This is a genomic window from Arthrobacter ramosus, assembly GCF_039535095.1.
GTDB classification, from domain to species: Bacteria; Actinomycetota; Actinomycetes; order Actinomycetales; family Micrococcaceae; genus Arthrobacter; species Arthrobacter ramosus.
This window is the reverse complement of sequence record NZ_BAAAWN010000001.1, coordinates 56911-112498: the sequence shown is the minus strand read 5'-3', so window position 1 is coordinate 112498 and position 55588 is coordinate 56911. Positions and strand designations below refer to the sequence as shown.

57 protein-coding genes, 1 tRNA gene, 1 pseudogene and 2 riboswitches (2 of these 61 running past the window's edge) are annotated in these 55588 nt (G+C 64.3%); of the genes and pseudogenes, 35 read left to right on the top strand and 24 right to left on the bottom strand.

Features of this window, described 5'->3' with window-relative positions; all coding sequences use genetic code 11:
- The 7 genes from ABD742_RS00575 to ABD742_RS00545 all read left to right on the top strand — a co-directional run.
- On the top strand, positions 1-664 hold the 3' portion of the coding sequence (locus tag ABD742_RS00575; protein ID WP_234751019.1) for a methyltransferase domain-containing protein. It extends 152 nt beyond the left edge of the window; 664 of the gene's 816 nt are visible here — the last part of the coding sequence; its start codon lies beyond the left edge, outside the window; its stop codon occupies positions 662-664.
- Between the two features lie 113 nt (positions 665-777).
- On the top strand, positions 778-1137 hold the full coding sequence (locus ABD742_RS00570; protein WP_234751018.1) for a YciI family protein: 360 nt from the start codon (positions 778-780) through the stop codon (positions 1135-1137).
- 3 nt (positions 1138-1140) lie between these two features.
- Positions 1141-2394 carry an RNA polymerase sigma factor gene (locus ABD742_RS00565; protein ID WP_234751017.1) on the top strand — a complete coding sequence of 418 codons (1254 nt, stop codon included), beginning with the start codon at positions 1141-1143 and terminating at the stop codon, positions 2392-2394.
- A gap of 48 nt (positions 2395-2442) precedes the next feature.
- Positions 2443-2904: a hypothetical protein gene (locus ABD742_RS00560; protein ID WP_234751016.1), complete on the top strand. Its 462-nt coding sequence runs from the start codon at positions 2443-2445 to the stop codon at positions 2902-2904.
- Positions 2905-2986: 82 nt separating this feature from the next.
- Complete coding sequence (locus ABD742_RS00555; protein WP_234751015.1) at positions 2987-3211, top strand: type II toxin-antitoxin system Phd/YefM family antitoxin; 225 nt, start codon at positions 2987-2989, stop codon at positions 3209-3211.
- Positions 3208-3600 carry a type II toxin-antitoxin system VapC family toxin gene (locus tag ABD742_RS00550; RefSeq protein ID WP_234751014.1) on the top strand — a complete coding sequence of 131 codons (393 nt, stop codon included), beginning with the start codon at positions 3208-3210 and terminating at the stop codon, positions 3598-3600. The genes ABD742_RS00555 and ABD742_RS00550 overlap by 4 nt, the downstream gene beginning before the upstream one ends.
- A 43-nt stretch (positions 3601-3643) precedes the next feature.
- The gene (locus tag ABD742_RS00545; RefSeq protein ID WP_234751013.1) at positions 3644-4267 is read left to right on the top strand and encodes a LysE family transporter; all 624 of its coding nucleotides are present in this window, start codon (positions 3644-3646) and stop codon (positions 4265-4267) included.
- A 21-nt stretch (positions 4268-4288) separates the two neighbouring features.
- Here ABD742_RS00545 and ABD742_RS00540 read toward each other — a convergent pair whose 3' ends face one another.
- Entirely contained in the window at positions 4289-5266 is a 978-nt protein-coding gene (locus tag ABD742_RS00540) for a LacI family DNA-binding transcriptional regulator (protein ID WP_372460926.1), read from the bottom strand.
- A 222-nt stretch (positions 5267-5488) separates the two neighbouring features.
- Between ABD742_RS00540 and uriH the strand changes: the two genes are divergently transcribed.
- The 5 genes from uriH to pabB all read left to right on the top strand — a co-directional run bounded on the left by uriH (position 5489) and on the right by pabB (position 11746).
- The gene (uriH, locus tag ABD742_RS00535) at positions 5489-6523 is read left to right on the top strand and encodes a uridine-preferring nucleoside hydrolase UriH (RefSeq protein ID WP_234751011.1); all 1035 of its coding nucleotides are present in this window, start codon (positions 5489-5491) and stop codon (positions 6521-6523) included.
- Positions 6524-7951, top strand: a complete 1428-nt coding sequence (gene uriT, locus ABD742_RS00530) for a uridine transporter UriT (protein WP_234751010.1) — start codon at positions 6524-6526, stop codon at positions 7949-7951.
- On the top strand, positions 7948-8892 hold the full coding sequence (locus ABD742_RS00525) for a ribokinase (protein WP_234751009.1): 945 nt from the start codon (positions 7948-7950) through the stop codon (positions 8890-8892). The genes uriT and ABD742_RS00525 overlap by 4 nt, the downstream gene beginning before the upstream one ends.
- 194 nt (positions 8893-9086) lie before the next feature.
- Positions 9087-9647 carry a low molecular weight protein-tyrosine-phosphatase gene (locus tag ABD742_RS00520; RefSeq protein ID WP_234751008.1) on the top strand — a complete coding sequence of 187 codons (561 nt, stop codon included), beginning with the start codon at positions 9087-9089 and terminating at the stop codon, positions 9645-9647.
- Positions 9644-11746 carry an aminodeoxychorismate synthase component I gene (gene pabB / locus ABD742_RS00515; RefSeq protein ID WP_234751007.1) on the top strand — a complete coding sequence of 701 codons (2103 nt, stop codon included), beginning with the start codon at positions 9644-9646 and terminating at the stop codon, positions 11744-11746. Before ABD742_RS00520 ends, pabB begins: the two co-directional genes overlap by 4 nt.
- Positions 11747-11749: 3 nt before the next feature.
- Here pabB and ABD742_RS00510 read toward each other — a convergent pair whose 3' ends face one another.
- Complete coding sequence (locus ABD742_RS00510; protein WP_234751006.1) at positions 11750-13330, bottom strand: NCS1 family nucleobase:cation symporter-1; 1581 nt, start codon at positions 13328-13330, stop codon at positions 11750-11752.
- Positions 13331-13467: 137 nt separating this feature from the next.
- Between ABD742_RS00510 and ABD742_RS00505 the strand changes: the two genes are divergently transcribed.
- Positions 13468-13932: a phage tail protein gene (locus ABD742_RS00505; RefSeq protein WP_234751005.1), complete on the top strand. Its 465-nt coding sequence runs from the start codon at positions 13468-13470 to the stop codon at positions 13930-13932.
- An 18-nt stretch (positions 13933-13950) separates the two neighbouring features.
- On the opposite strand, the gene ABD742_RS00500 is transcribed toward ABD742_RS00505, so the two are convergent.
- Positions 13951-15048 (bottom strand): FAD-dependent oxidoreductase, encoded by a 1098-nt coding sequence (locus ABD742_RS00500; protein WP_234751004.1) that lies wholly within the window; start codon positions 15046-15048, stop codon positions 13951-13953.
- 112 nt (positions 15049-15160) lie between these two features.
- Here ABD742_RS00500 and ABD742_RS00495 point away from each other — a divergent pair, with 112 nt between their 5' ends.
- Entirely contained in the window at positions 15161-15610 is a 450-nt protein-coding gene (locus ABD742_RS00495; RefSeq protein WP_234751003.1) for a MarR family winged helix-turn-helix transcriptional regulator, read from the top strand.
- 3 nt (positions 15611-15613) lie between these two features.
- Here ABD742_RS00495 and cls read toward each other — a convergent pair whose 3' ends face one another.
- The gene (gene cls, locus ABD742_RS00490) at positions 15614-17029 is read right to left on the bottom strand and encodes a cardiolipin synthase (protein WP_372460925.1); all 1416 of its coding nucleotides are present in this window, start codon (positions 17027-17029) and stop codon (positions 15614-15616) included.
- Positions 17030-17196: 167 nt separating this feature from the next.
- Between cls and ABD742_RS00485 the strand changes: the two genes are divergently transcribed.
- Positions 17197-18138: an aminodeoxychorismate lyase gene (locus ABD742_RS00485; protein ID WP_234751001.1), complete on the top strand. Its 942-nt coding sequence runs from the start codon at positions 17197-17199 to the stop codon at positions 18136-18138.
- Positions 18139-18152: 14 nt separating this feature from the next.
- Here the strand turns inward: ABD742_RS00485 and ABD742_RS00480 are convergent, their stop codons facing one another.
- Positions 18153-18650, bottom strand: coding sequence for a DinB family protein (locus tag ABD742_RS00480; protein ID WP_234751000.1), 498 nt, complete (start codon positions 18648-18650; stop codon positions 18153-18155).
- Positions 18651-18738: 88 nt separating this feature from the next.
- Positions 18739-18924, bottom strand: coding sequence for a hypothetical protein (locus ABD742_RS00475; RefSeq protein ID WP_234750999.1), 186 nt, complete (start codon positions 18922-18924; stop codon positions 18739-18741).
- A 396-nt stretch (positions 18925-19320) separates the two neighbouring features.
- Here ABD742_RS00475 and ABD742_RS00470 point away from each other — a divergent pair, with 396 nt between their 5' ends.
- From ABD742_RS00470 to ABD742_RS00460, 3 genes are read left to right on the top strand one after another with little or no spacing between them, the layout of a single operon-like run.
- Entirely contained in the window at positions 19321-20988 is a 1668-nt protein-coding gene (locus ABD742_RS00470; protein ID WP_344786857.1) for a GMC oxidoreductase, read from the top strand.
- Positions 20985-21386 (top strand): PAS domain-containing protein, encoded by a 402-nt coding sequence (locus ABD742_RS00465; protein ID WP_234750997.1) that lies wholly within the window; start codon positions 20985-20987, stop codon positions 21384-21386. Before ABD742_RS00470 ends, ABD742_RS00465 begins: the two co-directional genes overlap by 4 nt.
- Positions 21383-21910 (top strand): cupin domain-containing protein, encoded by a 528-nt coding sequence (locus ABD742_RS00460; RefSeq protein ID WP_234750996.1) that lies wholly within the window; start codon positions 21383-21385, stop codon positions 21908-21910. The genes ABD742_RS00465 and ABD742_RS00460 overlap by 4 nt, the downstream gene beginning before the upstream one ends.
- Before the next feature lie 69 nt (positions 21911-21979).
- Here ABD742_RS00460 and ABD742_RS00455 read toward each other — a convergent pair whose 3' ends face one another.
- Together ABD742_RS00455 and ABD742_RS00450 are read right to left on the bottom strand one after the other, a co-directional pair.
- Positions 21980-23011 (bottom strand): ornithine cyclodeaminase, encoded by a 1032-nt coding sequence (locus tag ABD742_RS00455; protein ID WP_234750995.1) that lies wholly within the window; start codon positions 23009-23011, stop codon positions 21980-21982.
- A 160-nt stretch (positions 23012-23171) separates the two neighbouring features.
- A complete protein-coding gene (locus tag ABD742_RS00450) occupies positions 23172-23603 on the bottom strand; it encodes an Lrp/AsnC family transcriptional regulator (protein WP_234750994.1) in 432 nt (143 codons plus the stop codon).
- 55 nt (positions 23604-23658) lie between these two features.
- Here ABD742_RS00450 and ABD742_RS00445 point away from each other — a divergent pair, with 55 nt between their 5' ends.
- From ABD742_RS00445 to ABD742_RS00430, 4 genes are all read left to right on the top strand, one after another.
- On the top strand, positions 23659-24018 hold the full coding sequence (locus ABD742_RS00445; RefSeq protein WP_234750993.1) for a hypothetical protein: 360 nt from the start codon (positions 23659-23661) through the stop codon (positions 24016-24018).
- A 140-nt stretch (positions 24019-24158) separates the two neighbouring features.
- Positions 24159-24271, top strand: a riboswitch (SAM riboswitch).
- Positions 24272-24281: 10 nt separating this feature from the next.
- A complete protein-coding gene (locus ABD742_RS00440) occupies positions 24282-24539 on the top strand; it encodes a DUF1737 domain-containing protein (RefSeq protein WP_234750992.1) in 258 nt (85 codons plus the stop codon).
- Complete coding sequence (locus tag ABD742_RS00435) at positions 24536-24946, top strand: rhodanese-like domain-containing protein (protein WP_234750991.1); 411 nt, start codon at positions 24536-24538, stop codon at positions 24944-24946. The genes ABD742_RS00440 and ABD742_RS00435 overlap by 4 nt, the downstream gene beginning before the upstream one ends.
- A complete protein-coding gene (locus ABD742_RS00430; RefSeq protein ID WP_234750990.1) occupies positions 24947-26155 on the top strand; it encodes an O-succinylhomoserine sulfhydrylase in 1209 nt (402 codons plus the stop codon).
- 9 nt (positions 26156-26164) lie between these two features.
- Here the strand turns inward: ABD742_RS00430 and ABD742_RS00425 are convergent, their stop codons facing one another.
- On the bottom strand, positions 26165-27409 hold the full coding sequence (locus ABD742_RS00425) for a glutamate--cysteine ligase 2 (protein WP_234750988.1): 1245 nt from the start codon (positions 27407-27409) through the stop codon (positions 26165-26167).
- 243 nt (positions 27410-27652) lie between these two features.
- Between ABD742_RS00425 and ABD742_RS00420 the strand changes: the two genes are divergently transcribed.
- Positions 27653-28477, top strand: a complete 825-nt coding sequence (locus tag ABD742_RS00420) for an endonuclease domain-containing protein (protein WP_234750986.1) — start codon at positions 27653-27655, stop codon at positions 28475-28477.
- 100 nt (positions 28478-28577) lie between these two features.
- On the opposite strand, the gene ABD742_RS00415 is transcribed toward ABD742_RS00420, so the two are convergent.
- The 6 genes from ABD742_RS00415 to ABD742_RS00390 form a co-directional block, all read right to left on the bottom strand.
- Positions 28578-30101 carry a UDP-N-acetylglucosamine 1-carboxyvinyltransferase gene (locus ABD742_RS00415; RefSeq protein WP_234750984.1) on the bottom strand — a complete coding sequence of 508 codons (1524 nt, stop codon included), beginning with the start codon at positions 30099-30101 and terminating at the stop codon, positions 28578-28580.
- A 70-nt stretch (positions 30102-30171) separates the two neighbouring features.
- Positions 30172-30663: a hypothetical protein gene (locus tag ABD742_RS00410; RefSeq protein WP_234750981.1), complete on the bottom strand. Its 492-nt coding sequence runs from the start codon at positions 30661-30663 to the stop codon at positions 30172-30174.
- Positions 30664-30742: 79 nt separating this feature from the next.
- Entirely contained in the window at positions 30743-30973 is a 231-nt protein-coding gene (locus tag ABD742_RS00405) for a hypothetical protein (protein ID WP_234750980.1), read from the bottom strand.
- A gap of 125 nt (positions 30974-31098) precedes the next feature.
- Positions 31099-31902: an energy-coupling factor transporter transmembrane component T family protein gene (locus ABD742_RS00400; protein WP_234750979.1), complete on the bottom strand. Its 804-nt coding sequence runs from the start codon at positions 31900-31902 to the stop codon at positions 31099-31101.
- Complete coding sequence (locus ABD742_RS00395) at positions 31899-33515, bottom strand: ABC transporter ATP-binding protein (protein WP_234750977.1); 1617 nt, start codon at positions 33513-33515, stop codon at positions 31899-31901. The genes ABD742_RS00400 and ABD742_RS00395 overlap by 4 nt, the downstream gene beginning before the upstream one ends.
- Positions 33515-34144: an ECF transporter S component gene (locus tag ABD742_RS00390; RefSeq protein ID WP_234750976.1), complete on the bottom strand. Its 630-nt coding sequence runs from the start codon at positions 34142-34144 to the stop codon at positions 33515-33517. The genes ABD742_RS00395 and ABD742_RS00390 overlap by 1 nt, the downstream gene beginning before the upstream one ends.
- A 73-nt stretch (positions 34145-34217) precedes the next feature.
- Positions 34218-34354: riboswitch (TPP riboswitch) on the bottom strand.
- A gap of 148 nt (positions 34355-34502) precedes the next feature.
- Here ABD742_RS00390 and ABD742_RS00385 point away from each other — a divergent pair.
- Both ABD742_RS00385 and ABD742_RS00380 read left to right on the top strand, forming a co-directional pair.
- Positions 34503-35294: an NUDIX hydrolase gene (locus ABD742_RS00385; protein WP_234750974.1), complete on the top strand. Its 792-nt coding sequence runs from the start codon at positions 34503-34505 to the stop codon at positions 35292-35294.
- 51 nt (positions 35295-35345) lie between these two features.
- Positions 35346-35606, top strand: a complete 261-nt coding sequence (locus ABD742_RS00380; RefSeq protein WP_059389844.1) for a DUF4235 domain-containing protein — start codon at positions 35346-35348, stop codon at positions 35604-35606.
- Positions 35607-35716: 110 nt separating this feature from the next.
- On the opposite strand, the pseudogene mnhG reads toward ABD742_RS00380, so the two are convergent.
- From mnhG to ABD742_RS00350, 6 genes and pseudogenes are all read right to left on the bottom strand, one after another.
- Positions 35717-36097 (bottom strand): annotated as a pseudogene (gene mnhG, locus ABD742_RS00375) (monovalent cation/H(+) antiporter subunit G); the annotation flags it as partial.
- Positions 36087-36365 (bottom strand): MrpF/PhaF family protein, encoded by a 279-nt coding sequence (locus tag ABD742_RS00370; protein ID WP_078107371.1) that lies wholly within the window; start codon positions 36363-36365, stop codon positions 36087-36089. The pseudogene mnhG and the gene ABD742_RS00370, both read right to left, overlap by 11 nt.
- Entirely contained in the window at positions 36362-36928 is a 567-nt protein-coding gene (locus ABD742_RS00365) for a Na+/H+ antiporter subunit E (RefSeq protein WP_234750972.1), read from the bottom strand. The genes ABD742_RS00370 and ABD742_RS00365 overlap by 4 nt, the downstream gene beginning before the upstream one ends.
- Positions 36925-38499: a Na+/H+ antiporter subunit D gene (locus ABD742_RS00360; protein ID WP_234750971.1), complete on the bottom strand. Its 1575-nt coding sequence runs from the start codon at positions 38497-38499 to the stop codon at positions 36925-36927. The genes ABD742_RS00365 and ABD742_RS00360 overlap by 4 nt, the downstream gene beginning before the upstream one ends.
- Positions 38496-38951: a Na(+)/H(+) antiporter subunit C gene (locus tag ABD742_RS00355; RefSeq protein ID WP_234750970.1), complete on the bottom strand. Its 456-nt coding sequence runs from the start codon at positions 38949-38951 to the stop codon at positions 38496-38498. Before ABD742_RS00355 ends, ABD742_RS00360 begins: the two co-directional genes overlap by 4 nt.
- On the bottom strand, positions 38948-42061 hold the full coding sequence (locus tag ABD742_RS00350; protein WP_234750968.1) for a Na+/H+ antiporter subunit A: 3114 nt from the start codon (positions 42059-42061) through the stop codon (positions 38948-38950). The genes ABD742_RS00355 and ABD742_RS00350 overlap by 4 nt, the downstream gene beginning before the upstream one ends.
- A gap of 191 nt (positions 42062-42252) precedes the next feature.
- Here ABD742_RS00350 and ABD742_RS00345 point away from each other — a divergent pair, with 191 nt between their 5' ends.
- From ABD742_RS00345 to ABD742_RS00320, 6 genes are all read left to right on the top strand, one after another.
- Positions 42253-43656, top strand: coding sequence for an MFS transporter (locus ABD742_RS00345; protein WP_234750967.1), 1404 nt, complete (start codon positions 42253-42255; stop codon positions 43654-43656).
- 174 nt (positions 43657-43830) lie between these two features.
- A complete protein-coding gene (locus tag ABD742_RS00340; protein ID WP_234750965.1) occupies positions 43831-44982 on the top strand; it encodes an ROK family transcriptional regulator in 1152 nt (383 codons plus the stop codon).
- A gap of 64 nt (positions 44983-45046) precedes the next feature.
- Positions 45047-46579, top strand: coding sequence for a glycoside hydrolase family 3 protein (locus ABD742_RS00335; protein ID WP_234750963.1), 1533 nt, complete (start codon positions 45047-45049; stop codon positions 46577-46579).
- A 33-nt stretch (positions 46580-46612) separates the two neighbouring features.
- The gene (locus tag ABD742_RS00330; RefSeq protein WP_234750961.1) at positions 46613-47398 is read left to right on the top strand and encodes a glucosamine-6-phosphate deaminase; all 786 of its coding nucleotides are present in this window, start codon (positions 46613-46615) and stop codon (positions 47396-47398) included.
- 77 nt (positions 47399-47475) lie between these two features.
- Positions 47476-47958 carry a cation:proton antiporter regulatory subunit gene (locus tag ABD742_RS00325; RefSeq protein ID WP_234750959.1) on the top strand — a complete coding sequence of 161 codons (483 nt, stop codon included), beginning with the start codon at positions 47476-47478 and terminating at the stop codon, positions 47956-47958.
- A gap of 5 nt (positions 47959-47963) precedes the next feature.
- On the top strand, positions 47964-49169 hold the full coding sequence (locus ABD742_RS00320; RefSeq protein WP_234750957.1) for a cation:proton antiporter: 1206 nt from the start codon (positions 47964-47966) through the stop codon (positions 49167-49169).
- A 64-nt stretch (positions 49170-49233) separates the two neighbouring features.
- Here ABD742_RS00320 and dcd read toward each other — a convergent pair whose 3' ends face one another.
- Positions 49234-49809 (bottom strand): dCTP deaminase, encoded by a 576-nt coding sequence (gene dcd / locus ABD742_RS00315; protein ID WP_234750955.1) that lies wholly within the window; start codon positions 49807-49809, stop codon positions 49234-49236.
- 148 nt (positions 49810-49957) lie between these two features.
- On the opposite strand from dcd, the gene ABD742_RS00310 reads away from it, so the two are divergent.
- The gene (locus ABD742_RS00310; protein WP_344786838.1) at positions 49958-51742 is read left to right on the top strand and encodes a CAP domain-containing protein; all 1785 of its coding nucleotides are present in this window, start codon (positions 49958-49960) and stop codon (positions 51740-51742) included.
- 331 nt (positions 51743-52073) lie between these two features.
- Here ABD742_RS00310 and ABD742_RS00305 read toward each other — a convergent pair whose 3' ends face one another.
- A complete protein-coding gene (locus ABD742_RS00305; protein ID WP_234750951.1) occupies positions 52074-52520 on the bottom strand; it encodes an SRPBCC family protein in 447 nt (148 codons plus the stop codon).
- A gap of 238 nt (positions 52521-52758) precedes the next feature.
- On the opposite strand from ABD742_RS00305, the gene ABD742_RS00300 reads away from it, so the two are divergent.
- From ABD742_RS00300 to ABD742_RS00290, 3 genes are all read left to right on the top strand, one after another.
- Positions 52759-52832: transfer RNA gene (locus tag ABD742_RS00300), tRNA-Gly, on the top strand.
- Positions 52833-52955: 123 nt separating this feature from the next.
- Positions 52956-53090, top strand: coding sequence for a hypothetical protein (locus ABD742_RS00295; protein WP_264637052.1), 135 nt, complete (start codon positions 52956-52958; stop codon positions 53088-53090).
- Positions 53091-53107: 17 nt separating this feature from the next.
- Positions 53108-54241 carry a N(5)-(carboxyethyl)ornithine synthase gene (locus tag ABD742_RS00290; RefSeq protein ID WP_234750950.1) on the top strand — a complete coding sequence of 378 codons (1134 nt, stop codon included), beginning with the start codon at positions 53108-53110 and terminating at the stop codon, positions 54239-54241.
- A gap of 77 nt (positions 54242-54318) precedes the next feature.
- On the opposite strand, the gene ABD742_RS00285 is transcribed toward ABD742_RS00290, so the two are convergent.
- On the bottom strand, positions 54319-55588 hold the 3' portion of the coding sequence (locus ABD742_RS00285) for an MFS transporter (protein WP_234750948.1). The gene runs 128 nt beyond the window's last position; the window shows 1270 of its 1398 coding nt (coding positions 129-1398); the start codon falls outside the window, past its right edge; its stop codon occupies positions 54319-54321.

The window sequence follows — 55588 nt, the reverse complement described above, 5'->3', positions numbered from 1 at the left end:
GGGGAGCATCACGTGCGACTTCGCGGAGCTGGTGGCGCCCGCGAAGGTCGTCGGGCTGGATCGTTCCGCCGAGATCGTGGCCCAGGCTGCCTCGCTTGCGGCCGAACGTGGTGTGGAAAACGTGGAATTCGTGACGGGCAACATCTACGATCTGGACTTCGAGGACGAGACCTTCGACCTTGTGCACGCGCACCAAGTCCTGCAACACCTGACCGACCCCGTGGCCGCGTTGCGCGAGATGCGGCGCGTGGCCAAACCCGGCGCCATAGTGGCAGTGCGCGACGCCGACTTCCACGGCATGAGCTGGTACCCGGAGGTCCGCGAGCTCGACGACTGGATGGAGCTCTACCAAAAGATCGCCCGACGGAACGGAGCAGAGCCCGACGCCGGGCGGCGGCTCGTGTCCTGGGCACAGCAGGCGGGCTTCACCGACGTCGCGCCCTCCAGCAGCAACTGGCTGTACGCCACCGCGCAGCAACGCCGTTGGCAGTCGAGGGTGTGGAGCGAGCGCGTCCTTCACTCCGCCTTTGCCGAGCAGGCGCTGGAATACGGGCTGGCCAACGAGGCCGACCTGGCCCGGATCGCCGCCGGTTGGCACCGTTGGGGCTCCACGGATGATGGCTTCTTCCTGATCCCGAATGGAGAAGTCATCGCACGGGCGTAGCCGCCCGCCAAAAAGTTCTTCGGGATTTTCCATCAACCATGTCGAAAACCCTCCTGTAGTTCCGACCCATGAACGAAAGCGCCCGCACGGAGCGCCCTGATAAGGAGTTCGAGATGAAATACATGATCATGATGTTTGGTTCTGCCGAGGGCATGATGGAGACCGCCGATCCCGAGTGGATCAGGGAAATGATCGGCTTCATGATCCAGATCGACAAGGATCTCAGCGATTCAGGCGAGATGGTTTTCAACGCGGGACTGGCTGACCCCGGCACTGCCAAGCTGGTCAAGCAGACGGACAGCGGCGTCATCACCACCGACGGACCTTTCGCCGAGGCCAAGGAATCCCTCATCGGCTACTGGGTGGTGGACGTCGCCAGCGAAGAACGGGCCGTGGAAATCTGCTCCAGCATCGTGAAGTACGCGCCGGTTGTGGAGCTTCGCCGCGTCCAGGACGAGCCGCCGGAGGTCTAGCGATTGGCCGAGCCTTCCGGAGAATCCACGTTCGAGGACCTGCTGCGCACTCTTGCGCCGCAGGTCCTTGGCGTGCTCGTCCGCAGGTACGGCCAATTCGCCGAGTGCGAAGATGCCGTGCAGGAGGCACTGCTCGAGGCAGCATTGCAATGGCCCGCCTCCGGCGTCCCGGAGAATCCCAGGGCGTGGCTGCTCACGGTCGCCACGCGTCGCTTGGTGGACCACTGGCGCAGCGAAAGTGCCCGACAGGCACGCGAACAACGCGCGGCGGCCTTGGAACCGCCGCCTGGCGAGAAGCCTTCTTCGACCAGTGACACGGACGGGTTTGCGGAAGATACCCTCACCCTCCTTTTCCTCTGTTGTCACCCCGCCCTCTCAGCACCCTCGCAGCTGGCACTGACATTGCGGGCAGTCGGAGGGCTCACGACGGCGGAAATCGCCAGCGCGTTCTTTGTCCCGGAAGCCACCATGGGCCAGAGGATCAGCCGGGCCAAGCAGAGCATCAAGAAGGCCGGAGCCCATTTCGAGCTCCCGGAAACGGGCGAGCGAAAGGCGCGGCTCGGCGTCGTACTCCACGTCCTGTACCTGATCTTCAACGAGGGTTACGCGGCGAGTTCCGGGCCATCCATGCATCGCGAAGACCTCACGGCGGAGGCCATCCGCCTTACGCGGCTCCTGCGGAAACTGCTCCCGGGCGAACTCGAGGTGGGCGGACTGCTGGCCCTCATGCTCCTCACCGACGCACGACGACGGGCGAGGTCCCTCCCGGACGGGATGCTGGTGCCGCTCGCCGAGCAGGATCGCCGGCTGTGGGACACGACGCAAATCGCCGAGGCGCTTGAACTCTTGTCGGCCGTGCTGGGGGTTGGGCGTCCGGGACCCTATCAGCTGCAGGCCGCGATCGCGGCGGTCCATACCGAGGCGCCCTCCGCGGACCAGACGGACTGGCCGCAGATCCTGGCGTTGTACACGGTCCTCGAAGCCATGGCCCCAAGCCCGGTGGTGACGCTCAACCGCGCAGTTGCCGTGGCCATGGTCGAGGGGCCTCGGGCGGCCCTTGAGCTGCTGGAAGGGCTCGAGAGTGGACTGAAAGACTGGCACAGGCTCGACGCCGTCCGCGGCCACTTGCTCGAAATGTCCGGTGACCTTGCGGGCGCCCGGGAATGCTTTCTCACCGCGGCAAAGAAGACCGGAAGCCTGCAGGAGCGGCAGTATCTCCTGGTGAAGGTAGCGAAACTCGCGCAGTTGTCCACATAGGCAAAGTGACCTCTGTCGGCGGTCTGCGGCCATGAATAGCCTCAAAGCATGATCATTCAAGCAGGTTTTGACCTCGAGCTCCTCGCCCGTCCGCTCATTGTCCAAGAAGAAAAACCCTGCCCAAGACTCGTCGTGATCGGCCTCGACGCCGAGATGCAGCTGGAAAGCATCCAGGTTGTCACGGAGTCCTTTGAAGGCAGCTTGAATCCGTTCCAGGACGCCATCCTGGAACATCTGGATCTCGTTGGCGCCAAGTACTTTGCGATTGCCCACGCGGGGATCTGGGCCGAGGAGGACTACTTCGATGAACAGCCAATCCTCCAGGAAGCAAAGAAACTCAACGGCATTGCCGAGGAGCGCGGGTTTCACATGATCGGCCATTTTGGGCTCGACAAAACCGGGTACATGTCCAACGGCCCGCACTCCTACTTCGACCAATATTCATTGGGAGACCATCTCCCGGACACGATGACCCACTGGGTGCATTCGAGATTCGGCCTTTGTGAGTAGGCGTCGGAGCGCAGCCGCCAAAAGCGTCCACCGACGTTCTGGACCTTACACCGTACAGGTTGACCAAGTATGCTTGGTCAACATGGGCCAGTACAACATCCAGGAAGCAAAAACGCGCCTTTCTGAACTTCTCCACATGGTTGAACGGGGCGAAGAAGTGGTTATCGCCAAGGCCGGCAAGCCCGTCGCACGGATAGTTCGTATTGAGCACACCCGGAAGCGCGAGTTGGGCTTTCTGGGTCAGATCGATCTTCCTGACAACCTGTTCGACCCTCTGACGGAGCAAGAACTGGCGGAGTGGGAATGACCGCGTTTCTCTTGGATTCCAACGCGTTGGTGCTCGCCATGACCAGGCCAGAACAATTGTCCAGCACGGCCAGGTCGATCATCGAAGACCTCGAAAATCGAACTTTTGCCTCAGCTGCCTCGGCCTATGAACTGGCTTACAAGTACTCACGCGGTCGCCTCGCTGCATTGGATCCGATCATGACTGGTTACCGTCAGCACGTAAAACGCGTAGTCACCGAGGAATTGAGCCTTACCGCGGAGCATGCCCTGGCTGCGGCATCGTTTGATTGGCCGCACAGGGACCCTTTCGACCGGATGATTGCCGCCCAAGCCGCCGTCGAAGGCTTGACGCTTGTGACGTCCGATCGGGCGCTCCAGGAATTCCGGCTCGTCAGCACGATCTGGTAGCCGCGTGTCAGGGCACCCCTTCCTGCGGGCATAAGCTGGATTGGTGCAAATTTCGCTTTGGCTGGCCCTTGCGGGCGCCGGCACCCTGATCAGTTTCACTCCCGGCGCGGGCGCCATCTCCACCATGAGCAATTCGCTCAACTCCGGATTCCGCCGCTCCATTTGGGGAGTTCTGGGCCAACAGGCGGCACTGATCATCCACATCCTGATCGTGGCGCTCGGGGTAGGTGTTCTGGTCTCCAGCTCGCCCGTGGTCTTCAACGTGATCCGCTACACGGGGGCCGCATATCTGGTGTACATGGGCATCCGGCAGTTCCTGCACCGGCCGGACCTGGACAAGGAAAAAGTGGAGGCCCGGCGCAACGAGCCAGCGTGGTCCATGTTCCAGCGAGGCATCTGGGTCAACTTGCTCAATCCCAAGGCGATCGTTTTCTTCCTGGCCTTCATGCCTCAATTCATCCGCCCCGAGCAGCCACTGATTCCGCAGTATCTGGTCCTCAGCACCACGATCGTTTTCATCGACATCTCCGTCATGTGGTTCTTCTTCGCTTTGGCAGCCCGTTCATTCCAGCGGTTCACGCACAACGAGCACGGACAAAAGGTCTTGAACCGCACTTTCGGCGTGCTGTTCATGTCCATGGGTGTGCTGCTCGCCGTCATCCACTAGGGCGGCAATCGATGGGGAAACCTACCCCGTGGACCCGCGCACCACCAACGAACTCTCGAGCGTCAGTTGCGGCTGTTCCAGCTCACGGCCTTCCATCAATCCACGGAGTTGTTCGCCGGCCTTGAGTCCCAACGGAGTGGCCGGCAAATGCACACTGGTCAGGCTCGGGTTGCTCGTGGCTGAATACGGCAGGTCATCGAAGCCGGCAACAGCGAGTTCCTCCGGAATCCGGACACCGGCAACGCGGGCTTCCTGCAACACACCGTAGGCGTGGGTGTCCGTTCCGCAGACGACGGCGGTGACCCCGGCGCGCTGCCAGTCCGGCCAGGCGGCAGCGAAGGCAGCTGCGGCAGCGCCGACATCGATGGTGGTACTGATGATGTGCGCGTCCGCAACGGAAATACCGCAGGAATTGGCCTCATCCAAGAACGCCGCCCGGCGCACTTCGAACGTGGCTGTGCCCGTCACGCTGTCCACGTAGGCAACTCGTTTGTGCCCGGAGGCCGCAAGATGCGCGGCCAGTTCACGCGCGCCATGGGCAACATCGAGGTTCACGGACGGAGCATAGGCTTCGAGGCCGGGGGCATCGAGAAGGACCAGTGGCCCGGCAACGGACAGGTCCTCCAGGAAGCTTGCGTTGGGCGCATCCACCAGCAGGCCGGCGGGGCGGAGGGCGAGGAGCTTTCGGACGTCCTCCGCACGGGGGAACTCACCGGCGTCGGTCACGGAGAGCAGCAGCTGGTACTCGGAGCCGAGCGATTCCCGGACTCCGGCGATGACCTTGGCGAAAAAGGGGTTGGAAATGTCCGGCGCCACAAGGATCACAATCGAGCTCACACCCTTGGCCAAAGAACTGCCGATGCCATCCACCACGTAACCGAGTTCGGCGATAGCCTCGCGGACCCGTGAAATGTTGTCTTCGGACACCCTGCCCTGGGTTTTGCCGTTGGCAACCAGGGACACCGTCGCAGTCGAGACCCCTGCCAGGGAGGCCACCATCGCTGCGGTGACACGCTGCGTACGGTTTGAGGCCCGATGCACTGGTTCCGCGGATTCCATACAACGATCGTAGCGGGAATCAGCCACTTCCCACGCCGCAAGGCATCAAGCGCTTGACGCACGAAGCGTTAAGCGTTTGACGCGACACGCAGGCCAGTGCCAGAATTCCTCTGAATGCTTTAGCGCCCTGCCTCGGCAGGCCCCAATGACGTGGAGATGAACATGGACCCCAACACCATGACCCGTGAACGCAAGAAGATCATCCTGGATTGTGATCCCGGGCATGACGACGCCGTGGCCCTGCTGCTGGCCCACGGCAACCCGGACATCGAACTGCTCGCCGTCACCACGGTGGTCGGCAACCAGACCCTCGAAAAGGTCACCCGCAACGCCCTGTCCGTCGGCACCATCGCAGGCATCACCGGTGTTCCCTTTGCCGCCGGGTGCGACCGCCCACTCGTCCGCTCCATCGAAACCGCGCCGGACATCCACGGCGATACCGGCATGGACGGCCCCGAACAACCCCAGTCGACCATCGAGCTGGACCCGCGCCACGCCGTCGACCTCATCATCGAAACGATCATGGCGCACGAGCCGGGCACCGTTACCCTGGTCCCCACTGCGGGACTCACCAACATCGCCATGGCCGCCCGCAAGGAGCCACGCATCGTTGAACGCGTCAAGGAAGTCGTCCTCATGGGCGGCGGCTACCACGTAGGCAACTGGAGCGCCGTGGCCGAATTCAACATCATCATCGACCCCGAGGCCGCACACATCGTCTTCAACGAAAAGTGGCCCGTGGTGATGGTCGGTTTGGACCTCACGCACCAGGCCCTGGCCACTCCCGAGGTCGTTAAGAAGATCGCCGCCGTGGGCACCAAGCCGGCCAAATTCGTCATGGAACTGATGGAGTTCTTCACCAAGACCTACAAGGACGCCCAGGGCTTTGACTATCCGCCCGTGCACGATCCCTGCGCCGTGGCCTACGTCATCGACCCCACCGTGATGACCACCCGCAAGGTCCCCGTCGACATCGAACTGCAGGGCAAGCTCACCCTCGGCATGACCGTGGCCGATTTCCGCGCCCCCGCACCGGCCGACTGCCACACCTCCGTCGCCGTCGACCTCGACCACGAGAAGTTCTGGAACCTCGTCACTGACGCGATCATCCGCATCGGCGAGCCCGACGCGGGCGCTCCCGCCACCATTAGCGGCGACGCCGCCGCCGTCGCCAGCATCGCAGGAGAGGCCAAGTAAATGACCACCCTCATCAACGAAACCAAGACCAACCGCGGCAACGTTGCGGCCCTCATGGTGGCTCTGCTCGCCGCCTGCGTAGCCTTCCAGCTCAACGCGTCCATGCTCAGCCCGGCCCTGGTCACCATGGGCAACGAGCTCCACACGGACCAGGCGGTCATCGGCCTCTCCCAGACCTGGTTCTTCACGGCAGCAGCTTTGTTCTCGCTCTTCCTGCCGCGCCTGAGCGACATCGTCGGCCGCAAGAAAATCCTCCTCGGCATGATGCTGCTGATGGCCGTCGGCTCGGTCATCGCAGCCATGGCGCCCGACGTTACCTGGCTCTTCGTGGGCCGCATCGTCCAGGGCGTCAGCGGCCCCACCGTGCCGCTATGCCTCATCATGCTGCGCTCCGCAGTCAACAACCCGCGCAAGTACGGAGCCCTGATGGGCCTCATCACGGCAGTCAACGGCGGCGTTGCCGGCGTCGACTCCTTCGTGGGCGGCTACTTCGCCGAGCACTTCGGATTCCGCAGCATTTTCTGGCTCATGGTTGGCCTCGCCATCGTGGCCACGGCCTTGATCGCCATCCTTGCCGGCGAGAGCAAGCCTGCCGCTGGTACAGGCATGGACTGGCTGGGCGTGTTCTTCATTGTCATCGCCGTGGGCGCTCTCCTGACAGCCCTCAATGACGGATCCAAGCTGGTCGGCGCCTTCTCTTCCGGAACGCTGATGCTGGCCATCGGGCTGATTGTGGTCGCCGCGGCCGCGTTCGCCGCCTTCTGGACAGTGGAGAAGCGCTCCAAAGAACCGATGGTGGAAACCGTCCACCTTCGCCAGCGTTCAACCTGGGCACCTCTGCTGACCACGACCCTCGCCATGACGGGTATCTTCGCAGTCATCAACGGCATTGTCCCGGCCTACGTCCAGGCCGCGGCACCCGGATTCGGGGTTGGCCCCACCGAGATGTCGCTCATGATCCTCACACCGTACGCACTCCTCGGCTGGGTGTTCGGACCCATCAGCGGCCGGCTCGCACCCGTACTCGGCTACACCAAAGTCCTGCGAATCGGCATGCTGGGAAGCATCGCGGCCCTGGCAATCATCGCGTTCTTCGGACTCAGCAGCCTGCCGCTCATGATCGTGGGAACGGCCTTGCTCGGCATCATGTACGCCGGTACGGTCAACATCATGCTCAACGGACTCGGAGTTGTCCTCTCCCCCGCCGGCAACCCCGGCTTCCTGCCCGGGATGAACGCCGGAGCCTTCAACCTCGGCGCTGGCCTGAGCTTCCTGGTGTTGCCGGCCGTCCTTGTGGCGACCTCGGCGCTCGGCGACGCCAAGGCCTCGTACTTGACGGTCGTCGTCGTCGGCCTGGCCATCACTGTCGCCGCCTTCGCGGCGTCGCTGCTCATCCCCAATCCCCTCGAAGCTGAGGTTGAAAAGTGAACCGCAGGATCGTCGTCGTCGGGTCCTTGAACGCGGACCTGACCATCTATTGCGAGCGGCTCCCGCTCCCGGGCGAAACAGTCCACGGCAACGGTTTCGCGGTCAATCCCGGCGGCAAGAGCGCCAACCAGGCCGTCGCGGCGAGCAAGCTGGGCGGCACGGTGAGCCTGATCGGCGCCGTCGGAAACGACTCCAACGGTGACATGCTCCTCGCCTCCACGGAAAGGGCCGGCGTGGACGTTTCGCGCGTCCGCCGTTCCGCGGATGTGGCCACCGGCGTCGCGGTTATCGCGGTGGACGCGAATGGTGAGAACAACATCATCATTTCGGCCGGTGCCAATGGAACGCTCGCCCCGGCGGACGTGTCGGCGGACGCCTTCGACGACGCCGCGGTTCTCTGCCTCTGCCTGGAGGTCAGCCTCGAGACTGTGGAGGCTGCCGCCAAAACAGCGCACGACGCCGGTGCAACCGTTCTGTTGAACCTCTCGCCGTACGCCGAGATACCGCAAAGCCTTGCAGCCTTGAGCGATGTCCTGCTGGTCAACGCCCACGAAGCCTCAATGTTCCTTGGCGACGCCGAGATGCCCCACCCGGGCGCGCATGCAAGCGCCTGGGAGCCGGTCCGGGGCCAGTTCGCCGAGCGCGGATTGCATAGGGTATTGGTTACGCTCGGCTCCCACGGCTCCGTGGTGTTGGATTCACTCGCCGCGTCCGGGGAACAGATCTCCCGGATCGCACCCACCAAGGTCAACGCCGTGGATACGACCGGCGCAGGGGACGCCTTCACCGGTGCCGTCGCTGCCCGCCTCGCCGTAGGCGAAACCCTGGCCGAAGCCGCGGCATTCGCATCAGTTGCCGCAGCGCTCGCCACCACCAAGAAGGGCACCCAGGCCGCCTACCCCGGGGCTGAGGAAGTCCTGGAGCACTTGCGGATTTCCTGACTCAGGCCGCCTCAACTTCCTACCAGCTTTCCGCTTCCGACCCCCGGAGTCCCGCCACTCGACGGCCGCGATCCCGGTCAAAAGCGGTAGGAAGTTGAGGCGCTTTGACGCCTCCACCAGCGACTTTACAAATTCCGTAAACTCCCTTTGTTTTTGACTAGCCAAGACCGGGTGGCATCCCCCATGCTTGCTCCATGTACTCAGCGTCGAGCCCATACCGCATCATCACCGTCTGCACGGGAAACATCTGCCGCTCACCCATGGCGCAACTGATGTTGACTGAAGCGTTCGACGCCGGAGGGCTCGGTGGAGCGGTTGTTGTCGACTCTGCGGGAACCACGTCCTACGAGGCCGGACACCCCATCGATCCACGCGCGGCCCGGGTCCTTTCGGCACACCGCATCCGCTCCGAGGGTCACATCGCCAGGAGCTGGCGCCAGGAGTGGTTCCGGGAGCGGGACCTGGTTTTGGCCCTCGACGTGGATCACTACGGCTGGCTCCACGAGGCCGCCCCGGACTCGGAAACACTTGCCAAGATCCGGATGCTGCGCAGTTTCGACCCGTCCGTAGCGGGCCGGAGCACCTTGGACCTGGGCATCGAGGACCCCTGGTACGGCGGCCATCACGATTTCGACGTCACCTGGGACCTCATCCGCGCGGCCGTTCCCGGGATCGTCGCGCACACGCGTGACGTCCTTGCCGCTAGGCAGCACGCACAGCACCTCGACCCGCAGCAGGTACGCTCTATTTCATGACCCCAGCACCCGTGATCATCGCCATCGATGGCCGCTCCGGCGCGGGAAAGACCACTCTCGCCGTCGAACTTGCCGCCCGCCTCCGCATGCATCACAAGGTGTCCCTGTTCCATCTTGAGGACATCTATCCGGGCTGGAACGGCCTCGCTGCGGGCATCGAGCGGTACGTCACCACGGTCCTGGCACCGCTGCGGCACGGCGACGCCGCCGAGTGGGTCAGTTGGGACTGGGAGAAACACTACGACGGCCGCAGCCACGTGACGCTGCCTGCCGAAATCGTCATCGTCGAGGGCGTCGGGGCAGCCGCGAGTGCCGCCCGGCCCATGCTGGACGCCGTGGTCTGGGTGGACGCTCCCGACGACGATCGCCGGCACCGTGCGATGGCCCGCGATGGAAGCAGCTACGAACCGTTCTGGGACAGCTGGGCGGCGCAGGAGGACGAGTGGCTGGAGACCGACGACGTCCTCGACCACACTGACGTCCGGGTGCTGAACCGGGCGGACGGCAATGCCCCGGATGACGTCCTGCAAGCGCTGAACTATCTCCCTTCGCTCTCCCCTGTGCTGGCTCCCGAGCTCTCGGCACGCCGCGGCTTGCAGCTCAAGGCCGAACGGATCGACGCCACGCCGGACGCCGCGGCGCTGTTCCACGCGCTGTACGCCAAGTCCGCGAACGCCGTCTGGCTCGATTCCTCCAACACGTCCTCCAACAGGGACACAGCCAGCGACGCCGGATCCTTCAATGCCGCGGCCGAGCGCAGCCGCTTCAGTATCCTCGCGGACGACGGCGGCTCCTTCGGTCAGGCTGTAATGCACAGTTCCGGAGCCACCCGGCTGAGCGCCGGATGCGCCACCGTGGAGACCACAGGCCCCTTCTTCCGCTGGCTGGACACCGTGTGGGGCCGCAAGGCCTTGAGGGCACCTGAAGGCTATGACTGCGAATTCACGCTCGGCTGGTTGGGTTACCTCGGATATGAATTGAAGCGTGAGACCGGTGGCAGCGATGTCCACGCCGGCACTCCGGATGCAGCGTTGCTCTTCGCCGGCCGGGCCGTCGTGATCGACCACCGGGATGCTGCCGTCTGGCTGCTTGCCATCGATGCTCCCGACGCCGGCGATTGGCTTGGGCTTGCGCGCGAGGCCGTGCTGTCCGCGGCCGAGACCTCGAAAACCCAGGCCCCCCAAGCGGCCGGCGCGCCGAGGCACTCGGCCGGGGATCCCGCCGTCGGGAGCGGCACGGTGGCGCTCGAGTTCTCCAGCCGCGACACCGAGGACGAGTACAAAAGCAAAATCACCGACGCCCAGCACCAGATCGCCGAGGGCAACACGTACGAGGTCTGCCTGACCACCACCGTGACCGCCTCGGATCCTGGGCTGGACCCGTGGGAGAGCTACCTCGCGCTGCGCAAGCGCAACCCGGCACCGTTCGCGAGCTACTTGCGGTTCGGCGATCTGACGGTCGCGAGTACCTCGCCGGAGCGCTTCCTGCGGATAACCTCCGACGGCGGCATGCGGGCCGAGCCGATCAAGGGCACCAGGGGCCGGGCCAACGATCCCGCCATTGACGAGGCCCTGCGGCGCGGCCTTGAATCCTCGCTCAAGGACCGTGCCGAGAACATCATGATCGTGGACTTGCTCCGCAACGACCTCAGCCACTTCGCCGTGCCCGGATCGGTGACCGTCAGCCGGCTGTGCGAGGTGGAAAGCTATGCCACCGTGCACCAGATGGTGAGCACCATCGACGCCCGGCTGCGCCCCGGAGCACCCCGGGCCGAGGCCGTGGCGGCAGCGTTCCCTGCCGGGTCCATGACGGGCGCCCCGAAGATCAGCACCATGGACATCCTTGACGGGCTCGAATCCGGACCGCGCGGGGTCTACTCCGGCGCGATCGGGTACTTTTCGCTCAACGCGGCGACGGACCTCGCCGTCGTGATCCGGACCCTGGTGATGGGTCCCGACGGCGACGGTGGACGCACGCTCAGTCTCGGCGTCGGAGGGGCCATCACGGCGGACTCCACGCCCCAGGACGAATACGACGAAATCCGGACCAAGGCGTTCGGCGTGCTCTCCGCCCTGGGCGCGGAGTTTCCCACTAGCTGAGAGTCAGTCGTGCTCCTCCGTCCGTGCGCGGACTGTCCGGGGGTCGTTGCGGGTGATCGTGTAGTAGATCAGGCTGGCCAGGATTGCCCCCACGAACCATGAATACGGGCCCAGGCCCGAGCCTCCCGGGAGGAAGTTCTGCAATGCCGGGACCAGTGCCAAAACGCCTGCGACGACGGCGGCCGGAACCAGCGCGGCAATGGCCTTGAGGTTCCAGCCTTTGGTGTAGAAATAGAGGCCTTTCTCGTCCTCGTGGTACAGGTCCGAGACCTTGCAACGCTGGTGTCGGATGCGGAAGAAGTCCGTGAAGATGACCCCGAACAACGGACCAAGCAGCGCGCCCAGGCCGCCGAGGAAGTACACGATCACCACAGGACTGCTGAAGAGGTTCCAAGGCAGGATCACGATTGCGAGCACTGCGCTGATAAGGCCGCCGCGGCGGAAGTCGATGCGGTGCGGGGCCACGTTGGCGAGGTCGTAGGAGGCCGAAACGAAGTTCGCCACGACGTTGATGCCGATCGTGGCCACCACAAACGTGATGGCGGCGATGATGGTGATCCACGGATTCCTGATCGCCTGGACGATCGCCACGGGATCGGTGATCACCTTGAACATGTCCTGGCCGGCGTACTGGTCTGCGGTGAAGTAGGACGCCGCGCCGGCTGTGACCACCACTGTGACCAGGGCGAACGCGATGAAGTTCACGGGCAGGCCCCAGAAGTTGCCGCGCAGGATGGTCTTGCGGTCCGGTGCGAACCGGGAGAAATCGCAGAAGTTCAGGAGAAGCGCCGCGAAGTAGGTGACAGTCAGGGCGATGGCCGAGAAGAACTGGGTCAAGGCTGCCGGGCCGTCCAAAGGCGCGACGCCGGGGATCGAGAGGCTGAACTTGTTGCCCGCTTGCGTCAGGATGTAGATCGCGAGCGCGAACATGGCCACCCAGATGGCGGGACCGGCCCAGTCCTGGAACTTCCGGACCGTCTCCATGCCCCGGCGGATGACCAGCAGCTGGACCGCCCAGAGGACCAGGAAAGCCGCCCAGCCGAGCGGCGTCAGGCCAAGGATGCGTGGTACGTCCGGACCGTCGAGCGAGGTCAATTGGGGCCACACGGAAAACAGCAACACCAGCACGGCTTCCGAGGCAAGCCAGGTCTGGATGCCGTACCAGGCGATGGCAATGAGTGCCCGGATCAGGGCGGCCAGGTTGGCACCGAAGAGGCCGAAGGACATCCGCGCCAGGACCGGATACGGCACCCCGGTTTTCTGCCCCGCCGTCCCGGCAAAGTTCATGAGGAAATAGACCAGGGTAATGCCGAGGACCAGTGCCAGGAAGACTTGCCAGCCCACCAGGCCGGTGATGAAAAGACCGGCTGCGAAGGTGTAACCGGCGATGCTGTGGACGTCGCACATCCACAGGGCGAAGAGGCTGCGGACCCTCCAATTGCGTTGCCGGGCCGGTGCGAGGTCCGCATTCCACAGCCTGTCGCTGACCACTCGGCCCTCCGCAAGGATTCGGACTTTCTCAGGGTATTCGTCTCCCGGCTCGGGCGGTGCCTGCACAGCCGGGGACTCGTTTTTCCGCGCCATGATGCCTCCGAAGAACGCTTCCAAACATGCTTGGAATTCCAGAGTCGCCCCATTGCGGCGGGAAGGAAAGCCCCCTCGGGAGTGCTGGAACGTCGTCACGTTAGCATTGGTCCAACCACGTCTTACCAGGAGGGTGCATGCCGCACATCGTTGACTTCGAGAATGTTTCTACTGCCGGGCTGGAATCGTCTCCCGTTGCCGGGGCGCTTGCCGGGTTGCGCGCCAACGAGGGCCGCTATTACCGGAACAAGTACGACCACGCCTTTGCTGTGAGCCCCGCCAGCGAGCTTCCCGAGGTGGTCGAGCGGGTGAGCCGCATCCTGAAGGACGAGCGTGACATCGTCATCAGCTCCCGCCCGCTGGAAGCGACTGCCTTCGAAGTCGACGGTTTGCGGATGGCCTACGTCTTCTACGAGTCGGGGCTGTCGATCAACGTCATGTACAGCATCGAGGCCGGCGGGAAGCGAGCGGTCGGATTCAAGCTCGCCGACGGCATGGAGATTCCGGAAGAACTGGCGTCACGCTTCAAATTCGCTCGCCAGAAGTCGAAGCTGGCAGGCGTTATCCGCGGCTCCTTCTTCGTGATCAAAGGTGAGTACTAGTCGGCGTAGGCAGTCAGCTCATGCGCTGAGATTCAACATTTCGACATAGCGGTCGATCATCATGTGTTGGCCCTTGATCTGGGAGATCAGCTCAGGACTGGCGATCTCGCCGTCGGGCAGTTGTCCCGAACCGCCGGACGGCCCCAACGGAAGGATGATGACGGGCTTCGACGGCGTGTAAGCGGCCAGTTCCGGGGAGCCCTCAATCTGGGCTTGGATGTTCTTGGCAGCAACCGCTGCCTCGCGTGCCGCGACGCCGGCTTTGTTCACGTCGATCGCCGAAATGTCGCCCAAGGCGTAGACGTTCTCGAAGCCTGCGACGCGGAGTTCGGGGGTGACGTCCAGGTAGCCCTCCGCAGTCCGTGCGGCAAGGACGTCCCCCGCCACATAGTCCGTCTGCGGGGCTATTCCATAGCAGCGGAACCAGATGTCCGCCTGGATGTCAGTGCCGTCCGTGGTGCTGACCGTGAAGGTGGCGAATTCACCCGCAGGAACCGGAGGCAACTGCACCAACGAACTCCCCAGGATTCGCCGTACGCCGAGTTCATCCAGCTGCCGGTTGACCTCAATCCGCAGCCGTGGATCGTACGGCCCGGGAAGGATGTCCGGCGCCAGATCCACCATCACGATGTCCTTCTCCGGCCATGCCGCCGCGATCTCGCCCGCAAGTTCAAGGCCTACCGCCCCGGCGCCCAGCAGCATCACCCTGGCGGCGCGCTTGAGGTCATCATGTGCGGCTTGGTAGCGGGCGATGGCGTCGGTGGTGACCAATCGATCACTCTTGGCCGGGAAGGGGTAGCTGGAACCGCTCGCGAGGACAATGTAGTCCGGCGCCAGGCTGCCACCCGAAGCCAACTCGACGGTGTGCCCGTCTACCCGGACCGCGCGGTCCCGGAGTACCGTGCCGTGCACCAACAGGCGGTCATAGGGAAGGAACATCCGCGGCAGGAAATCGGGTTGGACCACGGATCGGAGGGCCGCAATGTTGTGTACGAAAGCGTCCTTGGGCTCCACCAAGGTAACGGTCGCGTGTTCGTCCAGGGCCTTGGCTACAGAGATCCCACCGTAGCCTCCGCCGACAACCACCACAGTGGGGTGCGGAGCATTGTTGTTCATGGCAACTCCTTAGGTAGAAAGCTCACGCTGCTCGGCTCGTGCCGCCCAGATCGTTTATGAAGCACAACGATTGCAAGTAATCAATAATTTCCTCAGTGATAAGATTTTCCTGATGAGTTCTTCGGCAGCAGGAAAGCAACTGGGGTTTCTCCTGGCGCGCCACGGGCGCATCATGAATACGCGCCTCCGCCAAGCGCTGGACTCCTCCGGGCTCAGCCCAAGGCATGCCGTGCTGCTGTGCCGGCTTGAGGAGTCCGGGCCGCTCAGTCAGCAGGACCTGATCGATATCCTCTCAATCGACGCGAGCGGACTGGTAGCGGTCCTGAACGACCTTGAACGCGAAGGGCTGGCGGAACGACGCCGAGATCCCGCGGACCGCCGTCGTCATATCGTCGAAATCACCGCGGAAGGCAAGCGAGCGGTGGCGTCGATTGAAGTTGCGGTAGCCGACGTCGAGCAGGAGGCCTTTGCCGGGTTCTCCGCCGATGAACTCCAACAACTCCATGGGCTGTTGTCGAGGATCCACGGCGAACCCGCGGACGAGGCCTGCGCCGAGGACTGAGCCCTACTGCAGCGTGGCGGTCAGTCGCGCCACGTTGTCCACGTATTTGGCAAGCATAGGCCGGTGCAACCAGCCTTCCAGGGTCAGCTCGCGGCACATCTCCCGGTAGCTCGATTCCACGGAGCGCATGCTGTCCACAGCCTCGGCGCCCAGGAGCATCACGGACACCTCCATGTTGAGCGAGAAGGAGCGCATGTCCATATTGCTGGAGCCGAGGACGGCCACTTCCTCGTCGATGGTGAAATGCTTGGCGTGCAGCACGTACGGCGCGCGGTACAGGTAGATCCGTACTCCGGCTTCCAGCAGCGCCTCATAGTAGGAGCGCTGGGCGTGGTGGACGAGGAACTGGTCGCCCTTCTCGGAGACAAACAGTTCCACGTCGACGCCACGCTGGGCCGCCGTCGTAATGGCGTACAGCAGCGAATCGTCGGGCACGAAGTACGGGCTGCAGATCGAGATGCGGTGTTGGGCCGAGTAGATCAGCGTATTGAAAAGGCGCAGGTTGTTTTCCGTGACAAACCCCGGGCCGCTGGGAACCACCTGGGCCGTTATTCGGCCGGGCGTTGCTCGGACCGCGACCTGCAACTGGTTTTCGAGGGATTCATCGGTTTCGCTGAGCCAGTCGGTAGCGAAGACGACGTTGAGGGTAGCAACGATCGGCCCCTCCATCCGCGCCATGAGTTCCACCCATTTACGTCCGGCGCGTCGGTGCTTGGGGTTGTTGTAGGAGGGCTCGATCAGGTTCTGGGAGCCCGTGAAGGCGATTTCGCCGTCGATCACCAGGATTTTCCGGTGGTTCCGCAAGTCCGGGCGACGCCACTGGCCGTGGATGGGCAACAACGGCAACATACGGCGCCACTGGATCTGGCCGCCCTTGAGCCTGCGGACCAGCCTTCGGTAGCCAGGGATCCGCAGCGTACCGATGTGGTCGAACAGAAGCCGGACGCTGACACCGCGCGCTGCTGCGTTTTCCAACTCGGTGAGGAGTTCGTCCGTGACGGAGTCACTGCTCATGATGTAGAACTCCGCATTGACGAACTTCTTGGCACCCCGCACCGCTTCAGCCATGGCCTTGATGGACTCTTCGTAGCCGGGGATCAGCTCCACGGAGTTGCCGTCCACCATCGGCAGCGAGCCGAGGCGCCGGTTCAGTTCACCGGCCGACGTCACCCATTCGGGTCCCGAGTAATTGCTCACGACGTCGGCGAGCGCCGAAGTGCCTGCACGCACCCGATCGTTGACTTGCTCCTGCTGCTCCCGACGACGGCGGGACAAGCGGAAATTGCCGAACAACAGGAACAGGACGAAACCCACGGACGGAACAAGGAAGACGGCAAGGAGCCACGCCATGGCCGTGGTGGGGCGGCGGTTTCCGGGGATGACGCCCAGCAGCACGACGCGCAAGGCGATCTCAACGATGGCCCACGCGCCGAGGAGCCATGTCCACTCTGCTCCGAACTGAAAAGGAAACGGCACCCCCACACCCCCACGATCTAATAGCCAGTCAAAGAACCAATAGTCAGCCCAGCCTATCTGGCGCGCCGCTCCCGACTGCTCGTCCTGTGGGCCAGCACTAAGCTGGAAGCATGACTTTACCTGCCTCGACGGTCCTCGTTTTCCTGGATCCAGCGTTCGAAAACGGCCGCGTCGCCGATTCCAGCCAGCCGCAGCTCATGGCAACCGACCTGGGTGCCACCCGGGGTGACGGCGTCTTCGAGTCGCTGCTCGCCGTCGAGGGCCGTGCGCGCAAGGTGCAAGCGCACCTGAACAGGCTTGAGAGCTCAGCCCGCGCATTGGACCTCAACATTCCCGGGCAGGACGTTTGGCGCCGCGCGATCGACACCGCGATCACCGAATTCCGCGACGCCTTCCCTGCGCCAAGCCCAGCCGAGGACGAAGTAGTCGTCAAGCTGCTGGTGACGCGCGGAGTGGAAGGCGCCTCGACTCCCACTTGCTGGATCCAGGCTTCGCCGTCCCCCGCGGGCAGCCGCCGGCAGCGCGAGACGGGCATCGACGTCGTACTCCTTGACCGTGGCTTCGACACCGAGGCGGGCGACCGCGCCCCCTGGCTGCTGCTCGGCGCCAAGACTCTCTCCTATGCCGTGAACATGGCCGCGCTGCGCTACGCGCACAAGCAAGGTGCGGACGACGCCATCTTCACCTCAACAGACGGCCGGGTCCTCGAGGGCCCGACGTCCACGGTGTTGCTGGCCCACGTTGAAACGGTCGACGACGGCGCCGGCTCGGTGCGCACGGTCAAGCGCCTCATCACTCCGCAACTGGACAGCGGGATCCTCCCGGGCACGTCCCAGGACGCGCTTTTCACCAAGGCGAAAGCCGCGGGCTGGGAGCTTGGCTACGGCCCGCTGGTCCCGGAAGACCTGTTCGACGCCGACGCGGTGTGGCTGATCTCGAGCATCCGGCTCATCGCTCCGGTCAACCATGTGGACGGCAGGGAGATCGGCACCCCGGCAATGCGCAAACAGCTGACGGCCGAACTCAACGAGCTGTTCGCGGGAATCGAGTAGGGTTTTCGCTGCTGCTATTGACTGAGGATCTGCTCGCGCAGGATGTCTGCGTGCCCGCAGTGTTGCGCAAGCTCCCGAAGCATGTGGAGATAGACCCAGCGCAGCGGGAGCGGACCGCGTCGGTTGCCGTTGAGCATGTCGTCGAGCCCCAAGGGCGATGTCGCTTGGCGCGATGCTTCGCATGCCTCGCGGTGTGCTTGCTGGATCGTGGCGACAGTGTCGCCGTCATCGAGGATAAAAGACTCGTCCGGCGTCGCAGGGAGGCCGATCTCGGCGCGTGAACGGCAAGAGATGGCTTGGTCGAACCAGACCTTCTCGACGAAGGTCGCGTGTTTCACGAGGCCCAGCAAGGTGGTCCGGGACGGCACCATTGACCGCCGGGCTTGTTCCTCCGTCAACCCGTCCAAGCAGTCATTGAGCGCACGGCGGTGCTCGTCAATGAATGCCTCGAATTGGGTCCGGATTGGCTGGTTGAGGACATCCTCGGCGAACGTCACGGGAAGAGAAGACATGCGTGGAGTATCCCAAGGCCGTCGCTCGGGAGCAATCGAACGTCTGGTCCTGCGGGGCGAGCCCGGTCCACGGACGCTGGAAGCAGGACTAGGCGATCAAGGTATGGAAATCAACCCCGAAGAGCGCCACTAGCGGCCAGAGAACAATCGCCACCAGACCCTTCAGGAGGTTGGCGGGAATGTTCCATGCCACGAGATAGCCGTGGGTGCTGGCGACCAGTACCCCGACAGCCAGATATATGATCCCGAACAGACCAATTCGACGTCTGCCCATTTTACGCCTGCCTAATCCGCGTATCATCGCTCATCTCCCGCTGCGGGGTGTGAACAAAATTATAGTCGCGTCGAGGCATATTCGAGGGGGCCCGGGCGCCTTCCAATTTATCCACGCAGACGGTAGTTCAGTCCCACGCATCCTGCGAAAAATCGGCGAGGAAATTTAGCTTGCCCAAGCCTATTGTGCCGCCACGGCGGCGGTAGTTAACTAGTCCCGTGAACTCTGCTGGGGAAGGGTGATCTGCCTCTCGGCCCAGCGGGCACCTGATTTCACGGTGCCGTGGAATCAGCAAAGTTGATGGAGGGCATCATTGTGAGTGCAGTTTCTTCGTCCCAGAATTTCAATCACGGTTTTCCTACGCCCGGACCCCAGGATCCCTCGCCCCAGAAGGTCATGGATCATGTTTTCTTTCTCTCCGAAGGGGAATGGAAAAAAGTCCGCGAAGAAGAACAATTCGACCACATCGTCATCGGCAGCGGGTTCTGCGCCTACGCCTTTGCTGAACGGACACTGACAGTCAACCCGCACGCACGGATCCTGATCATTGAACGGGGTCCGTTTTTCTTGCCGCAGCACTTCCAGAACCTGCCGCTGCCCTACAAGGAGACCCTTGGAGGCCTCTCTGAGACCTTCCCCTGGACCTTGGCGGCTGCCACGGCCACCCAGCCGCCGGGCAGGATTTCCTGGCAGCACGGCATGGTCCCTTTCTACGGCGGACGCAGCATCATGTGGAGCGCGTGGTGCCCCCGCCCCGAGGAAGATGAGATGCGAGGCTGGCCACGGGCAGTGATGGACGCCGCCAAGTCGCACTTCACGTCGGCGGAAGACCTGCTCAACGTAGTTTCGGCGGACCGGATCGACGCCGGGCGGTCGGCCGACGTCGTCGATCTCATCAACGACACCCGCCCCGTCTACGGAATCATGCAGAAGGCTCTCCAGGAACGGCTTGAGGCGGGCCTGCACGAGATCGATTCCGCCACCCGCAGCATGCCGGCCCCGCTCGCCGCGGCAACCGGCACGACGTCGGGCGTGGACTTCGCGAAGTTCTCGACGCCGGCAGTCCTGCTGGAACTGACGGACAAGCAGGCGGCACTTGAGGCCCAGGGCAAGGGCACCGCTCTTCGCATGGTCACGGACTGCACCGTGCTGAGCGTGCTCCAACAGGACGGACGGGCCACAGCGTTGAACACCAACCGCGGAGTGGTGAACGTCGGCAACGCCAACCTGGTCCTGGCCATGGGCACTCTTCCGCCGGCAACCCTGGTCCTGAATTCCTTCCCGCAGGTCCACGGAGCCGGTGGACACTTCAGCGCCCACTTCATCACCTCGGTGGTGGCCAGGGTTCCCCGCGGGGATTTTGATTTCAGCGAACAACTCGGCGAGTTGGAACTGGCGGCCATCTATTTGGCGGGCAAGAGCCCGGCCGGCATGCAGTACCACGTGCAGCTTTCGGTCCTCTCGGACCGTTGCCCGGACAAGAACGCCCAGAAGTCCGAACGCTACGCCCCCGACGTCGTCGCCACGGCTTCGCTCGCGCAGCTGCGGTCCTCGGAGGACTACTTGGTGTTCGTCTGTGCCGTCCTCGGCGAGCTGGACGAAGGCAACCCGGAGAACCACTTGCGGCTTTCCGGCGGAACGGACCCCACCTGCAACGTCACGTTGCAGGTGTTGGCCAACGCCACGGACGACGACACGTGGGACACCATGGACGAGGGAACCTTCCAGATGCTGGAGCGGGTCCTGTCCCCAGCCGGCGCGGACCGCGTCGAGTACTGGCACGGAGATCCCGACGCCGGAACCTGGGGCGCCGGGCGTCCCGCCATCCCGGAGCGCCGCGTACCGGGCTTGGTCCACGAAAGCTCGAGCCTGCCGATCGGCGAAGAGGAGGACGCCGTCGTCGGAATCGACTATCGCCTCAACGGCGTGCAGAACGTCTTCGTCACCGGCGGCAGCCTCTGGCCCACCGGCGGTTCCTGGAACCCGACCATGACAATGGTGGCCCTGGCGCAGGACCTCGCCGAAAGACTGGAGGCCGACGGCGGAGCGGAGGCAGCGCCGTGACCGTCGTCCCAGCGCTGGACCCGGCGCTCCTTCCGACGGTTCCGCCTATGAGCGTCGCCGAGGTGTTGGACCGGCAGGACGGCGTGTACTGGGTGGTGAAGGACGCGAATTCGGTCTTTCTGTGGGTCAACCAGAACTTCGCGGACTTGGTGGGCATGAGCAAGTCGGAGCTGATCGGGCACCAGGATTCGCGCGCGGAGCACGTTGCCCACGACAAGGAAGTGATGGCGAGCGGAAAGCCGCTGCTCAACTTCCACGAAACCATCGCCGTCCCCAGCAAGGAGGGCGGCATGGTCAATGTGGACATCGTGACCCAAAAAGGGTTGTTGCGTTCCCTGGGCAGCAAGGAAATCATTGGGATCACAGTCTGCTTCTCACTGAAGGATCCGGTCACGTGACTGCCGCCGCAGAGGACTGGATCAAGCGGCTGGACATGTCCCCCGCTATCGTCGGCGGCTGGTTCGCGCCCGCGCTGGTAAGCAACGAGGACATCGCCGGTTCGGCGCTGCCTCCGCGTTTCGGCATCGACCATCCGCTCTACAGCTCCAATTGGTACCTGCTTCAGGCCGGGGAGTTTCTCCAGCTGCACGCCCTCAAGCAGGATGAACTGTGGTTCTTCCACCTGGGAACGCCAATCAGGCTGCATGCCTTCTCCCGGGAGCTTGGACATCAGGACTTTGGTTATTCCGAGACCGTGTTGGGGCCGGATCCGGAGGCTGGCGAAACGTTGCAGGCAGTTGCCCCGAACTCCACCTGGTTCGGTGCCGAGTTGGCCGGTCCGGGGTTCGCCTTGGTCAGCTGCAGCCTCTCACCGGGATACGAGAGATCGGACTCCGCGAAACCAACGGCACGGGACATCGAGTCGCTCGTTTTGAGGTTTCCCGGGCATGCCGAGCTGATCCTGCGCCTGGCGGCGGGATAGCCGGGGTCGGCGGGCTGGCCGGATAAAAACGTCTGGTGCGCCGGTTCTGGGGCCGGCGCACCAGACTTCTCAGGATCCGATCGGAGAAAGCGCCCGCACCAAACCGAAGAGGTCCTTGGGGTCATCGGGGTTCGCGACGAGGTCGATCTCCTCGAAGAATTCTGAACCCTCAACGGCGTCGCGGAGATACCGCAAGGCGGAAAAGTCCTCGATCGCGAAGCCCACGGAATCGAATATCGTGATCTGGTCCCCGGAGGTCCGGCCTGGCGCGTGACCGCCCAGGACCTGCCAGAATTCGGTGACGGGAAAATCGGCGGACATTTGCTGGATCTCGCCCTCAATCCGCGTCTGGGGATCGTATTCCGCAAAGACGTCGCCGAGGCCCAGGATGGCAGCGTCGAGTTCGGTCTTCCCCGGGCAGTCGCCACCGATCGCGTTGATGTGGACACCCGGCGAAACCTGGTCTGCCGTCAGGATAGTGGCATTGGCTTTGTCCGCCGTGCACGTGGTGATGACGTCGGCGCCCTCCACTGCGTGGGCCGCCGAGCCTGCGATGGTGATGTCGAAGCCCAGGGGAGCCATGTTCCGGACGAACTTCTCCATCGCAACCGGATCCGTGTCCCAGATCCTGACACTGTTTATACCCAACGCCGCCCGGAAGGCCAGGGCCTGAAACTCCGATTGGGTTCCGGTTCCGATCATCGCCATGATCCGGGCATCGGGGCGCGCGAGTTTCTTTGCGACCATCCCGGACGTGGCCGCCGTTCGCAGCGCTGTCAGCACTGTCATCTCTGCGAGGAACGTCGGGTAGCCGTTATGGACGTCGGACAGGACACCGAAAGCTGTCACGGTCTGGAAGCCACGCGCTGGATTCGAAGGGTGTCCATTTACATACTTGAAGCCGTATGTTTCCTGGTCGCTGGTGGGCATCAGCTCGATGACCCCAAATGGGGTGTGACTTGCCACCCGCGGAGTCTTGTCAAAAGACTCCCACCGCCGGAAGTCGTCTTCCAAGTACTGAATCATCTCCGAGATGATGGTCTCCGGGCCCCGCCCGGCCGTCCAGCGAACCATGTTGCGGACATCGACAAAGCGTGTCATGTGCGCTCCTTTCCCTCATAAGCACTGTTGTTACGAGGCTACGGAGCGGCGATATGCATCCACAATTGCCAAAGTATGTACTTTTCATTGAAAATCCATACAAAATCACCCATCCGTATGTACACAATGATCATTCGGCAAGCGTCCGTCATGCGGGCGACTACCGCAGGACGGAACTGAGCAACAGGCTCGTCTCGCTATTGACGATCCCGTCGATGCCGCGGATCCTTCCGAGTACCTGGTCAAAGTCGCTGAGGCTTTCCGTGCGTAGCTCGGCCACGAGGTCCCAACCGCCATTCGTGGTGTGCAGCGCCCAAATCTCTGGAAGTCCCCTGAGCTGGCGAATGACTTTGTCGGCCGATCTTCCCTCCACGGCAATAAGCGCAATAGCTCTAATCGCAAGTGGATCGACCTCGTCGCGGACCCTCGCAGTGAAACCAACGATGGTTCCGGAGGAGACAAGACGCTCGAGCCTGCTATTCACAGTGGCCCTGGCGACGCCCAGCTTACGCGCGAGGCTCGCCACGGACGCCCTTCCGTCTTCCCGGAGGGCGGAGAGGAGCTGACGGTCAAGGTCGGTGAGTGCTGCCATAAAGATAAACGTATCGCCCATTCCCCAAGCGGGCCTGAGTCCGTAGGGTATCGACATGAGCATCTACATCAGCCCCGACTCTGCTGCATGGTCCCTGACGGCCATGGCGACTGGTGCGTCAGCGGGATCAATCGATGATGCGAACGGCATGTCCAACTTGGTAAAGGAAATCTACGAGACAGAGGGTTTCGAAGCCCTGTCAGGCGTGGTTTTTGCCTTGGCTCATCACAACAGCCTCTCGCTGCATGCACTCGCCACGGCCACGGGGATATCCGTACACGAGCTGCTGGAAATCCGGAAGCATCAAGGTTCCACTTTTCATCACTCCCCCTCGGGAGTAGCGTCACGGCTTGATGCCCTTCCGCCCCGCATACAGGCGAGCCTGGAACCGCTGCCGAATGAAACCGAGGCCTAGAGCCCACCCACTGGCTCCCAGTCTTCGCAAGCTCAGCCCGGGGCCCTCGCCAGCGTGGGCCCCGCCGGCTGCCGTCCGGTTACGGAACATGACGACGGCCGGTGATGCAGGCCGCCGTCGTGGATGTTATTTTCTTCTTGAGTAATGAGCACCAGCGCGAAGCCCTGACTTGCTGGTCGGCAACCCTCTCTCCGGCGGGGTGCCTCAGGTGACTACTCGGCGTATCGACACTTTCGAACTGCAAGCGTGACTGAGGAGCACCAATGCCTGAACCCACCGAAGAAAAACTCTCCTACCGTCTCGTCACGGGCCCTGACACCAAGGAATTCTGCGAGCGGATCTCCACCGCCCTCGCGGAGGGATACGTGTTGCACGGGAGCCCGGCCGCGACCTTCAACGGCACCGACGTGATCGTGGCACAGGCCATCGTCCTGCCCGCGGCGATCGCGAGCGCGGATGCCGCCGTTGCCAATGCGGTGGATCAGCTTGATGAAGAGTTCGACGGCGAGGGCCACGCATGAGCTACGCAGGCGACCTCAGTCCGCACGACGCCTGGGCCAAGCTCGAGCAAGGCGCCATCCTCGTGGACGTCCGCACCGAAGGCGAGTGGGCACACATCGGGATCCCTGATACCAAAGCCACGGAAAACGATCCCCTGTTCATCCAGTGGAACCTGGCCGGCGGCATCCCCAACACGCGTTTCATCGAAGAGCTGACGCAACAGGCTCCGGAAGCGGACGGCACCGAGCTGGTCTTCCTCTGCCGCTCCGGCCAGCGTTCCATCGCCGCCGCGATCGCCGCAACCCAGGCCGGCTACACCGCCTACAACGTCCTCGAGGGCTTTGAGGGCGAACCGGACCGCTACGGCGAGCGAACCGTGAACGGCTGGAAAAACCGTGGACTTCCGACGAACCTGGGGAACATCTAAGTGACTTTCAATCCTGACGCCGCCGGCTGGAGCCCTGACACCCAGGCAGTCCGCGGCGGTCTCGACCGCACCAACTTCCAAGAAACGTCCGAGGCCGTCTTCCTGAACTCCGGCTTCGTCTATGAGTCCGCCGCCGCCGCCGAGCGCGCATTCACGGGCGAGGACGAGCGCTTCGTCTACTCCCGTTACGGCAACCCCTCCGTGGCCACTTTCCAGGAGCGCCTCCGCCTGTTGGAAGGCACCGAAGCGTGCTTCGCGACGGCGTCGGGCATGTCTGCTGTCTTCACCGCCCTCGGTGCGTTGCTGGCTGCTGGTGACCGCGTGGTCGCCGCCCGCTCGCTCTTCGGTTCCTGTTTCGTGATCCTCAACGAGATCCTGCCGCGCTGGGGCGTCGAGACCGTCTTCGTCGACGGACCCGACCTGGACCAGTGGCGTGCCGCGTTGTCCGAGCCGACAACGGCAGTCTTCTTCGAGTCGCCGTCGAACCCCATGCAGGAAATCGTGGACATCGCGGCGGTGAGCGAGCTCGCTCACGCGGCGGGCGCCACCGTCGTCGTCGACAACGTCTTTGCCACTCCCCTGCTGCAGCGCTGCGGCGATCTCGGCGCAGACGTGATTGTCTACTCGGGCACCAAGCACATCGATGGCCAAGGCCGGGTCCTGGGCGGAGCGATCCTGGGCACCAAGGAGTTCATCGACGGTCCCGTCAAGCAGCTCATGCGGCACACCGGTCCGTCGCTTTCCGCGTTCAACGCCTGGGTCCTGACCAAAGGCCTGGAGACCATGGCGCTGCGCGTCAACCACTCCTCGGCGTCTGCGTTGCGGATCGCCGAATGGCTTGAGGATCAGCCGGCCATCAGTTGGGTCAAGTACCCCCTGCTGAAGTCGCACCCACAGTACGAGCTGGCCGCGAAGCAAATGAAGGCCGGCGGAACCGTGCTCACCTTTGAGCTGCTCCCCTCGGCGGGGCGATCGGCGAAAGAGGCCGCCTTCGCGCTGCTGGACGGTCTCGCCGTCATCGACATCTCGAACAACCTCGGCGACTCAAAGTCCCTCATCACCCACCCCGCCACGACCACGCACCGCGCCATGGGTCCGGAAGGCCGAGCGGCCATTGGCCTGAGCGACGGCGTCGTGCGGCTTTCGGTGGGGCTGGAGGATGTGGGCGACCTCATCGGGGACCTGGAGCGGGCCCTCAAGCAGATCTAGCCCGGCGGGTTAACCCGGCGCTTCGCGCCAGTCCTGGCGCACCCAGGTGAGGACGGGCTGCGGCTTGGTGTCGCTCTCGTCCCTCTCCGAGCGCATCGTGATCTGAACGGCGTGCTCGACGACGGCGGCCAACCCGGCGGCGTCGGGCGCGCCCCCGTTGGTCTCGCTCCAGCGCCCGGCAACACCACGCTGTTCGATAGCGCCGTTGCCGCGGCCCAGGATGGCTGCCACGCCGGTTTGGACCAAGTCGAATTCACCCTGTTCGGCGAGCACAGGTTCCAGATACTCCACCAACGACCAGACGACGTCCGCGGCGGGCTCCGGGCGGAAGGTTCCGAAGTCCAGCAGTTCGGTGCGGAGTCCAAAGTTGCTTGCCTGCCAGGACGCCATCCGCAAAAGCGCCGTAGGCACGGCCGCCGGCTCTATTCCGGCATGGTACTCACGAACAGAAGTCTCAACCAAGGCCCTGACGAGCACCGCGATGAGCGCCGCATCCTCGGCCCGGAGGCAGACATCGGCCACCCGGACCTCCACGGTGGGAACGTGCCGCGACAGCCTGGCGTCGAAGTAAACCATCCCCTCGTCCAGCAACACTCCCGTTTCGATGAGCCTCGAGACAACTCGCCGGTAGGAAGCCAAGGAACCGAAGATGGCTGACGGCCCCGACGACGGCCAGCGGTTCCACGCCTGCGTCCGGTAGCTCTCAAAACCCGTAGCCAGTCCCCGCCAGTACGGCGAATTGGCGCTGATCGCGGTGAAGACAGCGAGCTTGTCCCGGATGCGGTCCAGGACCATCACGCCTTCCTCCGGGGACTCGATCGAAGTGTGGACGTGGAATCCGCACGTGAGCTGTTCGTGCGCGGTGATGCCGAAGCGTTCGAGCATGATGGCGTACCGAGGATCCGGAGTGGTGTGCAATGCGGCGTCCACCGGTGATGTGGCCAACGCGGCGATCCTTGCGCCGTGGCGCCGTGCGGCGTGGCTCGCGAGGCCCCGGGCCCTGCGGATCTGGTGCAGGAGCTCGGCGTAGCTGCGGCATGGCCGGGTCTGGGTTTCGATCTGTTCAAGCTTGAGCTCGTGGCTTAGGCCGGTATCAGGGCCGTCGATCTCTTCAAGGGGCGGACCGGCTTCGGGGCCGTCCTGGGCCGGGCCGTCGTTGGCGGGCCCCGAGAGGAGCGCGTCGGCAAGGGCGAGCGGCTCGCCGGTCACGGGATCGACGATCAGCAATTCCTCTTCCACACCAAAAGTGCGCACGGATCAATTGTGCGCCATGGCAGCCTCGCCAAGACAGCTCGGGATTTTGCGGCCCCCCCGAAGGATTCTGCTGGATCATTCTGCTGGATGAACTTCCGAGGCGCGCGATTCCGTGACCGGTCCCTCAGCTGCGGCGAATCATCGTGCGAAATCCGACGCCGGACCGCTCCTCCACAGCCCGGTCTGTCCACATAGAGTCATTTCCCGGGCCAAAGAGGGCCGGAATCGTGGCTAGCTCGATCCATGGACCCGTTGGAATTCTTGAAATCGCTCGGCGGAGTAGCCCGGGTTGGCTTGCTACGCCGGGAGGGCTACTCCGAGCGCGCTGTGCGCGGATTGGCTTCTGCCGGAGCTGTCCAACCGCGCAAAGGTGTCTGGGCCTTACCGGACGCGGACCCCGAATTTCTGCAGGCCATCATCGACAATTCACTCCTGACCTGCGCATCCAGCGCCTCCCGTTACCAGCTTTGGCTCAAGGACCGGCCGGGGAGCCCACATCTGGTCAGCAAACATCACCGCGGCCGACACTTCGCCAGGCATGGCCGCCTTCGATTCGAACCGGACCAAAATCTGCCCATCGCTAGCCTTGAGGACACCGTTATTCACGGACTGACATGCCTCAGCGAAGTAGACGCCATAGCCATGGCGCAGTCTGCCATCCAGCATCACGGTGTACCAAGGGCCGTTCTTGAGTCCGAATTGACTGCAAAATACTACGGAGCCGCCCGGATGCGCCTGGCAAAGGCTGACGGTTTGTCGGAGTCGGTACCAGAGATCAGCGCGCGACTCCTATTCGAATCAGCGGGGTTCAAGTTCCGCCGCCAAGTCCAGATCGCCTGCGTCGGGCGGGTGGACTTCCTGATCGAAGGCTGGCTCGTTGTTGAGATCAACGGCTTCCAATTCCACGGTTCACGCGAAGCCTGGCGCAGGGACATGAGCCGGTCCAACGTCGCGCAAACCCAGGGTTACGCAGTGTTGAGCTACCCACCCGAACAAATATGGAACAATCCGGACGCCGTTCTCCGGGAAATCCGAGCCATGCTGGAACGCGGCTGCCCTCGCGGGTGAAGGATTCTGCACAATCATTCCGCTGGACAAATAGTCTGGCTCGACGATTCCGCGGTTTGCTAGCCAGCTGCGGCGAATGATCGTGCAAAATCCGACGTCGTCAGTCCTGGAAGTACTCGATCTTGGCACCGATGGTGTTGAGCCGCTCGGCCAGGTCCTCGTATCCGCGCTCAATCACGTAGATGTTGCGCAACTCGGACGTGCCCCGGGCCGCCAGCATGGCCAACAGCAGGCAAGCTGCGGGTCGGAGCGCCGGGGGGCATCCGACTTCCGCGCCGCGCCATTTGGTGGGGCCATTGACGTAGATGCGGTGCGGATCGAGCAGTTGAACCTGGGCGCCGAGCTTGTTGAGCTCCGTCAAATAGATTGCCCGGTTCTCGTAGACCCAGTCGTGGATCATGGTCTGGCCCTCGGCGTTGCCGGCAATGACCGCGAAGAACGGCAAGTTGTCGATGTTCAGCCCGGGGAACGGCATCGGATGGATCTTGTCCTCCGGGGCACGCAATCGTGATGGCTTGGTGGTGACATCCACAAGGCGCGTCCGTCCGTTGCGCGCAAAGTACTCGCCGGAGATGTCGAGCTGCTGGCCCATCTGCTCAAGCGTGGCCAGTTCGATCTCCATGAACTCGATGGGGACCCGGCAGATGGTGACCTCCGAGTTGGTCACGATGCCCGCGGTGATCAGGCTCATGGCCTCAATCGGGTCTTCGGACGGGAAGTACTCAATGTCGACGTCGATCGCCGGGCGGCCCGTGATCTTCAGGGTGGTTGTCCCGATGCCGTCGATCACCACGCCAAGCCCCTGCAAGTAGAAACAGAGGTCCTGCACCATGTAATTGGGGCTGGCATTGCGAATCACGGTGGTACCGCTGCGGTGTGCGGCGGCCATGATGGCATTCTCCGTCACGGTGTCACCGCGCTCCGTGAGCACGAAGGTGCGGTGGTCGCCGTCGGCCGGTGGGGCCTGCACGGAATAGAAGCCGGACTTGGCCTCCACCGAGAGTCCGAACTGCCGCAACGCCTGCATGTGCGGTTCCACGGTTCGGGTCCCGAGATCGCATCCGCCGGCGTAGGGCAGTTGATACGAGGCCGCCTCATCGAGGAGGGGGCCCAGCAGCATGATGACGCTGCGCGTGCGGCGAGCGGCCTCCACGTCCATGGAGGCGAGGTCCAGGGTCTCCGGGCGGCGGATGCGCAGATCGTTGCCGTTCAGCCAGGTGCACTCGACACCGATGGAGGTCAAGACCTCGACGATCCGGTTGACCTCTTCGATCCGGGCAAGCCGACGCAAGGTGGTGGTGCCGCGATTGATGAGGCTCGCGCAAAGCAGTGCGACGCCGGCGTTCTTGCTGCTGTTGACGTCCACCGAGCCGGAGAGCGTGCGTCCGCCCTCCACGCGCAAGTGGGTCATCTGCCGTTTGCCGACTTTGACGATGGTTCGCCCGAAGATCGACTCAAGGCGCTCGATCATGCGGAGGCTGAGGTTCTGCTTGCCCTGTTCCATCCGGGCAATGGCGCTTTGGCTGGTGCCCAGTTCCGAAGCGAGCTGTCCCTGTGTCCAACCCTTTTCGCCGCGGGCGTCGCGAAGAAGGAGACCTACATGTTCGGCAGTCGGTTGCGTCATGACCAATAAATATCATAAATGGTCTACCCGGAGCCCATTTTGTGGCGCAACACGCCGTATTTGCCGCATGCTAGTCGTTTCGTGCGATACACGTTGGCAATTTAGCACCACGCACCGTCTCGCGAATCCTCTCCGCCGTGGTTCCCGTCAGGGATGCCACAGCAAAAACATCCAACATCCCGCTGCGCAGGGCCATAAGGACTGCAGCCTGCATCCGCTCCTCGCACCTGGACTTCTCATCCATCGCGGCCGCCAGGGCCCGCGCGACGCCATTAAGGCCGAGCAGATGGACATCGTGTCCAAGGCCGCTAAAAGGCAGCTCCAGGTAGCCGATGCCCACCCGCTTGACCTCAATGCGCTTTATTCCAGAAGCTGCCGCAATGCCGGTCACTGGAAGCCGGTCCGCCAACGCCAGTGCCACCCGTTCTCCACGAACGCGCAGCAGTGTCCTGATGCTGCTGTCGATGCGGGCCCGAACCAAACGGGCCGCCACCAAAGACTGCCGAATCCGGACTAGCTCATCATCCTCAGCGGCGCTTAGTGGACGACGCTCGGACGGCATTCGCCGTCCCTCCTGTTCCACGCCGCGGCCTCGTCGTCCCAGGCTCGCGCCCAGATGTAGCCCGTGCTCCAGTCCGGCTCTATACGAGTACATGCCAAGGGGAGGCGGCTTCGGCGAGCCTCCACACCACGGACGCGTCCTGCACGGGAGGCATGATGTTTCCCTCGAAGAAACGCTGCGATCGCATCTCTTCGCCCTCCGCCACCCACGTCCCGCTCACCGGGCAGTGGTCGCCAGTGGACGCGACGGCGAGCGGTCGCCTGGGGCGCAGTCCTTGCTGCCTTGGTGCTTTCTGCAATGTCGATCCCATGCTGCCACTCCTCCGATGCGGGCGTTTCAAACTCTCGCATCAAGCGTATGGCGGCCAGGAAGGCAATTCAAGAATCTTTTCTCATTTGAGTATTAAATCTTGCTTTCGAAAGACTCACCGAATCTCTAACCCTGCTTCAGCCAGACGAAGTGCCACGTCCCTGCCCATTGGGCCGCGAGCACGGCCGCGGCTGCGATGACCAACCCGCCAGCCAGAACCCAGACGTCCAGGCGGCTGTAGGTGGATTCGCGCGCCCAGGTCCGCCGTCCACCGCCGAAGCCTCGCGCCTCCATCGTCACAGCCAAGCGGGACGCACGACGGATCGCTTGGACCAGCAGCCCGAAGCTTTGGCCGAGCATGGCCTTGAAGCGTTGCTGCGGGCTCCCGTGCGAGCCGACACCCCGCGCGCGCCGTGCCATACCGATGGTCTGCCACTCCTCCGCCATGAGCCCCACGAGCCGCAGCGCGGCCAAGGTGCCCAAGACAAAACGGTGCGGCAGTTTCGCCTTCTGCGCCAGGGCATCGGCGAGATCGGTCGGGTCGGTGCAACTCATCAGGAGAATGGCCGGCAACGCGATCGCCAAGCCGCGCAGCATGAACCCGAGTCCCAGCTGCAGCGAGCCTTCGCTGATAGACCAGATCCCGACGTCTAGCAGTATCCTGCCCCTGTCGGCCGACAGGATCGCGGTGCTCCAGCCGCCCAGCGCCGCCGCGATGATCAGGGGCCAGCCGCGCTGCCACAACAAGCGCACGGTGAGCCCCGCGAGGGGGAATAGCGCCAGTTCGCCGAGGAGCGCCGTCGAGGCGGACACCAGGTCAATGGACAGCGCCAACACCAAGGTGATCAGGAAGACCGACACGAACTTGGCCAGCGGATTCGCGCGACTCAGAAGGGCATTGTTACCGCGCAGGGTCAGGGTTTGCCTCATGCCGCACCCGCTTCCTGCCGGGCCGCGCCTTGGAGCGCAGGCTCGAGCCGCATCTCGGTGCCGCCCAGGACGGAGCTGAATTCCTGGTCGTGGGTTACGGAAACCACGGATGTGCCGGCGTCGAGCAGTTCGGACAGGAACGACGCAAGCTCGGCCCACGTGTTCGCGTCCTGGCCGAAGGTGGGTTCGTCCAGCACCAGGACGCGGGGGTGCGCGGCGAGCACCGTGGCCACGGATAGCCGCCGCTTTTCGCCCCCGGAGAGCGTGTACGGATTGGCGTCCACGAGATGCCCCAGACGCAGCCGCTCCAGCAATTCGTCCACTCGCTCCTCGCCATGGCCAAGGTGCTTGGGGCCGAACATGAGCTCGTCGAGCACGCGGCCGGTGACGAACTGGTGCTCGGGCTCTTGGAACACGGTCCCGATCCGGGAGATCAGCTGCTGGGCCTTCCACTTGAAAGGGTCGGTGCCGGCGCCTTCACTGAGCCCGACGGCGGCAGTCACCGTGCCGGACACTGGTGCCAACAGGCCCGCGAGGGTCAAAGCGAAGGTCGATTTTCCGGCGCCGTTGGGGCCGGTGATGGTCAGGGCCTGCCCGGCGAGCACTTCGGCGTCGAGTCCGGCCTGCACAGGAAGGGGCAGGATGGTTTTGAACCCCCGGCGCCGCGGCCTTTCGCGGGACACCGCGAGCTCCTGTGTAGCGAGCAGCAGCTCTCCCCCGCTCCTCGCCCCGGAGCCGGCTGCTGTTCCGGAGCCGGCGGCCGTGCCCGAACGTGGCCGGGTGGCCGGCACGTACCCGGGCACCCAGACGCCCGCAGCAGTGAGCATGTCCCTTGCTTGAGCCAGAACGGTGTCCGGATCGCCGTCCAGGAGCACCCCTGGCGTCGACCCTCCCGTGGAGGAGGAGCTGCCCGGCTGGAGGACCACGATCCGGTCCACAAGGTCTTTCCAGACCGAGACCCGATGCTCCACCACCACCAAGGTGGCGCCGGTCTTGTCCAGGCAGCGGCCCACGGCATCGCGGACCTCGAGCACGCCAGCCGGGTCCAGGTTGGCGGTCGGCTCGTCCAGGAGGATCAAGCCAGGCCGCATGGCCAGGATGCCGGCGAGCGCAAGGCGCTGTTTCTGCCCGCCCGAGAGCGCCGACGTCGGGTGGTCGAGCGCAAAGTCGCCGCTGGAACTGTTCCGCAGCCCGACGTCGTCGAGCGCTTCATGGACGCGTTTCCAGATCTCTTCCCGCGGCACGCAAAGGTTCTCGGCGCCGAAAGCGACGTCGTCGCCCAGCCGGGAAAGCACCACCTGGGTTTCGGGGTCCTGCTGCATGAGTCCGGCACGGCCCCGCTGGGCCTTCGGCGAAACACCATCCACGAGCAACGAGCCGGTCTCGTCGGCGTCGTCACCGTCCTCGCCCAGAACGCCCGCCAGGGCATGCAGGAGCGTCGACTTGCCCGCGCCCGAGGGGCCAAGCAGGAGCACGCGCTCGCCGGGACGGATGTCCAGGTCCAAGGCGTGGATGGCCTGCGTGGTGCGGCCAGCGTGCCGCCAGCCCCACCCGTGCGCGGAAATGGCGGCGGGTCGCACCACAGCAGGGGTGCCGGAATCAGGACTTGGCATCAGGAAAAGACGGGCTCCGAGGCGGCCTTGCGGGACGCGAACGCGCTCAGGACACCGGTCTTGGCCAGGCCGCGGGTCGCGATCCAGGCCAGGGCACCGGCGATGACGGCACCAGAGATCGTGCAGAACACGATGTACGCGAGCTTGTCGCCGACCTCGTAGGCGATGTTCCAGCCCCACGGCAGGAAGGAATCGTTCAACCCACAGAACAGGCCCGCGCCGGCACCGGCCAGCAGGGACACCGGCAGGTTGAACTTCTTGTACATGAAGGCCAGGAAAATGAGTTCCGCGCCGAGGCCCTGGAGCAGGCCCGAGATCAGGACCGTGGTGCCGTACTGGTTACCCATGATGAGCTCGCTGGTGGCGGCCACCATTTCGCAGAAAATTGCCGCACCGGGCTTGCGGACAACGAGCATGCCCAGCACTGCCGGAATCATCCAACCGCCAGCGATCAGGCCGCCCAGCGGAGGGTAGCCGGCGGTCACGGGCGTAACAACCAGAGCCATCTGGTCCCATGCCCAGAAGATCACGCCACCGGCGATGGAGATCAGTGCCGCCACGACGATGTCCACGACGCGCCAGTTGTAACCAGGCTTGGTGAGGCCCGGCCTTGCAGAAATACCAGTCATTTTGTCCTCCTGAGGAACAGGAGGGGAAAGTGTTCCGGTTGCCTGCGAGCGGCTTCCGCTGCGCCGGTCCGGGCACTATGAGAACTCGACTCCCTTGCGCCGGTACTAGCCGGATCAGGTTCGAGGGTCTGCGGCTGTCCGCACTCTCAGCGCCCGTCCTCCGTGCCGCATTGCTGCAAGCCCGACGGCGGCGCTCCCCTGTCGTTATCAATCCACCCTTTTGGGCGTGGTTCAGTTTACACCTTGGCGGGGTTGCGGGCGCTGTGCCAAAACGCGTAACGACGGATTCTGCTGGATCATTCGCCGGGTGAGCACAGGCAGGCCCGGAATGGCGCGGGCGCGTACAGAAACTGGGAGAATGATCCAGCAGAATGTGACGCAGCAAGCGGGCAAAGGAGCAGTCTTGGCAGGCATTGTCGAAGCGAACAGCACCACGGTGGCCGAACCTAGGCTCGCCGCGAGCGTGATCCTCGTCCGCGAGGCCCCCGTTTACACGATTCAGTCAGGCCCGGAGGTTCCCGCGGATGCCGGGCGCGGCCTGGAAGTGTTCGTTCAGCACCGGGTAAGCACGATGGATTTCGCCGCGGGCATGGTTGTCTTTCCGGGCGGACGGGTGGACCAGGTGGACAGCTCCGGCTGGGACTTCGCGGACGACGTCGTCGAGCGGCACGCCACCGCATGGCACCGGAGCAGCATCGCCGTCGAGCCCACTTCCGCCGGGTTCAACGCCGGCCGGGTACTGGCGGCCGCGCAGCGCGAGGTGTTCGAAGAGGCCGGGCTGAAGCTCGACGCCGCCACCCTCCGCCCGTGGGCCAACTGGGTCACACCGGCAGACCAGCCCAAGCGCTTCGACACATACTTCTACCTTGCCTGCCCGCTTTCCGGTGCCGAACCAAAGCACCAAACCACGGAAGCGTCATCGTCCTTGTGGATGCCGGTCCGCGGAATCCTGGATGCCGAAGCCGCCGGAACCCTCAAGCTCATGCCGCCCACGCTGGCGCTGCTGGATGAGCTACTCGCCCTCGGCACGGTGGAAGCGATCCTGGCCGAAGACCGTGACATCATGCCCGTCCGTCCAAAGCCTGGAGCCTTGGAGGAGTTCTTCCGGCTGAGGCGCCAACCGCCATCCGTTGCTCCGGAACAGCCCTGAAGTGGGGTTAGGCTGGGGACGGTCCTGTTTCCTCCCGCAAGGAGTCCCGGAATGAACCTCCTCATCAAACTGCTCGGCACTGGCGTGAGCATCGGCGCAGGCTTTGTCGGCACCAAGCTCGTCAATGCGTTGTGGGAAAAGTCCACCGGCAAGAAGCCTCCCAAGGGTCACGATGACATGGAGGCAAGCCTGCGCTCGGCACTGACCTTCGCCCTGATTTCGGCGACTGTCAGCGCTGTCATCCAGGTTTTCGCAAGCCGCAGTACCCAGCGCGCCATCTCGCGCTTCTCGAAGACGCAGGACATCGTCTAGGCTGACGGCCCGCCGTTGGCGCCCCCGCCGTTGGCGCCGGGGCCGCCCGCGCCCCCGCCGTTGCGGCCGTTCCCGGTGTGGGGCATTGCCGAGTCCGCTTCTTGAGCTTTCTCCGCCGCCCGTTGACCGGCAGCCCGCAGCACCACGGCCTCGAGTTCGTCGGAGCTGAGCAACTCGGGGTGGAGGTGCTTGGTCCGGTAGCCTGCGCGGCCCACCATGTGTGCGGACACGGGAACGGTCAGCAGTTGGAAGATCCAGGCGACTGCCAGGATCGGCCATACCCACCATTCGCGCATCTGCAGCCCGATGGCCGCCAAGACAAGGAACAGCCCCAGCACTTGCGGCTTGGTAGCTGCGTGCATGCGGCTCATGAGGTCCGGGAAACGCAACAGGCCGATTGCGGCGCCCAATGACATCAGCGCACCAACAATCAGCAGTACCGCGGTGACGGCATCGATCACGGAGTCAATTCCGGTGGCATTAGGAGTCATTGACCTGTCCCCTCCGGTCGGCCACGAAGCGGGCCACCGTCACCGAGCCAACGAACCCGATCAGCGTCAGTGCGACGAGCAGCACGAGGTTGTTGAGGTGTCTGTTGACGGCCATGTCGATGGCCAGCGCGGCGCCCAGTATGGCGAGCAGGACGTCTGAGGCGAGCACCCGGTCCAGCAGGGAAGGCCCGACGGCGATCCTGTAGATCGCGCCTGCCGCCGCCAGGCTAAGAATCACCGCCGTGACGATCAGCACGATGTCTTTCACGAACCAGCTCCTCTCGTTGCAGGCCAGCCTTCGGCCTGGAGTGCGTCCATTTCCGCGCGGGAACCCATGATCCGGATCAGCGAGGCCTCCGTATCCTGGACTTCCTTGCGCAGCTTGGCGGTGTCCACATCGTTGCGGACATTGAGCCCGTGGATGTAGAGCGTGGACGTGGAGCGATCCACCTCTACCACCAAGGAACCCGGAATCAGCGAAATAACGTGCCCTGTGGCGGTCACCATGAGGTCGGAATGGCTGCGCAGAGGAACTGCGACCACGGCGTTGGTTACCGAAGGCCCTCGGAAGACCGCCAGGTACATGACCTGGAAGCTCGCGGCCACCACTCTGCCAAGGAACACGGCGGCGAAAGGAACGGCGCGCAACACGTTGAAACGCCCGCTGAGCTCCACGGGAGGCAAGTAGAAGACCCTGGCCACGACCACCGCGATCAGCGCACCGAACAACAAGTTGCCCGGGCTGAAGTCCCGCCAGAGCGCACCCCAGACGACCACCAGCCAGACCAGCAGGGGCAACTCGGTGCGAAACGAAATCCGCTTGCGGCTCACTTCCCACCTCCCTGCACGGGTGCGGCGATCTCCGGAACCTTGGCATTCCCGCCGAGCACCGAATGGATGTACGCCGTGCGGTCCAGCATCTGTTCCGCGGAGTTTCCCGCCAATTGGAACAACGGACCCGCGAAGACGGTCAGCGCTACGCCGAAGATCACCAGCGCGGCCGTTGGCCCCACCATGGTCCGCGGAAGCAGGCCGACTGCTGCTGTGTCCTTGAGGACGGCGGCCGGGTATTCCGCGTCCTCGGGTTTCCGCCAGAATGCGCGGTTCCAAACGCGGGCAATCGCCAGCAAGGTCAAGAGGCTGGTGACAACGCCGCCCACCACCAAGGTAATGGCCAGCGGTGTCCCGAGGGCGATGCCTGCCTGCAGGAGTCCGAGCTTCCCCAGGAACCCGGAGAAAGGAGGGATTCCCGCGAGGTTCATGGCCGGAATGAAGAACAAGAGCGCGAGGAGCGGAGACAGCTTCGCGAGCCCACCCAGCCTGTCCACGGACGAGCTGCCGCCACGGCGCTCGATCAAGCCGGTCACCAGGAACAGGCTCGTTTGGACGGTGATGTGGTGGGCCACGTAGAAGACGGCGGCAGCAAGCCCGGCAACGGAAGACATGGCCAGCCCAAACACCATGTAGCCGATATGGCTGACCAGGGTGAAGGAGAGTAATCGTTTGATGTCGCTCTGGGCTATGGCGCCGAGAATGCCCACCAGCATGGTGAGGAGCGCTACCACCATCAACGGGGTATTCAAAGTGTCGCCGGGGAATAGAAGGGTCTCCGTGCGGACCATGGCGTAGACGCCCACCTTGGTGAGCAAGCCGGCGAACACGGCAGTAACCGGTGCGGGTGCGGTCGGGTACGAGTCGGGCAGCCAGAAGGACAGCGGGAACACGGCAGCCTTGATGCCGAAGGCCACGAGCAGCATGACGTGGAGCAGGTTCCTGGTGCCCGGGTCCAATTCGGCCAGCTTCATGGCGAGATCCGCCATCGTGATGGTACCTGTGGCTCCGTAGATCATCGCAATGGCGATCAGGAACAACACCGAAGACACGACGGAAACCACCACGTACGTGACCCCTGCGCGGATGCGCGGACCGGTGCCGCCCAGCGTCATGAGGACGTAGCTCGCCGTCAGAAGGATCTCGAAGCCCACGTACAGGTTGAAGAGATCACCTGTGAGGAAGGCGTTCGAGACACCGGCTACCAGGATCAGGTAGGTCGGGTGGAAGATAGACACCGGTGCCTCGCGGTCGCCGTCGGCCATGCCTTGGCCGGTGGCGTAGATCAGCACCGCGAGGCTGATGACGGAGGAGACCACCAACATGAGCGAGGAGAACTGGTCCACCACCATCACCACGCCAAACGGCGGCTGCCAGCCACCCAGGGTGACGGATGCGGTGCCCGTGGTCCATACCGAGGCAAGGAGCCAGCATTCCAGGAGCAAGGTCAGGGACAACAAACCGATGCTGACCGCGCGTTGAGCCAGTGGGTTCTTGTTCAGGGCGAACGTCAGTGCGGCACCGAGGATGGGAAGTACGACGGCGAGCGGCGCCAGGCTGGCGATGTTCACTGGGGGCCCCCTTCTTTGGCTGCTTCGGTGACGGCCGTAACCGGGAATTCGGACGTTTCCTCAGGAACCACGGAGTCGTCTTCGACGTCAAAGCTGGGTGTCTTCGCGACCCGCCGGTCTTCGGCGTCGTCCTGGATGTCGTCCTGGCGCGCCAAGGCCCAGGTCCGGTAGATGATGCCGAGCATGAATGCCGTCACCGCGAAGGAAATCACGATCGACGTCAGGATCAAGGCTTGCGGCAAAGGATCGTTGTAGTCGCGCGGATCCGTCGATTTGCTGAACAGCGGGGCAAGTCCGGCATATCCGCCCGTGGCGAGGATCAGCAGGTTGGTTGCGTTGGCCAGGAGCATGAGCCCCAGGAGAACGCGGGTCAGGCTGCGTTCCAGGATCAAATAGATTCCACAGGCATAGAGCACTCCCATGACGATCAACAAGGTCAAGTTGACGCTCATGGGGTCCCCTTCCCGAGCGAAGTGGTTGCCGACGGCGCAGTGGTTACCGTCGTCGCAGTGGCGGCGGGCGCTTCGGATCGGGAGTCCCCTGAATCCCGCGCGTCTCCGCTGGCGGTCTCCTCGAAGTGTTCGTCGATCTCGGCTCCCAGGCTGCGCAGCACATCCAGGGCAAGGCCCACGACCACGAGGTACACGCCGATGTCGAAGATCGTGGAGGTCACGAATTTAATGTCACCGAACAGCGGTAGCCAGAACTCGATGATGGCGCTTTGGAACACTTGGCCGCCCAGAAGCAGGGGGACGAAGCCTGCCGCGGCCGCCGTCGCAAGACCGGTTCCCAGCAGCATGCCGGCGCTGATCGGTGCTGCTTCCCGCAACTCGAACCGTCCGCCGGCCAAGTAGCGGATGGTCAGGGCGAGCCCGGCCGTGAGTCCGCCGGCGAAGCCGCCCCCCGGAAGATTGTGTCCCGCCAGCAGGAGGTAAACGGAAAAGACGATCATCGAGTGGAAAATCAGCCGCGTGACCACTTCGAAAATGATGGAACGCCGTTCCGGTGCCAGGGTTCGGCCGGCCACTAGCCAGGGGTCTGTCAGGGAGCCCGCGAACTTGCGGACGAGTGCCAGCGAGGCGTCGTCGCGCGAACTGCCGCCGGCCGCGGCGCGCCTTCCCACAGTGCCCTCGGGAATCGTGGCGGCCTTGTTGAGGCGCTCGCCCCTGCTGCGGACAAAGATCAAGCTCGCGACGCCGGTAGCGGCGACTGCCAGCACGGAGATCTCACCGAAGGTGTCCCACGCCCGGATGTCCACCAGCGTCACGTTGACCACGTTGAGTCCGCCGCCGCCTTCATAGGCCAGCCGGGGGAAGGAGAGCGACACAGGCTCGGCAACGCGGGCGCCCATCGCGTAGATCGCGACGAAGATCATGGTGGCCGCGAACGCCACACCGATGATGACGCGAACCACCCGGTATTTGCCGCCGGTACGGTCCCGGAGCTCCGGAGGGAGGCTGCGCATCGCGAGCACGAAGGCCACCAGGATGATGGTCTCCACCAGCATTTGCGTTAGGGCGAGGTCCGGGGCTCCTTGCAACGCGAACATGAGCGCGATGGCGTAGCCGGTGACGGACACCATCAGCACGGCGAGGAAGCGCTTGTTGGCACGAACGGCGGCGAGCGCGCCAACGACGATTCCTGCCGCGGCGATGAGCTGGAGCGGCGAATTCGGGTCGATCAAAAAGAGACCGCCCGGGAGCGGCTTGTTGGCCACGATAAGGGCCGTAAGCGGGACGGCGAAAGCCACGGTGAGAATGACCGCCAGGTAGAAGTAGAGGGAACCGCGCTGCGTGCGCCCGGTGACCCAGACGGCGACGTCGTCCAAGGTCCCGATGGTGCGCTGGTAGGCGCGATCACCGTCCACCCAGTCCGGGATACGGCTTTGCGCCCGGGACACGAGGTTACGGGCATAGAACATCACGACTCCGGCCGCGAACGTCACGGCGGTCAATCCCAAGGCGGGAGTCAGACCGTGCCACAGCGCAAGGTGGCTGGCGCCGGCTCCGGTTGGTCCGACTGCGTTTGTTCCGGCAGCGGGTTCTACAAAGAGCGCGGCATACGGCTGGATCCACCCGTCCACCGGATCCGGCCACAGGCCGTACACGATGGTGAGGAAGCTCAAGATGGCGGGCGCCGCCAGGAACGATGGCTGGATGGCTTTGAACGGCGTCCGATCCACGCCCGGCTTGGTGGCGAACGCACCCCACATGAAGCGGGCGCTGTAAGCGAACGTGAGGATGGACCCCAGGACCAAGCCGACTAGGAGGACCAGCCCCCACGGTTGGGAAGCAGGGGCAGTACCGGAGTGATCTGTGCCGTAGTGGACGAACGCTTCGAACACGGATTCCTTGGCCACGAAACCTGCCAGCGGGGGTATTCCAGCCATGGATGCGGCGGAGATCCCCGCCACGATGGCGAGCGCCCTCGAGGACTTGTACACCCCCGAGAGTTTGCGGATATCGCGCGTGCCGGATTGGTGGTCGATGATGCCCACCACCAGGAACAGGGAAGCCTTGAACAGTCCGTGAGCGAGGAGGAGCGCGAGTCCGGCCAGTGCGGCGTCGGGCTGGCCGAGACCCACCACCATGGTGAGGAAGCCCAGCTGGCTGACGGTGCCATAGGCGAGGATGAGCTTGATATCGGTCTGCCGGAGCGCCCGGTAGCCGCCCACCAGCATCGTTGCCAGGCCCAGTCCGAGCACCAGCGGCAACCAGTAGGGGCTTTCGCTGAACCCCGGCGCCATGCGCGCGACGATGTAGATACCGGCCTTCACCATGGCCGCGGCGTGCAGGTAGGCGCTCACCGGGGTGGGTGCGGCCATGGCACCCGGGAGCCAGAAGTGGAAAGGGACCAGCGCCGATTTGGTAATCGCCCCTACCAGGATGAGTACGACGGCGGCAGCAACGGCACCTTGCGCAGGTCCCGTGACGAGGGTGGCCGCTTCAGTCATGATCGCCGAAATCCGGTATGTTCCGGCGGCCTGGGCCAGAATGATGAGGCCGACGAGCATGGCCAGGCCACCAGCGGTGGTGACCACGAGGGCCTGCAAAGCCGAGCGCCGCGCGGAAAGGCGGGTGCGCGCATAGCCGATCAGCAGATAGGACAGGACGGTGGTGAGTTCCCAGAAGATGAACATCATCAGGAGGTCGTCCGCCGTCACCAGGCCGAACATCGCCCCGGCGAAAGCAAGTAGCTGGGCCCCGAACCCGCCGAGGTCGGCATCCTTGTTCTTGAAGTACCGGGCGCAATAGACCAGGACCAACGCGCCGACTCCCAGGACCAGCAAGGACATCACCCACGCCAGGACGTCCATGCGGAAGGCGAATTCAAGCTTGAGGTTCGGAATCCACGGAAGGGTTTCTTCGATGAAACCGCCCGCGGGGGCCCCGGGGCCAGGAAGGCTCCGGCCGGGATAGATCCGGTCATACTGCACGAGCAGCCAGATAAAGGCGAGGGCGGGAACCGCTGCGAGGACGTAGAAGGCATTCCGCTGAAGCTTCCGGAAGATCCAGGGCGCCACAGTTGCCGCTGCAAAGGTCACGGCAAGAACTGTGATCACTGGAATCTCCGCAAAGTCAGGAATGAGTTGTCAAAAGTTGGAGCAGGCGGTCAAACGTTGGGTTCGGTGCAGGTAGTTTATCAACCGCATGTGACAAACAATGTCGGCATCCAGGGTGTCCAGGGATGAGGGGCCATGCAGGCTGCCTGGATGTCCCAAAAGTGTCACTTCGGGCGGTTACCATTCAGACCATGAACATGGCAGCTGCGCCTGAGGCCCCGCACCCGGCATCCGAGCTTGCTTCAGGGCCCGCCCTGTCGAACAAAGGCCAGATCCTTGCGTGGGCATCCTGGGACTGGGGTTCCGCGGCATTCAATGCCGTCATGACCACCTTCGTGTTCACCGTCTACCTGACATCCAAGGCGTTCGGCGGGGGAGACTCCGCGTCGGCGGCGTTGGGTGCAGCGTTGGCGATTGCCGGCGTCGCGATCGCGCTCCTGGCACCGGTCACAGGTCAACGCTCCGACTCCGGTGGCCGCAGGAAACTGTGGCTCGGGGTCAACACCGCCCTCGTGGCCGTCCTGACCGGCTCGTGCTTCTTTGTTTTCCCCAAGCCTGAGTTCCTGCTTCTGGGCGTCTCGCTGATTGCGCTCGGCAATGTGTTTTTCGAGTTCGCGGGCGTCAATTACAACGCCATGCTGGCCCAGATCTCCACCCCTGCCAACATCGGCAAAGTGAGTGGCTTCGGCTGGGGTATGGGGTACCTGGGCGGGATTGTCGCGCTTCTCATGGTGCTGCAGCTTTTCGTCCAGCCGTCTTTTGAGTGGTTCGGGGCTTCCACCCAGGACAGCCTGAATATCAGGCTCGTTGCTGTTTTCTCCGCGCTCTGGTTCTTCATCTTCGCGCTGCCGGTCCTCTTCGCGGTGCCGGAACTCTCCGTCAAGAAACCGGAATCCCGCCTCGGGTTCCTGGCCTCCTACGGTTTGTTGGGGCGCCGGATCGCGGCCATCTATCGAACCAGCCCGCACACCATCTACTTCCTGCTCGCGAGCGCCATCTTCCGCGACGGCCTGGCGGCGGTCTTCACCTTTGGCGGCGTCATTGCCGCCGGGACCTTTGGCTTCGAGCTCAAAGAGGTCATCTTCTTCGCGATTTTCGGCAACGTAGTGGCTGCCGTGGGCGCCATGATCGGCGGATTCCTGGATGACAGGATAGGGCCCAAGGCCGTCATCGTCATCTCCCTTCTAGGACTCCTGGTAGCCGGCACGGCGATCCTGGTTCTCGGCAATGGCGACTACGTGTTCTTCGGAGCCCATTGGGCAGGCGGCACCACTTTCTGGGTGTTCGGGCTGTTCCTCTGCCTCTTCGTCGGACCAGCCCAGGCCTCATCCCGCGCCTACCTCGCGAGGCTGGCGCCGGACGGCGAATCCGGCGAACTGTTCGGGCTCTACGCCACTACCGGCAGGGCGGTAAGCTTCCTGGCACCGGCGCTCTTTACCCTGTGCATCACTCTGGCGACCCCCCTGGTGGCCCCCGGCGGAGCCCAACGCTGGGGAATCCTGGGCATCATGGTGGTGCTCCTGGCCGGCCTCCTGGTGATCCTGCCGGTCAAATCACCCAGCAAGACGGAAATCGCCACCGTTCCCGTTCGCTGAGAGGTGGGGGCCGGCACCAGCGCCTATGCTTCGCACCCGAAATGGACTGGCGCACCCGGTCTATCGGGGGCCTACGTCCTTAGCGGGTGCCTACGTCATCAATGGGTGCCTTGATTCCACACAATCTGCGGAAAACCCTTGATCTTTGATTGTTAGTAGAGTTTACTAACTCTCATGGAAGCCCTTCGAGACCGTCAGCGCACCGATCGAACCGGCGCAGCAACCCTGCCTTCCGACGGGCGCGCCCACAACCTCTCCTTGGTGCGCCAGACCCTCCACTCGGCAGGAGCGATGAGCCGCGCGGATTTGTCCCGGACCCTGGGCCTGACGCGCGTCACGGTATCTGACCTCGTCTCTGACCTCCTGGAACGCGGCCACGTCGTGGAACTGGGGCACTCTGATGAAGTCCGTCCCGGCAAACCGGCCATCCTGGTGGACATCAATCGCCAGGGCCTCCAAGTGATCGGCATGGACTTGGCCGAAAATTCCGTGCTGCGCGCCGCCGTCCTGGACCTTGACGGCAACATCCTCGAACGAGTCGAGCGCACCATTGCTTCGGAAACCGGGCAGGACGTCGTCAACCAGGTCCTCGAACTCGCTTCAGAGGCCGTCGGCCGAGCCACCGCCACACTGCTCGGGATCGGCGTCGGGACCCCCGGCATCGTCAACGCCGAGGGCGTGGTCACCACGGCCCCCAACTTCGAGTGGAGGGACGTCGCACTGCGCGATCTCCTCCAGGAGCGCACTGGCCTGCCGACCCTCGTTTCCAACGACGCCGACGCCGCAGTCCACGCGGACTACACCTTCGGCGGCGGCAGTGACGACATGGTCCTCGTGAAAATCGGCCGCGGTGTCGGTTCGGGACTCATCGTGGGCGGCAGGCGTGCCCGGGGCGCCCACTCGGCCGCGGGTGAAATCGGCCACGTCACGGTCGGCACCGACGGCGGAACCTTGTGCAAATGCGGTAAAACGGGCTGCCTCGAAACCTGGATGTCCGTCCCCAGCCTCGAACGGGCCTTGACCGAAGCGGCTACGAGCTCCGAACCGAAGGCCGCGGCCGACGTCGTACTCCGGGAGGCAGGCGAGCGGCTCGCCATCGCCCTCGCACCCGTGGTTGGCGCCCTCGATTTGGGCGAAGTGGTCCTCAGCGGACCCCGGGGGCTTTTGGAAGGCTCCCTTCTCAACGCCGTCCAGCAGACCCTGCTTGAGCGGCTCTTGCACCAAGACCCTTCACCGGTGTCCGTCCGTCTCGCGGCAGACGCACAGGACATTGTCCTGCGCGGAGCCGCCGTGATGGTCCTGTGGAACCAGCTTGGTGTGGCCTGAGTGCCGCGCCTGCGCCGTTTCCAACCCTGACTACCCAGCTAAGCATCCTTCGAAGGAGCCGGACATGGACACGATTCAGTCCCCCGTTACTCAGTCCTTTGCCACCGGGCCCGCCCGCGACCACCTGCGCCGTCTCGCGGCAGGCACCCTCATGCCCGGATTCACCGGCATCGCCGTCCCCGTCTGGATCCTTGAAGCCTACGACGCCGGGCTGGCGGCTGTGTGCCTCTACGGCACCAATGTGGCGTCCCCCGTCCAGTTGCGCGAGCTCTGCGCCGGGCTGAGGGCACATTCCCCGAACACGCTCATCGCCGTCGATGAAGAGGGTGGCGACGTCACAAGGCTGCACTACCTCACGGGATCCACCCAGCCCGGGAACGCGGTGCTCGGGCGTTTGGACGACGTCGAACTGACCGCCGCCAGCGCCAGCGCCATCGGCCACGAACTCGCAGGCCTGGGCATCAACTTGAACCTGGCCCCCGATGCAGACGTCAATTCGGCTCCCGATAACCCCGTGATCGGCGTGCGGAGTTTCGGGGCCGAACCGGATTTGGTGGCCCGGCATACCGCTGCCTGGATCCGCGGTCTCGAAGACGCCGGTGTGGCGTCCTGCGCCAAACACTTCCCGGGCCACGGCGACACCACCGCGGACTCCCACCTGGCGCTTCCCCGGGTCACGGCCGACGCCGCCACGCTGGATGCGCGCGAACTCGTCCCGTTCCGTGCGCTCGTCGCGGCTCGCGGAGCCACGGTCATGACCAGCCACATCCTGGTCGAAGCCCTGGACCCGGATCACCCCGCCACCTTCTCCTCGCGCATCCTGCAGGACTTGCTGCGCCGCGACATGGGATTCGACGGCGTCATCATCACCGATGCCCTGGACATGGCCGGCGCGTCCGCCCAGACCGGTGTTCCGGAAGCAGCCGTCCGTGCGCTCATGGCCGGGGCGGACCTGCTGTGCCTTGGTTCCGAAACAGGACCGGCCCTCTTCGAACAGACGCTCACCGCGATTACCGATGCCGTTGAAGAGGGACGCTTGCCCATGGAACGCCTCGCGGACGCTGTTGCACGCACGGCAGCACTGTCCTCGCGTTTCCCCGCGGCCAGCGCCGCGGAGATCCAGGAGGCCGCGATCAGGGGCCAGCTCGGCCTGCCGGGCCAGCCGCAGCCTACCGGCGTGCCTGCCGACCCGAAGGCGCTCGACGGGGAGCGCATCGCAGAGGCCTTCGAGGTCTCCGAAGCCGCCCAAAGGTGGCTTGCACGAGAAGAACCTGTGGCGATCGTGCAGGTTGAAACCGGATCCAATTTCGCCGTCGGCCGCGTGCCGTGGGGCCCCGCTGCCACCACTTCGGCAGTGGTCCACGAAGGCGAGGTGCCCGACGGCGCCCGGGTCGCCGTCGTCGGGCGCGGCCTGGATGCCGAGCACCCGCTATGGACCGTCTTCGCCCGTTTGAGGGCGGAGGGGCACGCGGTGATCGCTGTCGAGTGCGGCTGGCCGCGCGGCGGAGCGGACATCGTCACCTATGGTGCGTCCCTCACGGTCTCCCAGGCCCTGACGGCGCTGCTGAACGGCAGCAAAAGGCCTGAACTTGGCTAGCTAGTGCGCATCACCTATCGACAGAAAGTTGCCATGGAAGTCATCGTCACGCCCGCTCCGGAATCGGCCGCTTTGGCCGCCACCCACGCCGTCCTCTCAGGACTTCCTGCGGGCAGGGGAGGAGTGCTGGGCCTGGCCACCGGTTCGTCTCCGCTGGGACTGTACGCGGAACTCGCGGCTGCGGTGGCCGCGGGCCGCGTGGATTTCTCGGACGCCAAGGGATTCGCCTTGGACGAATACGTAGGCCTTCCGGCGGAGCACCCACAGTCCTACCGCCAGGTCTTGATTCGCGAGGTCTGCGCCGTGATCGGGCTTCCCTTGGCCGGGCTGAATGTCCCTGACGGTACCGGTGCCACCCAAGCCGAGCTCGAAGCGGGAGCGGCTGCCTACGACGCAGCGATCGGTGCCGCTGGCGGCGTCGACGTGCAGATCCTGGGCATCGGCGCCAACGGCCATGTGGGATTCAATGAGCCCGGGTCCTCCCTTTCCTCCCGCACCCGTCTGAAGCGGCTGACGGCCCGCACGAGGCAGGACAACGCCCGGTTCTTCGACCACGACGGCGACGTCCCGACCCACTGCATCACCCAGGGATTGGGGACCGTTCTTGATGCGCGCCGGCTGGTGCTCATCGCCACCGGTGCCGCGAAGGCCGCCGCTATCGCTGCCGCCGTCGAGGGCCCGCTGACGGCGTCGTGCCCGGGTTCGATCCTGCAATGGCATGCCGACGCTGTGGTGGTTTTGGACGAGGCAGCCGCCGCCGGATTGGCGAACCGAGGATACTACGAGGACGCCGCGCGCGGCCTGGCTTTGACCCCCTAGAAAGGCGCGGACCGCTTTGCGCGGCGGCTGCGAGTGGCATCATTCCGCCGCCCCTTCAAGAGGGCTAGGGTGGACTTATGAACGTGGATGAGACAGAACTTCCAGGCCTCGGGGTCCGCAAGGATTTCATCACGGCCTCGGGACGCCGGATCGGTGTCGTCGAGATGCGGGAGGGTGAAACCGAGCTTTTCGTCTCCACGTGGGACGATCCCGATACCTGCCAGGCATCCATCCCGTTGACCGCAGACGAAGCCGCCGCCCTGGGCAACCTCCTCGGTGGGCAGCACATCGCCATGCGCCTCGCCGAGGCCCACAAAGAAATCCCCGGCATTGTCACGCGGCAGTTCTCCATCACCGCGGACTCCCCTTTCACCAACCAGCCCATGGGCAAAGCCCAGATCCGCACCCGCAGTGGCGTCTCGATCGTGGCGATCATGCGCGAAGGCGAAGTGGTCCCCTCACCGGCTCCCGACGTCGTCCTTCACACGGGTGATTTGCTGGTGGCTGTCGGTACGCAGGAAGGTCTTGACTCTGCGGCTGCCATTCTGCGCAACGGCTGACGTCCATGGACCCCCTGGCCCTGACCCTTATAGAGCTGGGCGCAGTCGTTTTCTGTCTCGGCCTCTTGGCGCGCTTGGCCGGCAGGATCGGCATGTCCCCCATTCCGCTCTATCTGGTAGGGGGATTGGCGTTCGGGGCGGGTGGACTGATCAAGCTCGATGGCATGCACGAGTTCGCCCATCTTTCCGGCGAAATCGGCGTCATCCTGCTCCTGTTGATGCTCGGCTTGGAATATACGGCCGCGGAACTCGTCACCGGACTGCGGCGCTCCTGGCAAGCCGGTGTACTGGACCTTGTGTTGAACTTCCTACCGGGTGCAGGCATCGCCGTGTGGCTCGGCTGGGGACTGGTGGGCGCGATCGTCATGGGCGGCGTCACCTATATTTCTTCCTCGGGCATCGCCGCGAAGGTGATCACGGACCTCGGCCGGATCGGTAACCGCGAAACGCCAGTGGTGCTGGCCATCTTGGTGTTCGAAGACCTCACCATGGCCATCTACCTTCCGATCTTGACGGCGATCCTCGCAGGCGTGGGCTTCCTGGGCGGGCTCCAGACGGTGGGTATTGCCTTGGCCGTCGTCACCCTCGTGCTGGTGGTGGCCCTCAAACACGGCCATCGGGTATCCCAGGCCGTGCACAGCGAAAACTCCGAAGTCTTCCTGCTCAATCTCCTCGGGGCCGCACTTCTGGTGGCCGGCATCGCGTCCGCCCTCCAGGTCTCCGCGGCGGTGGGCGCGTTCATGCTGGGCATTGCCATTTCGGGGGCAACCGCCCACAGCGCGACGCGGATCCTCGAACCGCTGCGGGATCTCTTCGCGGCAATCTTCTTCGTAGCCTTCGGCCTCAACACGGACCCGTCCAGCATCCCGCCAGTCCTGGGCTGGGCACTGCTCCTTGCTCTCGCGACAGCCGTTACCAAGGTGCTGACCGGATTCTGGGCGGCAAAGCGGGCAGGGATCGCCGTTCCCGGCCGTTTCCGTGCAGGAGCCGCATTGATTGCCCGCGGCGAATTCTCCATTGTCATTGCGGGTCTGGCCGTGACCTCGGGAGTCGTACCGCGCGAGCTTGCCGCCCTCGCCACTGCGTATGTGCTGCTTATGGCCATCACCGGACCGCTCGCGGCCCGTTTCGTGGAGCCGACGGTCAAGGCCTTCCGAAAGTCCGCGCGCAAACCGAAGGCATCCGAGCCTATTGTGTCCCTCGAGGCGTGAGATCTCGTCTCTTTCGTGCCTTCAAAGAGGCGAGACCTCACCTCTCAACGCAAGCAGGCGGGAGCTAAACCGCCGTCCGGTGGAAGTTCAGGTGGCTGCGGCTCGCGGTGGGGCCGCGCTGGCCTTGGTAACGGCTGCCGTAACCGCCGGAACCATAGGGATGCTCAGCGGCTGACGAGAGCCGGAAGAAGCACAACTGGCCGATCTTCATGCCTGGCCACAGCTTGATGGGCAGCGTCGCAACGTTGGAGAGTTCCAACGTCACATGGCCCGAAAACCCGGGATCAATGAAGCCGGCCGTGGAATGCGTCAACAGGCCGAGGCGCCCCAGCGAAGACTTTCCCTCAAGTCGTGCGGCGACGTCGTCCGGCAGGCTCACGGTCTCGTATGTTGAACCGAGCACGAACTCGCCCGGGTGCAGGATGAAAGGCTCGTCGCCCTCGACCTCAACCAGGCGGGTCAGCTCAGGCTGTTCCTCCGAGGGGTCGATGTGTGCGTATTTGTGGTTGTCGAACAGCCGGAAGAAACGGTCAATCCTCACATCCACCGAGGACGGCTGAACCATCGCGGGGTCGTAGGGCTCCAGGACGATACGTCGGGAGTCGATTTCGGCACGTATGTCGCGGTCAGAGATCAGCACAGGATCAAAAGTACCGTATGCGCCCCGTACCCCGTGGTGCCGGAGTGGCGCATGGGACTATAGTGCACCACATAGACTACCGTTACCGCTGTTGTGTTTGGGAACGGTGGCGCGACGCGAATCTGGGGAAACATTGAGACGAATTGCGGTGCCCGTTGCCGTGTTGGTGGCCTGCCTTCTCGCGGTGATGGCCCCTGCCTCTGGCCCGCTGGCCGTTCCGGTTCCGCTCGCCGGAACTGCCGCCGCCGCGCCTTCCACCTCAAGCACCACCGCAGGCGCTGAAAGTACGACGACGGCGTCTGCACCGCCGTCGGGATCCGGCCTTCCGCAGGCCGCACCTGCGCCGGGGTCACCAACGGCCACCGCGCCTACCCCCGCAGCGCCAGCAGCCGCAGCCGCCCCCGCTGCATCCCCGGCCGGTGCGGGCACCGCGGCAGCCGTCCAAGCGGCGACCTCGCCCGCGCAGGCAAGCCCCGCCGTCGGGCCCGGCAAAGGCACCCCACCCCAGGCAGTGGGCGGCCCGCCCCCGCTGCCCTCCATCCCGCCGGCATCCGGCCCGGACCCGATCCCCGGAGCCGCGGCAGGGGGTGTCCCGCAGTCGGGTCCGGCTACGCCCCCGACGAAGTCCTCCCCCGCAGCCGTGCCGCTGGTCTCGGCGCAAGCATTGGTCAACGACGACAATTCCGCCCAAGTGCTGGCCGTGTTCAATGCCATCAATGCCTACAGGACTTCGCTCGGCTTGAATCCGGTGAAGTACAACCCCACGGTGTCGACCCTTTCGCAGGACTGGTCCAACAACATTGCCAGCCGCCAGGTGATTGAACACCGCAGCAACTTCTGGACCGACCCCAGGGCCTTGAACCCCAACAACGGCGCAGGCGAGATCATCGCTGTCCGTTGGGATCGGGATGCCGCCCAACTGGTCGAATGGTGGAAAAGCTCGCCCGCCCACGACGCGCTGCTGCGTGATCCCCGCTTCAACGTGATAGGCGTCGGAATCACCTTCACGGACGGCAACTACCAGACCACCCCCAATAGCTACACGATGTGGGGCGTGGTCAATCTCTTCGGCTATACAACGCTCCCCGCCGGCACGGTGAACAGCCCTGGCGCGGGCACAGCCCCTCCCCAGCTTCCGGCCCCGACCGTCTGCGACCCTATCGTGAAGCACCAGCCGCCCACGCTGGACCTCAGTGCGGCAGCCATCCGCAGCGCCGGTGACCTCGTCGCCGTCGACCCTTCGGGCAACCTGAGGGACTACCCTGCGCTCGGCAACGGCACGTTCGGTCCCGCCCGGACGGTCGGGTCCGGTTTCGCCGGGGCGAAAGAAGTGATGACCACGGATTGGGACCGCGACGGCGTGATCGATGTCATCGCCCAAATGCTGGACGGCAGGCTCCTGCTCTACCCCGGAGTCGTGAGTGGAGGATTCAAAGCCCCGGTGTTGTTGGGCTCCTCGGGTTGGCAATCGATGACCATGGCTGTGGGCATTTGGTGCGGCAACAACCGGCTCCCGCAAATTCTCGCCATTGATTCCAGCGGCGCGCTTTACCTGTACCGGAACCTGGGGCTCACCGGCATGGTGGGGCGGACCCAAGTGGGCTCGGGCGTCAGTGCCATCCGCCTCAGCATGGTGGACTACGACGCCGACGGCTTCCAGGACCTGTTGGCGGTGGAAGCAAACGGGAACCTGCGGCTCTACCGCGGCTCCGGGCTCACCACGCCGAAGTCAGAAGCCCGGCTGGTAGTGGGAACCGGATGGACGGACTACTCCGGATTGCGCTCGCTCAGCGGTGTCACGGGTCTCAACACCACTGGAATCGCAGGCCTGCTGAGCAACGGAGCGATCGAATATTGGGACCTGACTGGCGGACGCCTCACGACGCCGAGCACTCCGGTCACCGGTTTAGCCGGACTCAAGCTGGCACAGTAGCTGGGCCCACGCCGCCAGGGTTCCCTGGGCGAGCGGAGCGAGGCGAGGGAGGCGCTGGGCCCACGCCGCCAGGGTTCCCTGGGCGAGCGGAGCGAGGCGAGGGAGGCGCTGGGCCCACGCCGCCAGGGTTCCCTGGGCGAGCGGAGCGAGGCGAGGGAGGCGGTGGGCCCACGCCGCCAGGGTTCCCTGGGCGAGCGGAGCGAGGCGAGGGAGGCGCTGGGCCCACGCCGCCAGGGTTCCCTGGGCGAGCGGAGCGAGGCGAGGGAGGCGGTGGGCCCACGCCGCCAGGGTTCCCTGGGCGAGCGGAGCGAGGCGAGGGAGGCGGTGGGGACTACGCCTCCGGGGTTTGCTCCTCGATGACCGACTTCAGCTGCTCCAGCTGGACCACTTCATCCTCCATGGTCTTCTGGATCACGCTGTTCATGAGTTTCTGCAGACCCTTGGGGTGGTACTCCAGGGCGAACCGCAGGCGGGTATTGGGTCCTTCGGTGCTGAGATAGTAGCCGCCAGTGGGCCGCGCGGGACCGGCGACGACGGCGAAGCGCACTTCAGCGCCCGGCCTGGCGTCAGTGATTTGGAAGTCAGCCGCGATCGGCCGCCCGCCCGGGCCTGCCAAAGTCTGCTGGTATACGGCACCTTTTTCGCCGGCATGTCCGGAACGGAGGGAAATGCTGCGGATTCCGCTGCGCCACAGGGGATTGTTGAGACCGTCCACCAGGAATTGGTAAACGGTCATGGCGTCACGACCAATGAGTACTTCATGCTCTGCAAATGCCACGGAATCCTCTTTCGGCGTACGGCTCTTAGACATAGCCGGGTTCCCCATGACACAGCAGCTAACTGCCTACAGAATAGTCAGGCGGGGCGCAGCGCGACACACCCACGTCGAGCCTTAACCGAATCTTTACGAGCTCCGCAGGGAATTTGATGTGACCGTGATACCAGTGAGTCTGTGTCTGGATCGGCGCGCCATCTGCGCTAAGCTGGGATCTGCTCCGGCTGGTTTGCGGAGTATTGCGGGCGTAGCTCAATGGTAGAGCGCTAGCTTCCCAAGCTCGATACGCGGGTTCGATTCCCGTCGCCCGCTCCATTTTCTTGCTGACAGGCACCGTTTTCCCGGAAACGGACGGCCGACCGGATACAAGGCGCCCAAGCCTGAAGGGTGTATCGTCAGGAGCTAGGAGCCATTTCGGCTCTGCTCTAGGGAGCGATCATGGCTGACAAATCACCTCGCCAAGCTGCATCGAAAAAATCCGGCAAATCCATCAAAGAAAAGCGCGCGGATAAGAGGGCTTCAGAGTCCTCCGCAACAACGGTGGCCAAGCCGGCAACCGGCAACAAAAAGTGAGCGGCCATATAGGCGCCATGACCCTCGGCATCCTGTCGTCCTCGCGGAAGCCGGACGAGCGCCGGCTGCCTGTCCATCCCCTGCACTTGGAGCGCATTGCTCCGGAACTCCGGCAAAACATCCGGCTCGAGCGCGGCTACGGCGAGCGCTTCGGCTTTTCGGACAGCCAACTTGAGCCGCTGGTCGGTGGCATGGCAAGCCGTGAAGAACTGATCTCGAATTCGGATGTCATTCTCCTGCCCAAACCGCAGCCGGAAGACCTTGCCGACCTCCGCGACGGTCAGGTCCTCTGGGGTTGGCCGCACTGCGTCCAGGACAGGGCCATCACCCAGCTGGCCATCGACAAGAAGCTGACCCTGATCGCGTTCGAGGCGATGAATCACTGGGCCAGCGACGGCGGCTTCGGGCTTCACGTTTTCCATAAGAACAACGAACTTGCGGGCTACTGTTCCGTCATCCACGCCCTTGCCCTGACGGGCTCGACGGGTGACTACGGGAGGCGGCTGAGCGCCGTCGTGATTGGCTTTGGAGCCACAGCGCGTGGCGCGGTCACCGCCCTCAACGCGCACGGCGTCCACGATGTCCAGGTGCTGACCAACCGCGGTGTTGCGGCGGTCGGTTCTCCCATCCACTCGGTGCGCATAGTGCAGTTCGACCACGACCAGAACGCCCCTTTCCTGAGCGAGGTCATTACCGATCGTGGCCGCCTGCCACTGGCTCCGTTCCTCGCCGCGAGCGACATCGTGGTCAACTGCACGCTGCAGGACCCGAACTCGCCGCTGACATACCTGCGGACCGAGGACCTTGGCGCGTTCCAGCCCGGCAGCTTGATTGTTGACGTCTCCTGCGACGAAGGCATGGGCTTCAGTTGGGCGCGGACCACGACGTTCGCCGAGCCCATGTTTACGGTGGGCGACCACATCAACTACTACGCCGTGGACCACAGCCCGTCCTACCTGTGGAATTCGTCCAGCTGGGAGATCAGCGAAGCGCTCCTGCCGTTCCTTGAGACGGTCATTTCGGGCCCCGAGGCCTGGGCCGCCAACGAAACGATCTCCCGAGCCATCGAGATCCGGGACGGCATCATCCGCAACCCGGACGTGCTGCAGTTCCAAGGGCGCACAGCGGACTATCCGCACCTTGCGGCGTAATCGACTCGTAGTCTGAGTACGCGGCCAGCCGGGCGCCTTGTGGGTGCCCGGCTCAGGCGCGTTGGGGCGCTACTCCGCTACGTCGACTGCGCGACGATCCGTACCATCCGGCGGCGGTCCCTGACGTTTACTTTGAGCCGCAACTCAGACTTCCGGGCGAGCATGACGGCGACTGTCGCCGCTGCGAGCGCCGGCACCCCGCCTGACACCAAGAGCGCTGCGTGCGGGTTCAGGTGCTCTGCAAGCCAGCCCATCATGGGTCCACCGATGGCTTGGCCGCCGATGAGCACCATGATGTAGAGGCTCATGACGCGGCCGCGGATGCTCATATTGGCGCTGATCTGGACCAGTTGGTTGGCTGCGGTCAGGAACATGAGGCACCAGAATCCGGAGAGAACCATGGCGGCGGAGAGCCACACCATGGACGGCGCCAGCGCGGCCAGGCACAGCATCAAGCCGTACATCCCGGCGCACAACACCACTGAGCGCAGACGCAATTGACGGCGCCGGGCCGAAGTGATTGCTCCCGCAATCGCACCAAGGGCAACCATCGCGTTCAGCAAGCCGTAGCCGCCGGCGCCCGCATGGTAGACGTGATCCGCGAAGGCGGCGAGGAGCACAGGCAGGCTCATCGCGAAGACCGCTACAAAGCCGGCCATGAGCCACGGCCAGTAGATGGTGGGCTTGCTGAGGGCGTATCGCAGGCCTTCCTGCAGCATTCCCTTGCGTTTTGGCACGGGCGTGCTGACAAAAAGTTCATTCTTGCGGAGCATCAGGAGCATGGTGACAGTGGAGCAGCAGGCCACGGCGTTCGCCGCGAAGGCCCAGCCCGCGCCGACCGCGGTCAGCAGCACGCCAGCCAGTGCGGGACCAATCAGGCCGCCCAGCTGGAACGTGGTGGAGTTGACGCTGATGGCGTTGCGCAGGTACTTCGGTCCCACGAGTTCGTTGACGAAGACCTGCCGGGCAGGCTGGTCGAGGACCGTCACGAGGCCCAGGACAAACGCGATCACGTAAACGTGCCACACCTCGATGCGCTGGCTCAGCGCCAATGCGGCAAGGATGGCCGCCAGGGAGGCCGCGACGCTTTGGCACAGGATGAGGATGCGTCGCTTGGGGAAACGGTCCGCCATCATGCCGCCCCAGGGGCCCAGGAACAGCGACGGCATGAACTGCAATGCCACGGTTATTCCGACGGCGGTGACGGATCCGGAGAGCTGGAGCACCAACCAGTCCTGGGCAATCCGCTGCATCCAGAGTGCGATGACTGCGACGAAGTGGCCCACGGCGAAGATCCGGAAGTTGGGTACTTTGAGGGATATGAAGGTGTGCCGCCAGGGCAGCCGT

What these genes read in the sequence shown, in the direction of transcription:
- uriT (WP_234751010.1), top strand. Translation starts at nt 6,524, where the DNA reads ATGACCACCCTCATCAACGAAACCAAGACCAACCGCGGCAACGTTGCG.
- ABD742_RS00495 (WP_234751003.1), top strand. Translation starts at nt 15,161, where the DNA reads ATGAGTTCTTCGGCAGCAGGAAAGCAACTGGGGTTTCTCCTGGCGCGC.
- uriH (WP_234751011.1), top strand. Translation starts at nt 5,489, where the DNA reads ATGGACCCCAACACCATGACCCGTGAACGCAAGAAGATCATCCTGGAT.
- ABD742_RS00555 (WP_234751015.1), top strand. Translation starts at nt 2,987, where the DNA reads ATGGGCCAGTACAACATCCAGGAAGCAAAAACGCGCCTTTCTGAACTT.
- ABD742_RS00385 (WP_234750974.1), top strand. Translation starts at nt 34,503, where the DNA reads ATGATCCAGCAGAATGTGACGCAGCAAGCGGGCAAAGGAGCAGTCTTG.
- ABD742_RS00390 (WP_234750976.1), bottom strand. Translation starts at nt 34,144, where the DNA reads ATGACTGGTATTTCTGCAAGGCCGGGCCTCACCAAGCCTGGTTACAAC.
- ABD742_RS00415 (WP_234750984.1), bottom strand. Translation starts at nt 30,101, where the DNA reads ATGACGCAACCGACTGCCGAACATGTAGGTCTCCTTCTTCGCGACGCC.
- ABD742_RS00355 (WP_234750970.1), bottom strand. Translation starts at nt 38,951, where the DNA reads ATGAGCGTCAACTTGACCTTGTTGATCGTCATGGGAGTGCTCTATGCC.
- ABD742_RS00475 (WP_234750999.1), bottom strand. Translation starts at nt 18,924, where the DNA reads ATGGGCAGACGTCGAATTGGTCTGTTCGGGATCATATATCTGGCTGTC.
- pabB (WP_234751007.1), top strand. Translation starts at nt 9,644, where the DNA reads ATGACCCCAGCACCCGTGATCATCGCCATCGATGGCCGCTCCGGCGCG.
- ABD742_RS00290 (WP_234750950.1), top strand. Translation starts at nt 53,108, where the DNA reads ATGACCCTCGGCATCCTGTCGTCCTCGCGGAAGCCGGACGAGCGCCGG.
- ABD742_RS00405 (WP_234750980.1), bottom strand. Translation starts at nt 30,973, where the DNA reads ATGGGATCGACATTGCAGAAAGCACCAAGGCAGCAAGGACTGCGCCCC.
- ABD742_RS00485 (WP_234751001.1), top strand. Translation starts at nt 17,197, where the DNA reads ATGACTTTACCTGCCTCGACGGTCCTCGTTTTCCTGGATCCAGCGTTC.
- ABD742_RS00295 (WP_264637052.1), top strand. Translation starts at nt 52,956, where the DNA reads ATGGCTGACAAATCACCTCGCCAAGCTGCATCGAAAAAATCCGGCAAA.
- ABD742_RS00505 (WP_234751005.1), top strand. Translation starts at nt 13,468, where the DNA reads ATGCCGCACATCGTTGACTTCGAGAATGTTTCTACTGCCGGGCTGGAA.
- ABD742_RS00440 (WP_234750992.1), top strand. Translation starts at nt 24,282, where the DNA reads ATGCCTGAACCCACCGAAGAAAAACTCTCCTACCGTCTCGTCACGGGC.
- ABD742_RS00335 (WP_234750963.1), top strand. Translation starts at nt 45,047, where the DNA reads ATGGACACGATTCAGTCCCCCGTTACTCAGTCCTTTGCCACCGGGCCC.
- ABD742_RS00520 (WP_234751008.1), top strand. Translation starts at nt 9,087, where the DNA reads ATGTACTCAGCGTCGAGCCCATACCGCATCATCACCGTCTGCACGGGA.
- ABD742_RS00500 (WP_234751004.1), bottom strand. Translation starts at nt 15,048, where the DNA reads ATGAACAACAATGCTCCGCACCCCACTGTGGTGGTTGTCGGCGGAGGC.
- ABD742_RS00380 (WP_059389844.1), top strand. Translation starts at nt 35,346, where the DNA reads ATGAACCTCCTCATCAAACTGCTCGGCACTGGCGTGAGCATCGGCGCA.
- ABD742_RS00540 (WP_372460926.1), bottom strand. Translation starts at nt 5,266, where the DNA reads ATGGTGGCCTCCCTGGCAGGGGTCTCGACTGCGACGGTGTCCCTGGTT.
- ABD742_RS00400 (WP_234750979.1), bottom strand. Translation starts at nt 31,902, where the DNA reads ATGAGGCAAACCCTGACCCTGCGCGGTAACAATGCCCTTCTGAGTCGC.
- ABD742_RS00450 (WP_234750994.1), bottom strand. Translation starts at nt 23,603, where the DNA reads ATGGCAGCACTCACCGACCTTGACCGTCAGCTCCTCTCCGCCCTCCGG.
- ABD742_RS00420 (WP_234750986.1), top strand. Translation starts at nt 27,653, where the DNA reads ATGGACCCGTTGGAATTCTTGAAATCGCTCGGCGGAGTAGCCCGGGTT.
- ABD742_RS00410 (WP_234750981.1), bottom strand. Translation starts at nt 30,663, where the DNA reads ATGCCGTCCGAGCGTCGTCCACTAAGCGCCGCTGAGGATGATGAGCTA.
- ABD742_RS00340 (WP_234750965.1), top strand. Translation starts at nt 43,831, where the DNA reads ATGGAAGCCCTTCGAGACCGTCAGCGCACCGATCGAACCGGCGCAGCA.
- ABD742_RS00445 (WP_234750993.1), top strand. Translation starts at nt 23,659, where the DNA reads ATGAGCATCTACATCAGCCCCGACTCTGCTGCATGGTCCCTGACGGCC.
- ABD742_RS00455 (WP_234750995.1), bottom strand. Translation starts at nt 23,011, where the DNA reads ATGACACGCTTTGTCGATGTCCGCAACATGGTTCGCTGGACGGCCGGG.
- ABD742_RS00560 (WP_234751016.1), top strand. Translation starts at nt 2,443, where the DNA reads ATGATCATTCAAGCAGGTTTTGACCTCGAGCTCCTCGCCCGTCCGCTC.
- ABD742_RS00510 (WP_234751006.1), bottom strand. Translation starts at nt 13,330, where the DNA reads ATGGCGCGGAAAAACGAGTCCCCGGCTGTGCAGGCACCGCCCGAGCCG.
- ABD742_RS00320 (WP_234750957.1), top strand. Translation starts at nt 47,964, where the DNA reads ATGGACCCCCTGGCCCTGACCCTTATAGAGCTGGGCGCAGTCGTTTTC.
- ABD742_RS00435 (WP_234750991.1), top strand. Translation starts at nt 24,536, where the DNA reads ATGAGCTACGCAGGCGACCTCAGTCCGCACGACGCCTGGGCCAAGCTC.
- ABD742_RS00480 (WP_234751000.1), bottom strand. Translation starts at nt 18,650, where the DNA reads ATGTCTTCTCTTCCCGTGACGTTCGCCGAGGATGTCCTCAACCAGCCA.
- ABD742_RS00395 (WP_234750977.1), bottom strand. Translation starts at nt 33,515, where the DNA reads ATGCCAAGTCCTGATTCCGGCACCCCTGCTGTGGTGCGACCCGCCGCC.
- ABD742_RS00550 (WP_234751014.1), top strand. Translation starts at nt 3,208, where the DNA reads ATGACCGCGTTTCTCTTGGATTCCAACGCGTTGGTGCTCGCCATGACC.
- ABD742_RS00345 (WP_234750967.1), top strand. Translation starts at nt 42,253, where the DNA reads ATGAACATGGCAGCTGCGCCTGAGGCCCCGCACCCGGCATCCGAGCTT.
- ABD742_RS00325 (WP_234750959.1), top strand. Translation starts at nt 47,476, where the DNA reads ATGAACGTGGATGAGACAGAACTTCCAGGCCTCGGGGTCCGCAAGGAT.
- ABD742_RS00330 (WP_234750961.1), top strand. Translation starts at nt 46,613, where the DNA reads ATGGAAGTCATCGTCACGCCCGCTCCGGAATCGGCCGCTTTGGCCGCC.
- ABD742_RS00470 (WP_344786857.1), top strand. Translation starts at nt 19,321, where the DNA reads ATGGATCATGTTTTCTTTCTCTCCGAAGGGGAATGGAAAAAAGTCCGC.
- ABD742_RS00570 (WP_234751018.1), top strand. Translation starts at nt 778, where the DNA reads ATGAAATACATGATCATGATGTTTGGTTCTGCCGAGGGCATGATGGAG.